The organism is Burkholderia sp. B10, from assembly GCF_004368385.1.
Lineage (GTDB): Bacteria > Pseudomonadota > Gammaproteobacteria > Burkholderiales > Burkholderiaceae > Burkholderia > Burkholderia vietnamiensis.
In genome coordinates, this window is sequence record NZ_PQMX01000026.1 from 1 (window position 1) to 57,194 (window position 57,194).

At 68.4% G+C, this 57,194-nt stretch carries 47 protein-coding genes (1 of these 47 running past the window's edge); 16 read left to right on the plus strand and 31 right to left on the minus strand.

What is annotated here, in order from left to right; genetic code table 11:
* Positions 1–199: 199 nt before the first annotated feature.
* Positions 200–1,678, plus strand: a complete 1,479-nt coding sequence (locus C3Y15_RS15195) for a sensor domain-containing diguanylate cyclase (protein WP_069240294.1) — start codon at positions 200–202, stop codon at positions 1,676–1,678.
* 69 nt (positions 1,679–1,747) lie between these two features.
* The gene (locus C3Y15_RS15200; protein ID WP_069240293.1) at positions 1,748–2,080 is read left to right on the plus strand and encodes a cupin domain-containing protein; all 333 of its coding nucleotides are present in this window, start codon (positions 1,748–1,750) and stop codon (positions 2,078–2,080) included.
* 89 nt (positions 2,081–2,169) lie between these two features.
* Here the strand turns inward: C3Y15_RS15200 and C3Y15_RS15205 are convergent, their stop codons facing one another.
* Complete coding sequence (locus C3Y15_RS15205; RefSeq protein WP_046426359.1) at positions 2,170–3,090, minus strand: alpha/beta hydrolase-fold protein; 921 nt, start codon at positions 3,088–3,090, stop codon at positions 2,170–2,172.
* 61 nt (positions 3,091–3,151) lie between these two features.
* Positions 3,152–4,255 carry an OpgC domain-containing protein gene (locus C3Y15_RS15210; RefSeq protein ID WP_046426606.1) on the minus strand — a complete coding sequence of 368 codons (1,104 nt, stop codon included), beginning with the start codon at positions 4,253–4,255 and terminating at the stop codon, positions 3,152–3,154.
* Positions 4,256–4,644: 389 nt separating this feature from the next.
* Here C3Y15_RS15210 and C3Y15_RS15220 point away from each other — a divergent pair, with 389 nt between their 5' ends.
* A complete protein-coding gene (locus C3Y15_RS15220) occupies positions 4,645–5,799 on the plus strand; it encodes a porin (protein ID WP_014724747.1) in 1,155 nt (384 codons plus the stop codon).
* Between the two features lie 55 nt (positions 5,800–5,854).
* Here the strand turns inward: C3Y15_RS15220 and C3Y15_RS15225 are convergent, their stop codons facing one another.
* Complete coding sequence (locus C3Y15_RS15225; RefSeq protein WP_046426362.1) at positions 5,855–6,241, minus strand: ester cyclase; 387 nt, start codon at positions 6,239–6,241, stop codon at positions 5,855–5,857.
* A 53-nt stretch (positions 6,242–6,294) separates the two neighbouring features.
* Positions 6,295–7,191, minus strand: coding sequence for a LysR substrate-binding domain-containing protein (locus C3Y15_RS15230; RefSeq protein WP_014724748.1), 897 nt, complete (start codon positions 7,189–7,191; stop codon positions 6,295–6,297).
* A 531-nt stretch (positions 7,192–7,722) separates the two neighbouring features.
* Here C3Y15_RS15230 and C3Y15_RS15235 point away from each other — a divergent pair.
* From C3Y15_RS15235 to C3Y15_RS15245, 3 genes are all read left to right on the plus strand, one after another.
* Positions 7,723–8,583, plus strand: a complete 861-nt coding sequence (locus C3Y15_RS15235) for a peptidoglycan DD-metalloendopeptidase family protein (protein ID WP_014724749.1) — start codon at positions 7,723–7,725, stop codon at positions 8,581–8,583.
* Between the two features lie 216 nt (positions 8,584–8,799).
* On the plus strand, positions 8,800–9,699 hold the full coding sequence (gene bla / locus C3Y15_RS15240; protein ID WP_011882401.1) for a class A beta-lactamase: 900 nt from the start codon (positions 8,800–8,802) through the stop codon (positions 9,697–9,699).
* A 153-nt stretch (positions 9,700–9,852) separates the two neighbouring features.
* The gene (locus tag C3Y15_RS15245) at positions 9,853–10,725 is read left to right on the plus strand and encodes a LysR substrate-binding domain-containing protein (protein WP_059459402.1); all 873 of its coding nucleotides are present in this window, start codon (positions 9,853–9,855) and stop codon (positions 10,723–10,725) included.
* Between the two features lie 25 nt (positions 10,726–10,750).
* On the opposite strand, the gene C3Y15_RS15250 is transcribed toward C3Y15_RS15245, so the two are convergent.
* The 3 genes from C3Y15_RS15250 to C3Y15_RS15260 form a co-directional block, all read right to left on the minus strand.
* A complete protein-coding gene (locus tag C3Y15_RS15250) occupies positions 10,751–11,086 on the minus strand; it encodes a hypothetical protein (RefSeq protein WP_059568406.1) in 336 nt (111 codons plus the stop codon).
* Between the two features lie 360 nt (positions 11,087–11,446).
* Positions 11,447–11,755 (minus strand): hypothetical protein, encoded by a 309-nt coding sequence (locus C3Y15_RS15255; protein ID WP_124260073.1) that lies wholly within the window; start codon positions 11,753–11,755, stop codon positions 11,447–11,449.
* A gap of 336 nt (positions 11,756–12,091) precedes the next feature.
* Complete coding sequence (locus tag C3Y15_RS15260) at positions 12,092–13,027, minus strand: NmrA family NAD(P)-binding protein (RefSeq protein WP_059464068.1); 936 nt, start codon at positions 13,025–13,027, stop codon at positions 12,092–12,094.
* Positions 13,028–13,144: 117 nt separating this feature from the next.
* On the opposite strand from C3Y15_RS15260, the gene C3Y15_RS15265 reads away from it, so the two are divergent.
* Positions 13,145–14,041: a LysR family transcriptional regulator gene (locus tag C3Y15_RS15265; protein WP_011882396.1), complete on the plus strand. Its 897-nt coding sequence runs from the start codon at positions 13,145–13,147 to the stop codon at positions 14,039–14,041.
* 147 nt (positions 14,042–14,188) lie between these two features.
* Here the strand turns inward: C3Y15_RS15265 and C3Y15_RS15270 are convergent, their stop codons facing one another.
* From C3Y15_RS15270 to C3Y15_RS15305, 8 genes are all read right to left on the minus strand, one after another.
* On the minus strand, positions 14,189–14,443 hold the full coding sequence (locus C3Y15_RS15270; protein ID WP_011882395.1) for a GlsB/YeaQ/YmgE family stress response membrane protein: 255 nt from the start codon (positions 14,441–14,443) through the stop codon (positions 14,189–14,191).
* Between the two features lie 137 nt (positions 14,444–14,580).
* Positions 14,581–15,342, minus strand: coding sequence for an ABC transporter ATP-binding protein (locus C3Y15_RS15275; RefSeq protein WP_014724754.1), 762 nt, complete (start codon positions 15,340–15,342; stop codon positions 14,581–14,583).
* Positions 15,339–16,253, minus strand: a complete 915-nt coding sequence (locus C3Y15_RS15280) for an ABC transporter ATP-binding protein (protein ID WP_014724755.1) — start codon at positions 16,251–16,253, stop codon at positions 15,339–15,341. The genes C3Y15_RS15275 and C3Y15_RS15280 overlap by 4 nt, the downstream gene beginning before the upstream one ends.
* 1 nt (position 16,254) lies before the next feature.
* The gene (gene nikC, locus C3Y15_RS15285) at positions 16,255–17,169 is read right to left on the minus strand and encodes a nickel transporter permease (protein WP_011882392.1); all 915 of its coding nucleotides are present in this window, start codon (positions 17,167–17,169) and stop codon (positions 16,255–16,257) included.
* Between the two features lie 66 nt (positions 17,170–17,235).
* Positions 17,236–18,306 (minus strand): ABC transporter permease, encoded by a 1,071-nt coding sequence (locus C3Y15_RS15290; RefSeq protein WP_069246469.1) that lies wholly within the window; start codon positions 18,304–18,306, stop codon positions 17,236–17,238.
* 10 nt (positions 18,307–18,316) lie between these two features.
* A complete protein-coding gene (locus tag C3Y15_RS15295; protein WP_059568404.1) occupies positions 18,317–19,918 on the minus strand; it encodes an ABC transporter substrate-binding protein in 1,602 nt (533 codons plus the stop codon).
* Between the two features lie 73 nt (positions 19,919–19,991).
* Positions 19,992–20,555: a D-alanyl-D-alanine dipeptidase gene (gene ddpX / locus C3Y15_RS15300; protein WP_014724757.1), complete on the minus strand. Its 564-nt coding sequence runs from the start codon at positions 20,553–20,555 to the stop codon at positions 19,992–19,994.
* A 16-nt stretch (positions 20,556–20,571) separates the two neighbouring features.
* Entirely contained in the window at positions 20,572–21,465 is an 894-nt protein-coding gene (locus tag C3Y15_RS15305) for a MurR/RpiR family transcriptional regulator (protein ID WP_069240285.1), read from the minus strand.
* Positions 21,466–21,720: 255 nt separating this feature from the next.
* Between C3Y15_RS15305 and C3Y15_RS15310 the strand changes: the two genes are divergently transcribed.
* The 4 genes from C3Y15_RS15310 to C3Y15_RS15325 all read left to right on the plus strand — a co-directional run bounded on the left by C3Y15_RS15310 (position 21,721) and on the right by C3Y15_RS15325 (position 26,280).
* Positions 21,721–21,969 (plus strand): helix-turn-helix transcriptional regulator, encoded by a 249-nt coding sequence (locus C3Y15_RS15310; RefSeq protein WP_059453648.1) that lies wholly within the window; start codon positions 21,721–21,723, stop codon positions 21,967–21,969.
* Between the two features lie 3 nt (positions 21,970–21,972).
* Positions 21,973–23,307, plus strand: coding sequence for a type II toxin-antitoxin system HipA family toxin (locus tag C3Y15_RS15315; protein ID WP_059568403.1), 1,335 nt, complete (start codon positions 21,973–21,975; stop codon positions 23,305–23,307).
* A gap of 314 nt (positions 23,308–23,621) precedes the next feature.
* Complete coding sequence (locus C3Y15_RS15320) at positions 23,622–24,878, plus strand: oxalate decarboxylase family bicupin (protein ID WP_059474850.1); 1,257 nt, start codon at positions 23,622–23,624, stop codon at positions 24,876–24,878.
* Positions 24,879–24,972: 94 nt separating this feature from the next.
* Positions 24,973–26,280: an Nramp family divalent metal transporter gene (locus C3Y15_RS15325; RefSeq protein ID WP_069246470.1), complete on the plus strand. Its 1,308-nt coding sequence runs from the start codon at positions 24,973–24,975 to the stop codon at positions 26,278–26,280.
* A 246-nt stretch (positions 26,281–26,526) separates the two neighbouring features.
* Here C3Y15_RS15325 and C3Y15_RS15330 read toward each other — a convergent pair whose 3' ends face one another.
* The 4 genes from C3Y15_RS15330 to C3Y15_RS15345 all read right to left on the minus strand — a co-directional run bounded on the left by C3Y15_RS15330 (position 26,527) and on the right by C3Y15_RS15345 (position 32,007).
* Complete coding sequence (locus tag C3Y15_RS15330; RefSeq protein WP_059560571.1) at positions 26,527–28,116, minus strand: ABC transporter substrate-binding protein; 1,590 nt, start codon at positions 28,114–28,116, stop codon at positions 26,527–26,529.
* A gap of 103 nt (positions 28,117–28,219) precedes the next feature.
* Positions 28,220–28,552 (minus strand): hypothetical protein, encoded by a 333-nt coding sequence (locus tag C3Y15_RS15335; protein ID WP_011882382.1) that lies wholly within the window; start codon positions 28,550–28,552, stop codon positions 28,220–28,222.
* A 197-nt stretch (positions 28,553–28,749) separates the two neighbouring features.
* Positions 28,750–29,670: a bestrophin family ion channel gene (locus C3Y15_RS15340; protein ID WP_069246471.1), complete on the minus strand. Its 921-nt coding sequence runs from the start codon at positions 29,668–29,670 to the stop codon at positions 28,750–28,752.
* Positions 29,671–29,682: 12 nt separating this feature from the next.
* A complete protein-coding gene (locus C3Y15_RS15345) occupies positions 29,683–32,007 on the minus strand; it encodes an FdhF/YdeP family oxidoreductase (protein ID WP_034195138.1) in 2,325 nt (774 codons plus the stop codon).
* A 162-nt stretch (positions 32,008–32,169) separates the two neighbouring features.
* Here C3Y15_RS15345 and C3Y15_RS15350 point away from each other — a divergent pair, with 162 nt between their 5' ends.
* Positions 32,170–33,591 carry a PLP-dependent aminotransferase family protein gene (locus tag C3Y15_RS15350; RefSeq protein WP_014724765.1) on the plus strand — a complete coding sequence of 474 codons (1,422 nt, stop codon included), beginning with the start codon at positions 32,170–32,172 and terminating at the stop codon, positions 33,589–33,591.
* Between the two features lie 76 nt (positions 33,592–33,667).
* Here the strand turns inward: C3Y15_RS15350 and C3Y15_RS15355 are convergent, their stop codons facing one another.
* From C3Y15_RS15355 to C3Y15_RS15380, 6 genes are all read right to left on the minus strand, one after another.
* Entirely contained in the window at positions 33,668–35,107 is a 1,440-nt protein-coding gene (locus C3Y15_RS15355; RefSeq protein ID WP_034195136.1) for a DHA2 family efflux MFS transporter permease subunit, read from the minus strand.
* Complete coding sequence (locus tag C3Y15_RS15360) at positions 35,104–35,667, minus strand: isochorismatase family protein (protein WP_011882377.1); 564 nt, start codon at positions 35,665–35,667, stop codon at positions 35,104–35,106. The genes C3Y15_RS15355 and C3Y15_RS15360 overlap by 4 nt, the downstream gene beginning before the upstream one ends.
* Before the next feature lie 70 nt (positions 35,668–35,737).
* Positions 35,738–36,193, minus strand: a complete 456-nt coding sequence (locus C3Y15_RS15365) for a MarR family transcriptional regulator (RefSeq protein ID WP_046426380.1) — start codon at positions 36,191–36,193, stop codon at positions 35,738–35,740.
* Between the two features lie 115 nt (positions 36,194–36,308).
* Positions 36,309–36,545 carry a hypothetical protein gene (locus C3Y15_RS15370; protein WP_046426382.1) on the minus strand — a complete coding sequence of 79 codons (237 nt, stop codon included), beginning with the start codon at positions 36,543–36,545 and terminating at the stop codon, positions 36,309–36,311.
* A 30-nt stretch (positions 36,546–36,575) separates the two neighbouring features.
* Positions 36,576–37,667 carry a serine hydrolase gene (locus C3Y15_RS15375; protein ID WP_069246472.1) on the minus strand — a complete coding sequence of 364 codons (1,092 nt, stop codon included), beginning with the start codon at positions 37,665–37,667 and terminating at the stop codon, positions 36,576–36,578.
* Between the two features lie 179 nt (positions 37,668–37,846).
* Positions 37,847–38,131, minus strand: coding sequence for a hypothetical protein (locus tag C3Y15_RS15380; protein ID WP_043292265.1), 285 nt, complete (start codon positions 38,129–38,131; stop codon positions 37,847–37,849).
* 51 nt (positions 38,132–38,182) lie between these two features.
* On the opposite strand from C3Y15_RS15380, the gene C3Y15_RS15385 reads away from it, so the two are divergent.
* Positions 38,183–39,058, plus strand: coding sequence for a LysR substrate-binding domain-containing protein (locus tag C3Y15_RS15385; protein ID WP_124260074.1), 876 nt, complete (start codon positions 38,183–38,185; stop codon positions 39,056–39,058).
* A gap of 71 nt (positions 39,059–39,129) precedes the next feature.
* Complete coding sequence (locus C3Y15_RS15390) at positions 39,130–39,414, plus strand: hypothetical protein (protein ID WP_034195131.1); 285 nt, start codon at positions 39,130–39,132, stop codon at positions 39,412–39,414.
* A 47-nt stretch (positions 39,415–39,461) separates the two neighbouring features.
* Here the strand turns inward: C3Y15_RS15390 and mgtA are convergent, their stop codons facing one another.
* On the minus strand, positions 39,462–42,245 hold the full coding sequence (gene mgtA / locus C3Y15_RS15395) for a magnesium-translocating P-type ATPase (RefSeq protein ID WP_081335136.1): 2,784 nt from the start codon (positions 42,243–42,245) through the stop codon (positions 39,462–39,464).
* A 720-nt stretch (positions 42,246–42,965) separates the two neighbouring features.
* Entirely contained in the window at positions 42,966–44,612 is a 1,647-nt protein-coding gene (locus C3Y15_RS15400) for a S8 family peptidase (RefSeq protein WP_045577919.1), read from the minus strand.
* 427 nt (positions 44,613–45,039) lie between these two features.
* Between C3Y15_RS15400 and C3Y15_RS15405 the strand changes: the two genes are divergently transcribed.
* Positions 45,040–45,936: a glutamate/aspartate ABC transporter substrate-binding protein gene (locus C3Y15_RS15405; protein WP_011882367.1), complete on the plus strand. Its 897-nt coding sequence runs from the start codon at positions 45,040–45,042 to the stop codon at positions 45,934–45,936.
* 87 nt (positions 45,937–46,023) lie between these two features.
* Here C3Y15_RS15405 and C3Y15_RS15410 read toward each other — a convergent pair whose 3' ends face one another.
* Complete coding sequence (locus tag C3Y15_RS15410; RefSeq protein WP_011882366.1) at positions 46,024–46,563, minus strand: hypothetical protein; 540 nt, start codon at positions 46,561–46,563, stop codon at positions 46,024–46,026.
* A 422-nt stretch (positions 46,564–46,985) separates the two neighbouring features.
* On the opposite strand from C3Y15_RS15410, the gene C3Y15_RS15415 reads away from it, so the two are divergent.
* A complete protein-coding gene (locus tag C3Y15_RS15415) occupies positions 46,986–48,233 on the plus strand; it encodes a multidrug effflux MFS transporter (protein ID WP_041494112.1) in 1,248 nt (415 codons plus the stop codon).
* Between the two features lie 47 nt (positions 48,234–48,280).
* Here C3Y15_RS15415 and C3Y15_RS15420 read toward each other — a convergent pair whose 3' ends face one another.
* The 3 genes from C3Y15_RS15420 to C3Y15_RS15430 form a co-directional block, all read right to left on the minus strand.
* The gene (locus C3Y15_RS15420) at positions 48,281–48,961 is read right to left on the minus strand and encodes a hypothetical protein (RefSeq protein ID WP_011882364.1); all 681 of its coding nucleotides are present in this window, start codon (positions 48,959–48,961) and stop codon (positions 48,281–48,283) included.
* 124 nt (positions 48,962–49,085) lie between these two features.
* Positions 49,086–51,317 (minus strand): penicillin-binding protein 1C, encoded by a 2,232-nt coding sequence (gene pbpC, locus C3Y15_RS15425; protein WP_059738428.1) that lies wholly within the window; start codon positions 51,315–51,317, stop codon positions 49,086–49,088.
* Positions 51,318–51,327: 10 nt separating this feature from the next.
* On the minus strand, positions 51,328–57,194 hold the 3' portion of the coding sequence (locus C3Y15_RS15430; RefSeq protein ID WP_069246473.1) for an MG2 domain-containing protein. Its footprint extends 193 nt past the window's final position; the window shows 5,867 of its 6,060 coding nt (coding positions 194–6,060); its start codon lies off the right edge, out of view — the gene reads right to left on this strand; it ends in the stop codon at positions 51,328–51,330.

Consider the following 57,194-nt stretch of genomic DNA (forward strand, 5'->3'; position numbering starts at 1 on the left):
CACCCCGCACAGATCGCCCGCTTCACGCACTTGAACGATTTTAGATCCGCGTGAAAAAAATACAACCGGCGCCGGCCCCAACGCGCAACCCTCGCCCACGCACCAACTAACTCCGCCGCTTGATCTGCGCCCGCACCTTTTTTAGTATGAAGTAATCGAGGCATGCGCGTACGCACCCGTTCCGTCGCAAAGGAGACACATGCAGTCGAGGCCGGCGGCTCCCATAACCATCGTCGTGATCGGCATCGCGGTTGCCTGCGTGCTCATGGGCCTGTGCGTGCTGCAACTGTTCCAGAGCCGCACCGACGCGCTCGAGCGGGCAAGCGAAACGTCGCGCAACCTCGGCCTGATCGTCGAGCGCGACATCCAACGCAACTTCGAGCTCTACGACCTGTCGCTGCAGGCCGTCATCGACGGCCTGAAGCGTCCCGACGTGATGAATGCGCCGCCGAGCGTGCGCCGCGCAGTGCTGTTCGACAACGCGATGACCGCGCGCTTTCTCGGCTCGATGCTGGTGCTCGATGCCGACGGTAACATCGTCCTCGATTCGGCTACCGACGTGCCGCGCCGCGGCAATTTTGCCGATCGCAAGTACTTCACCGTCCACCGCGACCATCCGGATGTCGGGCTCTATGTCAGCGATCCGTTCGCGTCGCGGCTGCGCGGCGGCGCGCTGAGCATCGGCCTCACGCGGCGGATCTCGAATCCGGACGGCTCGTTTGCCGGCGTCGTCCTCATCGCACTGAACCTCGAATACTTCCACCAGCTGTTTGCCGGCCTGTCGCTCGGACAGCACGGCTCGATGTCGCTGATCCGCGACGACGGCGTCATGGTGATGCGTCAGCCATACGATGCGCAAACCATCGGCCGCGACGTCAGCCGCGGGGCAACCTTCGGGCGCTTCCAGGCCGCGCGCGACGGCGTGTTCTCGGAAAAATCGTCGCTCGACGGCGTGCGCCGTCTGTACTACTTCAGGCATCTGCCGAAGCTGCCGCTGATCGTGATGGTCGCCGAAGCGGAGCAGGACATCTACGCGGCGTGGCGGCACCGCGCCGCGACGATCGGCGCGCTGGTCGCAACGTTCGGTGCGGCGTTCATCGCGGTGTCGGTGATGCTCGGCGCGCAGCTGCGGCATCGGATGCGCGCGGAATCGGAACTCGTGCTGCTCGCGCGCACCGACGGTCTCACCGGCCTCGGCAATCGCCGCAGCTTCGCGGAAGTCCTGGAGCGCGAATGGCGTCGCGCACGGCGCGCGCGCTCGGTGTTCTCGCTGTTGTTCGTCGACGTCGACCGTTTCAAGGCCTATAACGACACCTATGGTCATCAGGCCGGCGACGACGCGCTCGCGGCGGTGGCGCGCTGCATCGGCGACAACATTCGCCGGCCGGTCGACAGCGCAGCCCGCTACGGCGGCGAGGAGTTCGTCGTGCTGTTGCCCGACACGCCCGAGCCGGGCGCCGCGCGGATCGCCGAGCGCATTCGCGCGGCAATCGACGAGCTGGCGCTCGAACACGTCGGCAGCGAGCATGGGCACGTGACCGCAAGCATCGGCCTGGCCAGCTGGACGCCCGAGCGCGATGAGGAAGCCGACAACATGATCAAGGCCGCGGATCGGGCGCTATACCGCGCGAATGCGACCGGGCGAAACAAGGTTGCGGCGTTCCGGCCGTCGACATGACGCTGCGCGACAGTGGGCTACAGTGAGCGTCAACCGCCTTGACCCAAGGGCGAACACGAGGATCAGACGATGCAACTTCACACCGGCAACCTGTTCAGTCCCGAAGCAAGCCGCGGCAGCGACGAGCAGGTCGACGTGCTGGTTCACGGCGCGCGCGTCGATATCGAGCGAATCGTATCGATGGGTCACGCGAGTCCCGCGGGGTTCTGGTACGACGATCCGCGCGCCGAATGGGTGGCGTTGCTGTCCGGCGCGGCGGTGCTCGAGTTCGAAGCCGATGGGTCGCGGCTCGAGATGCGCGCCGGCGACTACCTGCTGATCGAACCGCACTGTCGTCATCGGGTCGCATGGACGCATCCGGACGAGCCGTCCGTATGGCTCGCCGTCTATCACGAACGCTGACGCGCAGGTCTGCCGCAAGCGATCGGCCCGTGACTGCACCCACCGGTGCCAGCGCCGATGCCGGGCGGCCCGCGCAAGATCCCGCGTCCTTACCTCACGCATTCGAGCACGTATCTCAGCCCCTGGCCGAGCAGCCCGCGCCACACGTCCCACGTATGCCCGCCGTCGACGACGCGCAGTTCGGCCGGATTCTGCGCGCGGCGCAGCTGCGTGTACAACAGGCTCGATTCGGCCTGGATCGTGAGGTCGTCGTCGCCGGCCGCGATGAACATCGGCACGCGCCACGTGCGCGTGAAATAAGCGCGCATCAGCGCCGGATAGTTGAGCTCGTGCCATACGCGCGGATCGAATTGCCGGTCGCCGAACACGCCCACATAACGCGCGGCGGAATTCAGCGGCGGCTCGTTCGCGTAGATCGCGGGGCTCAGCAGCATCGCGCCGCAGAACAGGCCCGGTTCGAGCAGCGCGAAGCGCAGCGCGCCGAAGCCGCCCATCGACACGCCGCCGATCGCGCGGCCCGCGCGCTGGTTCGACACCGCGAAATGCGCCTCGACCTCCGGCAGCAGATCGTTGAGGAACGCGCTCTGCATCTTCTCCTTGCGGTCGACGTACCAGTCGGTGCCGCCCTGCGGCATCACGATCACGACGGGCGGGATCTCGTGGCGCTCGATCAGCGTGTCGGCCGTGACCTGCAGCCGGCCCTGCGTGATCCAGTCGTTCGCGTTGCCGGCGTTGCCGTGCAGCAGGTACAGCACCGGATAACGCGCGCCTTCCGCGTTGTAGCCGGGCGGCAGGTACACGGTGTACGACCAGTCGCGCTTCAGCGCCGCCGACCGGAACGAACGCAGCGCGATGCTGCTGCCCGGATTGAGCGCCGGTTCCTGAGCGGCCGGCGCAGCCGCGGCGGGCGACGCGCCCGGCGACACCGCGGGCCCGCCGGGCGTGGCGTGAGCGGTGGCGAGCGTGGCGGCGAGCAGCACGGCGGTGATTGGCAGGACGAAGCGGCGCATGGCGAAGCGTTTCAATGGAGGCGACCGCTATCGTAGCAGCCGCGCATGACGGCTCGGCCAGTCATCGTCGCGAACGGAACGGCGACGGCAGCCGCGACACGAGCGGCCCATAGAGTTTCGCGACCAGATACAGCAGCCCCATCGCGACGACATCGGCGGTCAGGCCGAGCGGTACGTCGAGATAGCCTTCGGTCGCCTGGTACAGCAGCGAGTCGACCGCGAGCGAGATGCCGGTGCCCGCGACGAAGCACAGCAGCCCTTGGCGGCCGATCGTGCCGATCCACGGCATCGCATGCGCGACCTTCTTCATCCAGCCGAGGTGGACGAGCTTGGCCGCGAGCCACGCGATCGCGACGAAGTTCGCGAGCCGCAGCGCGCCGAGGTTCTGCTTGATCGACGGATCGGTCGGGAACGGCTCGATGCGCAGCCGGTAGTACGCGCCCGCTGCGACGATCGCGAGCGAGACGGCCGTGAGCAGCCAGCCCTGCGGTTTCGGCGCGAGCGTCTGGTAGACGGGCCGGCAGCGCGCGATCACGCCGAGCACGAACAGGAACTGCCACGCGAACGGGTTGAAGTCCCAGGGCACGCCTTCGACGGTCGGCAGGAAGCGCGCGGCATGCGGCGCCGCGTACCACAGCGAGCCGCTGAACGCGAGCAGCAGCCACGGCTGCGTGCGCGCGAGCGGCAGCGCGAGCGGAACCAGCAGCGCGAAGAACGCGTACATCGGCAGCACCGACGCGAGATACGGCTGACGACGGAACAGCAGGATGTCGCGCAGCGCGACGAGCGGCTTCTCGAGCAGGCCGTCGAGATCGTTGGTCGGCATGTTCGGGCCGTCGATCGAGAACGCGTTCAGCATGGCCGTGATCAGCAGCATCAGGCCGGCCGTCACGAGGAACGCACGATAGATCTCGAACGCGCGCCGGATGAAGCGCTGGCGCGCGGCTGCCTCGTCGTGGCGCTCTGCAAGCGAGTTGTAAGCGATGGCGGTCGCGAAGCCGCCGAGGAACACGAATACCTCGGCCGCGTCGCACAGCGCATACGCGTGCAGCGTGACGCGCGACAGGATGCTGCCGCCGATGTGGTCGACGACGATCACGAGCAGCACCAGGCCGCGGAAGAAATCGAGCTCGGCGTAGCGGCCGGCCCGGGCCGGCGCGGTCATCGGAGCGCCTCCCGGCGCCCGCCGCATGCGCGGCTGGCACGTGCCGCGCAGGAATCGGGGTGAAGCATGACTTCGTGAAGAAATGGCGAACGGATGCGCATTGTGCCACCGATGCCGCTGCCACCGGGTTTACGCGGATGGCGGCCCGTCCGGCCAACGCCGGCAAGCCGCGGCGGGCCGCCGGCGCAGTACGCCGCAGTACGCAGTTGGACGAGCGCAACGGTTTGCGCCGCGCACCCGCAGCCCGATGGACGGACGATTTCCGACGTGACACCATTTTGTCCTCACGCGGCCGCACACCGCGTCGTCCGCACGGCGGGCCACGTAAACAACAGACCAAACATGCGCCGGTTGCTCGACCAACCCGGCCCAGGCTCCGGAGATTCGTCATGAAGAAGCACGTCATTCTCACCGCCGCGCTGGCCGCTTGTGCCGCGCCGGTCTTTGCGCAGAACAGTGTGACGCTGTATGGCCTGATCGACGAAGGCTTCAACTACACCAACAACGTGAACGTCAACGGGCTCGGCAAGACCAATTACCAGCTCGCGAGCGGCTACGCGCAGGGCAGCCGCTGGGGCCTGAAGGGCAGCGAGGATCTCGGCGGCGGGCTGAAGGCGATCTTCACGCTGGAAAACGGCTTCGACGTGAACAACGGGCGGCTCGGCCAGGGCGGCCGCATGTTCGGCCGCCAGGCGTTCGTCGGGCTCAGCGAATCGCGCTTCGGTACGCTCAGCTTCGGCCGCCAGTACGACTCGGTCGTCGACTACCTCGCGCCGCTCACGGCCAACGGCAACTGGGGCGGCACGCTGTTCTCGCATCCGTTCGACAACGACAACACCGACAATTCGTTCCGCGTCAACAACACGGTCAAGTACGCGAGCGCCGACTGGAACGGCCTGACGTTCGGCGGCACCTACAGCTTCAGCAACAGCACCGGCTTCTCGAACAACCGCCAGTACAGCCTCGGCGCGCAGTATTCGCTGGCCGGGCTGCAGGTCGCGGCCGCGTATCTGCAGGCGAACAACCCGGGCGCCGGTAACGCCGGCGCGATCGCCGCCGACGACGCGAACTTCGTCGCCGACCGCCTGCGCATCTTCGGCGGCGGCATCAACTACACGTTCGGCCCGGCGACGGTCGGCTTCGTCTATACGAAGACGGACGTGAAGAACCCGGTGTCGACGGTCTACCTGCCGGCATCGACGTTCTCGGGGCTCGGGCTGAGCGCGACCAAGTTCCAGAACTTCGAGGTCAACGGCAAGTACCAGCTCACGCCGGATTTCTATCTGGGCGCGCAGTACGTGTACACCGACGGCAAGTTCGACGCTGCGGCCGGTTCGTTCAAGCCGAAATACCACACCGTCGGGCTGATGGCCGACTACAGCCTGTCGAAGCGCACCGACGTCTATCTGCAGGGCGCCTGGCAGAAAGTGGCCGGCGACAAGACCGGCACCGCGGCGGACGGCGGCTATGTCGTCGGGACGGACGGGCCGTCGTCGTCGTCGAACCAGTTCGCGGTGCGCGCCGCAATTCGCCACAAGTTCTGAGCGGGCAGCGCAGTGCAGCGCCGGCCGCCGCTGCGCCCGCGGCGGCGCGCGACCATCACAGCTGCGCTTCGATCGCGGCCTTGTCGATGACCGACCAGACCTGCCGGATCCTGCCGTCGTCGAACTCGTAGAAGACGTTTTCGGCGAAGGTCACGCGCCTGCCGTCGACGGCCAGCCCCATGAACGTGCCGCGCGGCGCACACGCGAAGCGCAGCCGCGCCGCGATGCGCGGCGGCTCGCACACGAGCAGCCGGATCTCGAAACGCAGGTCCGGGATGTCGCGGAAATCCTGCTCCAGCATCGCGCGGTAGCCGGCCAGGCCCAGCGGCCGATCGTTGTGGATCACGTTGTCGGCGACGTAGTCGCCCAGCGCCGCCCAATCCTGACGGTTCAGGCAGTCGATGTATGCGCGATAGCGGATCGCGAGGTCGGATTCGGTCATGATGGCAATGCCTCCTCGTATGTCCTCCGGTTGCTTCGATGGCCGCGCGTCGCTCAGCGCGGCGGCGTGTCGTTCGACAGAAACGATACGAACGCCTGCGTGTATTTCGGCAACTGGTCGAACGAGCGCGCGCACAGCGTCAGCTTGCGATGGCTCCATGCGTCGGACAGCTCGACGAGCCGCACGTCCAGCGTCTGCGCCGCGCGCTCGGCCGCATGGCGCGACACGATGCCGATCCCGACGCCGCTTTCGATCACGCGGCAGATCGCGTCGAAGCTCTTCAACTGGACACGGTAGCGGATTCGCTTGCCGAGCGCACGCGCCTGCTCGGCGAGATGGACCTGCAGCGCGCTGCCGTCGGTGAGCCCGATGAAGTCCGCATCGACGATTTCGTCGAACGCGACGTGCTCGCGTGCGGCGAGCGGATGCGCGGCCGGCACGACCGCGATCAGCCAGTCCTCGCGGAAGCGCCGCTGCTCGAGCCCGTCGAGGCCGACCGAATCGGCGACGATGCCGACCTCCGCGGTCTTGTTGCGAATCGCATGCACGATCTCCTGGCTCGAACGCTCCTCGACGCTGATCGACAGTTTCGGATGATGCGGCAGGTATGCGGCGAGCGCGTCGGGCAGGTATTCGCTCAGCGACGCCGTATTGCACAGCAGCCGGATGTGCCCGCGCAGCCCCTGGCCGTATTGCTGCAGCTCGCCGCGCATCTGATCGATCTGTTGCAGCACCGTGCGTGCGTGATGCTCGAGCGCATGGCCGGCATCGGTCGCCTGCACGCCCGACTTCGCCCGGTGCAGCAGCGGTACGCCCAGTTCGTCCTCCATGCCGCGGATGCGCTCGCTCGCGGCCTGCAACGTGATGTGGGTCCGCTCGGCGCCGCCCGTGATCGTGCCGGCCTCGCAGATGTTCAGAAAGAGCCGCAGGTCGGTCAGATCGAAGCGCATGGTCGGAGCGGGGCGTCAGGACGGGAATGGCCGATAAGTTAGCAGGAACGGCCGCGCCGGTCTCGGGCCGGCCTCGGACCTCGTGCCTCGTGCCTCAGGCTGAGCCTGAGACACGGTTCGCCGCTTCCGCATTTTCGGGGCGCGATCGGTCACCGATCATCGCCGCATATCGATCCAGGAGGAGACCGGGATGCGCGACGAGCCGTCGTGGGGTGTGTCGTTCAAGATCGCGTTGCACCTGTTGTTCTTGTGCATCGGCGTCGCATGGGCCTGCGCCGAGCTGGTCGACTGGCTGCGATGAAGGCCGCGCCGGCCGTCCGAATGCCGTTCCGGCGGTCCTCGGGCGAGAAAATTTCCGCCTGGCGTGCAGGAAACCGTCAAGTTTTTCCGATTCCGACCGTATTACCGAGAACGAAGGTCCCGCCGACGCGCGCCTCGTGATCGTTTGTCATCATTGTTTGCATCCGGTTACACGTCGGCCGTTCCGTTTTTGAGATGCTTGAAAGATTGTCAAACGGGAGTCGATCGTCCATGAAACTGTGCGAGATGTACCGCAACGCGGCCTGGCTGCCCGGCCTGGCCGCCGTGCTCGTCATGGCCGGTTGTGCAAGTACGGAACCCGTTCCGCCGAGCGATACGCTCGCGGGACCGTCGTCGGAGCAGCCCGCCGCTGCACTGCCGGCTACACCGGTGCCGCCGGCTGCCCCGATCCTCGTCGTACGGAAGTACGTGGTGAAGCGCGGCGACACGCTGAGCGCCATCGCGGCCGCGCACGCTTGCAGCGTGGCCGAGCTGCGTACCTGGAACAAGCTCGATGCGCACGCCAGGTTGCGGCGCGGACAGGTGCTGCGCATCGTCCGGCAGCAGCAGCCGGCACCGGCGCAGCGCGCGAGCGACGCGACGGCTGGTGCCGTTCCGGCCGCTCCCGCCGCGCAGACCAATCCCGCGGCTGCCGCGCAGCCGAACGTGTCGCCGGCGAACGAGCGCCGGGTCGTCAACGAAACCAGGCGGCACGCGAGCGCGGTGTCGCTGACGTGGCCGGCCCGCGGCAAGATCGTCGATGCGTTCCGTCCCGGCCAGAACCGCGGCATTCAGATCGCCGGCCGGCCGGGCGACCCGGTGCGCGCGGCCGCCGACGGCCGCGTGATGTATGCGGGCACGGGCCTGAACGATTACGGCAGCCTGATCATCGTCCAGCACAATGCGGATTTTCTGACCGCGTACGCGCATAGCCGCCGGGTGCTCGTGAAGACGGGCGACATCGTGCGCCAGGGCGATGCGATCGCCGAAATGGGCGACGTGGACAACGCGCATGTCGCGCTGCTGTTCGAGGTGAGGCGCGACGGCAAGCCGGTCAATCCGATGCCTTATCTGCCTTCTTCGCAAGGCTGAAGCGGCGCGCCGCTGGAACGCGGCGGCGCTCGCTGCTACGCTAGGGCTTGTTCACGCGAGGGCCGCCGTTCGCGGCGGCGACGAACGTGTCGCGCGAGGCGCGGCCACATCGTCGCGAGCCGGCCGCCGCCATGAACGCGCGCGTGCCTCGCCAATGCCCGCGCGTATTGCGCCATGCACCGCTTCGCCACCGTTTCCGACTGAACGCCTTCATTCATGGACCATTCTCCGACTCGTCGTTCGCTGTTGCTCGCCGCCGTGTCCGCGCCGTTCGTCGCCGCGTGCACGTCGGCTCCCATTGCCGATCAGGGGCGCGCGCATGTTGCCCGCAGCGAGCTCGCCGCACTCGATAAGGCGTCGAACGGCCGGCTTGGCGTCGCCGCGCTCGACACGTCGAACGGCACGCGCATCGCGCATCATGCGCGCGAGCGCTTCCCACTGTGCGGCACCTATGCGGTCGTCGCGGCCGCCGCGATCCTCGCGCGTGCGTCGCTCGATGCATCGCTGCTGCCGCGTCGCATCCTGTATCGCCGTTACGAAGTCGTGGCCGGCTCGCCGGTGACGGAGAGCCACGTCGACACGGGCATGACGATCGCGCAACTCTGCGCCGCAATGCTGCAGTCGGGTGACAAGGGCGCGGGGAACCTGCTGATGAACGTGCTCGGCGGCCCGCAGGCCGTCACGGCGTTCGCGCACGAAAGCGGCGACACCGTGTTCCGGCTCGATCGCTGGGAGCCCGAGCTGAACCGTGCCGCGCCCGGCGACGAGCGTGACACGTCGACGCCGGTTGCGATGGTCGATACGCTGCAGCGGCTGCTGCTCGGCGACACGCTGCAGCAAGCGCAGCGCGCGCAGCTCACCGACTGGATGACGGCCGGCGCGCCCGACGCGACCGGCATCGCGGCCGGCGTGCCGCCGGGCTCGCGCGTGGCGGCCAAGCGCGGCACCGGCGGTTACGGCACGACGACCGAGGTCGCGGTGGTGTGGCCGCCGTCGCGCGCGCCGATCGTGCTCGCGGTGTCGTTCACGCAAGCGCAGGCCGACGCCGCTGCGCGCGCGGACGTCGTCGCGTCGGCGGCGCGCATCGCGACCGGAGCGCTCACCGCCACGGCCTGAGCGCGCTGCGCGAGCGACGCGGCTCGCGCAACGCCGCCATTTCGCTTATCGTGTCGGTCAGCCCGCGCCCGTCCCGGCGCGCGGTGTGCCTGCGCGATGCGCGCTTCATGCGCGCCGTTGGTTCGCGCAGTTCGTCTGCTTACCTGCCTCGCCATGCGCCGACTTCCGCCTCTGCACGCGCTGCAGATCTTCTCCACGGTGGCCCGCCACCGCAGCTTCACGCGTGCGGCCGAGCAGCTGTGCGTCACGCAGGGGGCGGTGAGCCGCCAGATCCAGGCGCTCGAGGCGCACTACGGTTTTCCGCTGTTCAAGCGGCACGCGAAGGGCCTTCTGCTGACGCCGGAGGGCGAGCAGTTGCTGCCGGTCGTCAACGAGAGCTTCGCGCGCATCGAGGACATCTCGATGAAGCTCACGCGGCAGCGCACCGATCTCGCGCTGAAGGTGCCGACCTGCGTGATCCGCTGGATGCTGCCGCGCATCATGCGGTTCCAGGGCGAGCATCCGGATCTGCACGTGCAGATCACGACCGCGTGGCAGCACGTCGTCGATTTCTCGACCGAGCCGTTCGATGCGGCGATCGTCTACGGTACGTCGCCGGGCGCGGGCGTCGTCGCGCTGCCGTTGTTCGACGAGCGGCTGACGCCGGTGTGCGCACCGGAGCTGCGGCACGCCGCGCCGCTCGACGCGGTCGGCGATCTCGTGCGCCATACGCTGCTGCATCCGACGCGCGATCATCGCGACTGGCGCGCGTGGCTCGAGCATGCGGGCGAGCGCGGCGTCGACGCGCAGCGCGGCCCGACCTTCGACACGCTCGACCTCGCGACGAACGCGGCGATGCAGGGCTTCGGCGTCGCGATCGGCGACGTGACGCTCGTCGACGACGACGTCAGCGCACACCGGCTCGAGCGGCCGTTCGACATCGTGCTCGAGACCGGCGCGCGCTACTACTTCGTCTATCCGGAGAGCATCGGCAGTCAGCAGAAGATCCGCGCGTTCAGCGACTGGATCGCCTGCCATCGCGACTGACGCGCGCAGTATCGGGCGACGCTTCCTACTGGTAGGTGACGACGGCGATCAGCGGCGCATGGGCGGTGCCTGCGCGCTCGGGGACGACGATCGTGCGCGAACCCTGCGAGAACGACGTGGTGGCGACCGTGTGCAGCGTGGCCGCGTCGACGAACGCGACTTGGCCGGTGGCCGGGCGCGGGCAATCGGGACGCATGCGCGCATGCTGCGCATCGGCGCTGTCGACCGTGAACGAGCAGGGCGGCTCGACGATCATGCCGGTGAAGCGAACTATGCCGGACGCGCCGGCCGCGAAGGAAGACGATGAAACCAGAAGCGCGGCAGCGAGGGCGAACGAGGCGGTAGCACGGCGATGCTTCATGACAGGCTCCAGAGTGGAAGCGCGTCGCAGCGAGGCCGCTCGAATGGCAGGCCGTCAACGCTGCGGTGCTGTATGCGTAAACGGCAAGTTCATCGAACCTCTTGAGTGAGAACGGGGAGACGACGGCCCGCAAGGGACGTCGGGTTCCTGTGATCAATCTATCTCGAACTTGTACTACTGCAACTCGGGGTAGTACGGATGGCGCATGCAAGCGCTGTGGAAGGAACGGCGGTTTGCCGGCCAATCGTTGGGGAGTCAACCAACGGCGATCGTGTGAATCGCAGTACCAACAATGGGTTCGTCGTGGTCGCCGTTGGTAAATTGCGCAGGTGGGCACTCGCGTGCCGACGTCGTGCACGCTCAAAACAAGCCTTCGCGGCGTACACGGCCGAAGTGAACCGATGAGAAGACACCTATGACCAGCACGCCGGCGAGCATCGCCGCGCTATCTACGTTCACCCCGGGCGGGAACGGATGATGGAGCAGCAGCGCCAAGCCGATCAGTGCGTTCAGAAAGCCCCAAAGGTCATTGACGAGCGGCGACGATGGCCCCTTTCCGTGCGGCTTCGAAAACGGAGACGGAAAAACTTCGCCGCGCAGACCGGCAGTCAGGTGCGGCATCGCGTTGCACAAGAAGGCGCCTGCAAAGAAGGCTGAAACGAAGCTCATGACTCGTCCTTTCGAAGGGAGTGAAACGCATGAATGGATAGGGACGCGCGGAATCGCCGAGTCGGCAGCCGAAAGGATTGGCAGCAGCCCGGGTCGCGACGTCGTGAGGCTCGAACTGTCTCGATCGACATCTGCGAGGAAGGCTCTCGCGGTCCAGGCGGGCAAGCCCGCTGGACCGCGACCGATTCGGTTCGCCGGAATCGATGAACCACGACCGGTGCAAGAAAGCTGGCCGACCGCCAACGTCAGGTCAGAGGCGGCACCTTCCAGCGCGAGGCGGCGTTCACGAGCGCGGCCGTGCGAAAAGCATAAATCACGACAGTTTAACTTGCAAGTTTAGCTGTCGAATTTCGTGCGTGCGCCTTCGTAGTGACGTTTCATGAAGTCCAGGAGCGATGTCGGCCGCACGGTCGGATATTGGTCATTTGCGATGTCGCGCAAGGTGCCTTCGCCCGACATCATCGGCAGCAGATACTGGAGCGGCAGCATTGCCATCGGATGAGCACCGGCCTTCGCCATTCGCCGTAGCTCGGCATAGCCGTCCGCGATCGAGCCTCGACGCACCCGATGAAGCTCCTTGCCGGTCGCTGCTGCATAGTCCGCTGCGATCTGGGCAATGGTGCGGCAGTCGCCTGCCACGGACACTATCCTGTTAGCCGCCGCCGGATCCTCGACGGCAGCCACGGTCCAGGCTGCAACGTCGTTCATGGACGTGAAATCGAGGGGCACCTCGTCGTCGCCCCAGTAAGCGATCGTGCCCGCTTTGGCGTCGATCAGACCGGGGTTGGAGAACACGGCCTCCATGAAGCCACCGTTCAGGATGTGGGTGTGGCCGATGCCGCTCGGCACGACCTTGCGATCGAAGGTCCGCCGCATGTCGAGGTAAGGGTTGATGCCTTCCGGAATCGAGAACAGGTTCTCGGAGAAGTCCGACGGGACCAATCGCCGGACGCCTGCCGCGAGCGCTGCCTCGAGCAAACGGGCCTGGCCATCGACGATGATGTCGGGGCCACCCTGAACTGCCGAAATAACGGTATCGACGCCGGCACAGGCTTGCTCGAGGCTGAGCGGGTCGTCCAGGTCGGTATTGACGACGGTTACGCCGTTCGCAAGCCACTGCCTTGCACGATTGCCGTGTTTACCTGCTGAACCGCCGCGCACTCCCGCGCGGATCTCACCGGCGGGTCGCGTGCGAAGTAACGCATCGATGATTCGGTGCCCAAGATTGCCGGCGGCGCCGACGACCAAACAGCTCGTGTGTGTATTGTCCATGACTCCCTCGGTTCGTCACGACGCTCGGTGGACGGCGTCGAGGAGAAGTCTAGGTCGTGCCGAATTTGAATATAAGATGGCTGAATCGAGACTCCGCGTTCCGGAAAACGACACGAAATGGACCAGGCCGACCTCATCATATTTCTTCGCTTAGCCGATAGCGGAAGCCTTTCAGGCACGGCACGCACGCTGAAGTCGCCCAAATCGTCCGTAAGCCGGGCACTCGTCCGGTTGGAGACGGAGATTGGATCGGCGCTCTTCGACCGGTCCACCCGACACTTCCGGCTGACCGATGCGGGAAAACTGCTGCTGCCCTACGCGTCGCGGGCAGTTCACGACCTGCAGGAAGCGCAGGCGATCATCGATGGCTACGCGGGGGAACCGCGCGGGCTGCTACGCATCAACACGACGCAATCGTTCGCACAGGGGCTCGTTGCGCCCATGCTGCCCGAGTTTCTCGACCGCTATCCGGCGCTCACCGTCGAGCTGACGACGGACTCGAACTACGTCGACATCGCGCGCGAAGGTATCGACGTAGCGGTGCGCGTCGGTACACTTCCCGACTCGTCGCTCGTCGCACGCAGGCTGCCGCCGGTCGAATTGTGGCTGTGCGCAAGTCCATCCTACCTGTCGCGGTCGGGCGCGCCGATGGCGGCAAGCGAGCTTCATGGACATCGGCTCGTCGTTCGAGAGGCGCCCACGAGCTGGGTGTTTCAGGATGGCCAGGCGGAATTGACCATACGGCCGCGTGGTAGCGCAATTATTCCTGATGCGGCTGCGCAGAAGATCGTGCTTGAAGGCGGGGGCGGGATTGGTTTTCTTCCAAGCTACCTCGCTGCTCCCGCCTTGAGGGCAGGTACCTTGGTGCGGGTGCTTCCGTCATTGAGACGAGAACCCATCGAGCTTCACGCGCTGTATCCGACTCACCGCAGTATGTCGGCAAAGGTCCGCGTTTTCATCGATGCCCTTGTTGGTCACCTCGAGACAGTCGGGCTAACGTCCTCGCGCGTCTAGCGGCTGGGGTGTACCAGGCGAGCGCCAGGCAATCGATACAGGCAATTGAACTGGCCGATCACCGACGTGCCTCTTCTGCACTCCACGAAGAACCCAAAAAAACGGCCGCCCATTCCGGGCGGCCGCCTCGTGCTACCGCAGCTTCGCTCAGCCCGCGCGCTTGCGTACGGCCCCGACGATCACGAGCAGCACGATCGCGCCGACGATCGACGCGATCCAGCCCGCGCCCTGGCCGGGCGCATACCAGCCGGCGGCGCGGCCGACATAGCCCGCGATGAGCGAACCGACGACGCCGAGTACGATGGTCATCAGGATGCCCATCTTGTCGTCGCCGGGTTTGAATGCGCGCGCGAGCAGGCCGACGATGAGCCCGACCACCAGCGTTTCGATGAATTGCAGCATGAACGCCTCCCTGTTGCCATTGAGTTGTTGACGAACAGCAATGGACCAGCGCGCGCTGCGCAGGTTCCATTGCTCGGCACACCGATGCACCGGCGCGCGGGGTGCCGAGCATTGCACGCCCATGCGTCGCGCGCGTGTCAGGCCACCGGATCGAGACGGCGATACCCTTCGGTCGCGCGCAGCAGCGTGCGCGTGTAGTCGCGCGCGACCTGTCCGGCACGCACGTCCTCGATCCGCAACTGCTCGACGATCTGGCCGTGCTGCATCACCGCGACGCGCTGACACAGAAAACCGATCACCGCGAGATTGTGGCTCACGACGATCATCGTCAGCTTGCGTTCGCGATGCAGGCGGCGCAGCAGGTTCAGGATCTCGGCCTGCACCGACACGTCGAGCGCGGAGGTCGGCTCGTCGAGCAGCAGCACGCGCGGCTCGACGATCAGCGCGCGCGCGATCGCGACGCGCTGGCGCTGCCCGCCCGACAGCTGGTGCGGATAGCGGAAGCGGAACGTCGGCCCGAGCCCGACCTCCGACAGCGCCCGCGCAATGCGTGCATCGGCGTCGTCGATCCGGTGGATCGACAGCGGCTCGCGCAGCGTCTGATCGACCGTGAAGCGCGGATGCAGCGATGCGTACGGATCCTGGAACACCATCTGCACGTGGCGGCGCGAGGCGCGATCCGGCGTGCCGCCGACGGCCCGGCCGTCGATCGACAGGCTGCCGCCGGCGAGCGGGACGAGGCCGGTCAGCGCGCGCAGCAGCGTCGACTTGCCGGAGCCCGATTCACCGACGAGCCCGAACACCTCGCCGTCGCGGACCGCGAAGCTCGCGTCGCGCACCGCATCGACGTGGCCCGTGCGAGTGGGAAAGCGGATCGAGACGTGGTCGACGTCGATCATCGTGTGGCCTCCGGTGGTTGCATCGGCATGCTTGCGGGCGGCGCGGCCTCGAGCCACGCCGGATCGCGCCGCAGCACGGGGAGTTCGTCGGGCGGGTTCACGAGCGGCGGATTCGCCGCGAGCAGCCCGCGCGTATAGGGATGCGTCGCATCGCGCAGGTCGCGCGCCGCGCAGGTTTCGACCACGCGGCCCGCATACATCACCGCGACGCGATCGCAGAACGACATCACGAGCGGCAGGTCGTGGCTGATGAACATCAGCCCCGTGCCGTGCTGCGCGATCATCGCGTCGAGCACCGCGAGCACCTGCATCGACACCGCGACGTCGAGCGCCGAGGTCGGCTCGTCGGCGATCAGCAGCCGCGGGCCGGTCGACACCATCATCGCGATCATCACGCGCTGGCCCATCCCGCCCGACAGCTCGTGCGGATACGCATCGGCGACGCGGGCCGGATCGCGGATCTGCACGGCCGCGAGCGCGTCGACGATCCGCTCGCGCAACGCGCGGCCGCGCAGCCCCGGCTCGTGCCGCCGGAACGCTTCGGCCATCTGCTTCGCGACGGTCATCACCGGGTTCAGCGAATACTTCGGATCCTGCAGGATCATCCCCATCTGGCTGCCGCACAGCCTGCGGCGCTCGCCGGGCGTCATCGCGAGCAGGTCGCGGCCGGCGAAGCGCATGGTGCGCGCCGACCAGCGCGCGGCGTCCGGCAGCAGCCCGAGCAGCGCGCGGCCGGTCAGAGATTTGCCGGAGCCCGATTCGCCGACGATGCCGAGCCGCTCGCCGGGCGCGAGCGTCAGCGACAGGTCGCGCACCGCGTCGGACACGACGCCGTCGTGCCCGCGAAAGCCGATCTTCAGCCCGTCGATCTCGCAAAGCGGCGCGGCCGTTTCAGTGGAATTCGCTTGCATGTCACGCTCCATGACGCGGATCGAAGACGTCGCGCAGCCCGTCGCCGAGCAGGTTGAACGCTAGGCTCACCAGCAGGATCGCCGCGCCGGGCAGCGTCGCGACCCACCACGCGTCGAGCAGCACGTTGCGGCCCGACGCGACCATGAAGCCCCATTCGGGGCTCGGCGGCTGCGCGCCGAGGCCGAGGAAGCCGAGGCCCGCGACGGTCAGGATGATGCCGGCCATGTCGAGCGTCGCGCGCACGATCACCGACGACATGCACAGCGGGACGATGTAGCGCAGCAGGATGCGCGGCCCCGACGCGCCTTGCAGTCGCGCCGCATGAATGTAGTCGGCCTGCGCGATGCGGATCGTCTCGGCGCGCGCGAGCCGCGCGTATGCGGGCCACGCGGTGATCGAAATCGCGACCACCGCGTTGATCACGCCGGGCCCGAGCGCGGCCGCGAACGCGAGCGCGAGCACGATCTTCGGGAACGCGAGCGCGATGTCGGTGATGCGCATCAGCACGCTGTCGACGAAGCCGCCGCAATAGCCGGCCGTGGTGCCGATCAGCAGGCCGATCGGCACCACGATCACGACCACCAGCAGCGCGATGCCGAGCGTGATGCGCGAGCCGCCGATCAGCCGCGACAGGATGTCCCGGCCGAGCTGGTCGGTGCCGAGCCAGTGCGATGGCGAGCCGGGCGGCAGCAGCCGGTCGGACAGCACCTGACGCAGCGGATCGTGCGGCATGATCAGCGGCCCGACGATCGCGACCGCGATCAGCGCGACCAGGATCGCGAGCCCGAACAGGTTCAGCGGATTGGTGGCGAAGCGGCGCCAGCGACGGTACGCGAGGCCGAACGCGGCCTGCGAACGCGACGCGGGGGCGTCGGAAAGAAGCCACGCACGCAGCGTGGGACGCTCGATGTTCATGGGCGGACGATCTTCGGCAGGAAGGGAAGGGCAGCGCAGCAGGAAGCGGTCATGGCGAAGCGGCCCTCAGCGCGCACGCGGATCGAACACGCGATACAGCGCGTCGGTCAGCAGGTTGACGGTGATGAACATCGCGCCGATCACGAGCGTCGCGCCGAGCACCGCGCTCATGTCGGCATTCAGCAGCGCGCCGGTCAGGTACGAGCCGAGGCCCGGCCACGCGAACACGATCTCGGTCAGCACCGAGCCCTCGAGCAGGTTGCTGTAGGTCAGCGCGATCACGGTGAGCAGCGGCACCGCGATGTTGCCGAACGCGTGCCGCCAGATCACGCGCCGCTCCGACAGCCCCTTCGCGCGCGCGGTGACGATGTATTCCTGGCTCAGCTGGTCGAGCATGAACGAGCGCGTCATCCGGCTCAGATACGCGACCGAGTAATAGCCGAGGATCGCGGCCGGCAGCGCGATGTGCGACACCGCGTTGCGGAACACGTCCCATTCGCCCGCGAGCGCCGAGTCGATCAGCAGGCTGCCGGTGCGCGGGTCGACCATGCCGTCGTACACGGGATCGAGCCGGCCGGGGCCGGCCACCCAGTGCAGCCGCGCATAGAACAGCAGCAGCCCCATCAGCCCGAGCCAGAACACCGGCACCGAGTTGCCGATCAACCCGACGAAGCGCGCGATGTGGTCGACCGGCCGGTTGTGCCGGACCGCGGCCACGACGCCGAGCGGCACACCGAGCACGATGCCGATCAACGTCACGATGGTCGCGAGCTCGAGCGTCGCGGGGAACACGCGGCGGATGTCGTCGAGCACGGGGTTCGACGTCAGCAGCGAGATCCCGAGATTGCCGTGCAGCACGTCGCGCACGTAGATCAGGAACTGCGTCGCGAGCGGCTTGTCGAGGCCGAGCGCGATGCGCTCGGCCGCGTAAGCGTCGGCCGACGCGCGATCGCCGAGGATCGCGAGCACGGGGTCGATCGGCACCTTGCGCCCGATCACGAACGTCAGCGCGAGCAGCCCCGCGAACGTGACGGCGAGCGTGAGCGCCCAGCGCAGCACGCGCAGCGCCCAGCGTACGGCCGGGCGCCGCGCGGGCAGCGTGCGCAGCGCTTCGAGGGAGGAGACGGGAGTCGACATGCGGCGAGTGTTATTGCTTCTTCAGGTTACGGTACGACACGAGATCGTTGATCGGCCCGACTTCGAGCCCGCTCACGCCCGGCCGCGTCGCGACCTGCGCGACCTTCTCGAACATGATCACGAACGGCGAGCGCGCGAGCATCGCCTTCTGCATCGCCTGATAGCGCTGCGCGCGTTGCGCGGCAGTGGGTTCGGCGAGCGCGGCGTCGGTGTCCTTCGTCAGTTGAGGAATGTCCCAGCTGTTGCGCCAGGCGAGCATTTTATAGCTCGACTTGTCGGAGTTGTCGGGGTTCCAGGCGAAACCCTGCGCGTTGCTGTGCGGATCGATGTAGTCGGCTGACCATTCGCCGATGTAGATGTCGTGCTGGCGTGCGCGGTACTTCGCGAGCGTCTGCTTGTTGTCGCCCGGAATCAGCTGCACCTTGACGCCCGCCTGCGCGAAGTTGGCCTGCACGGCCTGCGCGATCTCGGTGTACGGATAGTCGTTGCGCACGTCCATCGTCACCGAGAAGCCGTTCGGCACGCCGGCCTTCGCGAGCAGCGTCTTCGCCTTCGCGACGTCGAGCTTGTACGGGTTCGAATTGAGCGTGCCGAGGAAGCCTTCCGGCAGGAAGGTCTGGTGCACCTTGTAGGTCGTCTTGACGACGTTGGCCTGGATGCCGGAATAGTCGACCAGCCATTTCAGCGCTTCCTGCACCTCCGGCTTCGCGAGCGTCGGGTTCTTCGTGTTCAGGCCCAGATACAGCAGCGTCGCCTGCGGCGAGGCCGCGACCTTTGCCTTGCCCGACTTCACGACCGACGCGAGATCGTCGGGGCTCAGGTCGCGCGCCGCATCGACGTCGCCGTTCTCCAGCAGCAGGCGCTGGCTCGCCGCCTCCGGCACGTGGCGCAGGACGATGCGCTTCATCGCGAGCGGCAGCCGGTAGCCGTCGAAGCGTTGCAGCACGATGCTGTCGCCAGCCGTCCACTTGACGAGCCGGTATGCGCCGGAGCCGGCCTCGTTGGTCTTCAGCCACGCGTTGCCGAAGTCGTTGCCCTGCTGGTGCGACAGCAGCAGCTTGCGGTCCAGCACCGACGCCGGCCACGAGCCGAGCACGTTCAGCACGAAGGTCGGCGCGTATTTCTGGTCGGTCGTGATCGACACCGTCTGGTCGTCGAGCTTCTTCACGTTCGCCGCGACGTTCGCCTTCGTGAGGCCGATGCCGGTGAGCACGGCCGCCGGCCCCTTGTCGAGCAGCACCGTGCGCTGGATCGACCACGCGACGTCGTCGGCGGTCAGCGGATTGCCCGAGTGGAACTTCAGGCCCGTGCGCAGCTTGAACGTATAGGTCAGCCCGTCGGCGCTGACCGTCCACGATTGCGCGACGTCGCCGTTGAATTTCGACGGGTCGCGCAGGTCGACGCGCACCAGGCGATCGTAGGTGTTCGCCACGTATTCCTCGGGCACCAGCTCGTAGATCTCGCCGGGGTCGAGCGTCGTGAATTCGTCGAGCAGCGTCGCCATCACGAACATGTCCTTCGGCGTGGCCGCGTGCGCGGCGCGAAGCGGAACGGCGGCGAGAACGGACGCGGCGGCGAGCGCCGCGACGAGCCGGGAGATCGGGAGTTTCATGGGCGCTTCTCCATCTTTCGTTGAAGTCGTTGAAGTCGTTGCACGTGCATCGAAACGGCGGCGTGCCTCGCCGCTACATCAGTTGCCACGGGCCGCTCGCGGCGTTGTCGATCTGCGGCAACGCGCGTGAGCCGGGCAATTCGTAATGCCACCACTCGCTGTCGATATGCGCGAAGCCGGCCGCGTGCATCACGCCGAGCAGCAGCAGCCGGTTACGCTGCACGTGCTCGGGCAGCCCCGCATGGAAGTGGCCCGACGCGGCCACCATCTCGTCGAAGCCGGTGCCCATGTCGAGCGGCGCGCCGTCCGCGCCGACCAGCGTCAGGTCGAGCGCGGTGCCGCGGCTGTGGTTCGAGCCGCGGCCGAGGTCGGCGACGAAGTTCGGATCGGGCAGGAAATCCCACAACACCTGCTGCGCCTGCGGCGGCCGATACGCGTCGTAGATGCGCAGCGTGAAGCCGGCCTGCGCGGCGACGTCGATCGCGCGACGCAGCGCGGCTTCCGCCGGTTCGAGCAGCAGGCAGTGCGTGTGGCGGTAGATCGGCTTGCCGGTCAGGTTGCGCGCGCTCGCGTAGACGAGATCGATCTCGACGCGATGCGTGGCGGGGGTGATTTCGACGAGGCGGTGAGGGTTCATCGGCGGTCCGGTTTGCTCAGGATTCGAATTGGTCGAACGTGCGCTGCAACTCGCGGTTGCGCGCGACGCGCCGGTCGATCGCCGGACCGAGGCGATCGACCACCGCGGTGATCAGCAGGTTGAACAGGCAGGTGAGCGGCGCGAGCGAATCCCAGAACTGGCCGACGTCGGTCTTCACCTGCAGCAGGTCGGCCGGCCATTCGCGCGCCCACGGGCAATACAGGTCGGTGACCAGCGCGAACGGCTGGCCGCGCTCGGCGGCTGCCTGGCAATAGCGGCGCGCGCTGCGCGAATACGCGCGCGTGTCGGTGACGATGCAGTACGGCCGCTCGAATTCGGAGTTCAGCGAATCGACGTACGAGCCCGACTGGCCGTCGGAATAGAACACGCGCGGGCGCAGGTACTCGAGGTAGCTGCTGAATGCGTTGCTGATGCCGCGCGTCGACTGGATGCCGAGGATGAATACGGCATCGGCATCGGCGATGCGGTTCGCGACCTGCGCGAACACCGGTTCTTCGGCAAGCCGGTACACGTGGCGGATCGCGTCGAGCTCGCGCTCGAGCGACGCGGCGAGCGGGCTGCCGCTGTGATCGCCGTCGCGCGCGTCGGCGGTCGTCGTAGGCGCGGCGGCGGCGCGGCGGTACTCGTCGAGGCGGTCGGTGATCATCCATGGGCGATCGTTGCCGCCGCCGCGCAGTTCGCGTTTCAGGTCGTCGAGGTTCCGGTAGCCGATGCTGCGCAGGAAGCGCCCGACCGAGATGCCGCTGGTGCCGGTCTGCTGCGCGATCTGGTCGGCGGTTTCGAGGCCGAGCCGGTCGAGGTTCGCGAGCATGTAGCTGGCGATGCGTTTCGCGGTCGGCGTCAGCTCGGCAAAGTGCGCTTCGACGGTGTGGGCGAACGTGCAGGTCATCGGCTGTTAGATCGTTGTCATTTGACGATTCGGTGTCATCTATCTGACAAAGCCAAAATCATCGGCGCCAGCGAATAAAAACTATGGGATGACGATTGGCGATAGGGATTTGGCGTACGCGCAACGGCTGGCAGCAACGCGCTGTACGGTGAAAATATTCCTGACAGGGATATTGTGTGTTTATGTCTATCAGAGATAATTTGCGTTTATGCCTGTCAGAGATATACTGCAACGATTGCATCGAGGACGCCCGCCGTGAATCTGATCGTCAATACCGCTGCTCAACTGGGCGAAATCCTGTCGTCCGCGCGTCAGGCCAAGGGGCTGACGCAAGCCGAGGCGGCGGCACGCATCGGCGTCGGCCAATCGCGCCTGTCGTCGCTGGAAACGATCCGCACCGAAAGCCTGTCGCTCAAGCAGTTGCTCGAACTGACCGCGCTGTACGGTCTCGAGCTCAGCATCCGCACGAAGGACGGGCGCGACGCTGCCGACGTCGAGTGGTAATCGATGGGACGCAAATCGCGCAGCCGCGCGCTATCGATCTGGGCCAACGGCGTGCGGGTCGGAATCTGGCGGATTCCCGCGCGCGGCGACATGGAACTGCTGTACGACGCCGGCTGGAAACAGTCGGATGCCGGCCGCCCGCTGTCGCTGTCGCTGCCGTTCGGCATCGGCGCTGCGCCATTGCGCGGCGAACGCGTGAATCACTATTTCGACAATCTGCTGCCCGACAGCGACGCGATTCGGCGCCGGCTTGCGTCGCGGTTCGGCACGGCGACGACCGAGCCCTTCGATCTGCTCGCCGCACTCGGCCGGGACTGCGTCGGCGCGGTGCAGTTGCTCGGCGAGGATGAAACGCCGAGCGGCCATGACCGGATCGACGGTACGCCGTTGTCCGACGACGACGTGGTGCGCGTGCTCGATCAGGCGAGCGGGGCGGCGGGCGGTGCGCAGGACGACGACGACTTCCGCCTGTCGCTGGCCGGCGCGCAGGAAAAGACCGCGCTGCTGTTTCACGACGGGCGCTGGATGCGCCCGCATGGCTCGACGCCGACCACGCATATCCTCAAGTTGCCGCTCGGGCTGGTCGGCAACAAGCGTGCGGATCTGACGACATCCGTCGAAAACGAGTGGCTGTGCCTTGCGATCCTGCGCGCGTTCGGCCTGCCGACGGCGCATGCCGACATCCTGCGTTTCGGCGCACACAAGGTGCTGTCGGTCGCGCGCTTCGATCGCGCGCTGCATCGTGACGGCGGATGGCTGTTGCGCTTGCCGCAAGAGGATTTTTGCCAGGCGCTCGGCGTGCCGCCGCATCTGAAATACGAATCGCAGGGCGGCCCCGGCGTGCCCGATCTGGCCGGCATCCTGCGCCGGTCGGAAACGGCGCAGGCCGACCTCGACACGCTGTTTACCGCGCTGGTGGTGTTCTGGATGCTCGCCGCGCCGGACGGGCATGCAAAGAACTTCAGCCTGCGCCTGCTGCCGGGCGGCCGCTTCCGGCTGACGCCGCTCTACGACGTGATGTCGATCTGGCCGGTCGAGGGGGACGGCGCGAACCAGTGGTCGTGGCACAAGGCGAAGCTCGCGATGGCCGTGCACGGCAAGCGCAAGCACTACGCGATGCGCGACATCACGCGTCGGCACTTCACTGCGATGGCGGAGTATTGCCTGCTCGGCGATATCGCCACGCCGATCGTCGAACGACTCGTAGCGATGACGCCGCACGTGATCGAATCGGTCGGCGCGGCGCTGCCGGCCGGGTTTCCGGCGCGGATCGCCGAACGCATCCTCGGCGGATTGCGCTTCGCTGCGCAACGACTTGCCGACCTGCCGCGGGAGTGACCCGGCCGCCGTCCGGACTCGGCAGCTGAAAGCCGGCGCATTCGCACTTTCGCGTTCCCGTCGATGGCATCGAGCCGCCATCGCGCGGCGCGCATCCCGCTATCTTCTCCTCGACATTCATCGGCTGCTGCATCGCAATAATTACAAAATTAAAGTCGATCAGTTTTATTCATTAATTAAGCTTAATAATTCATTTAATTTTTAGATGAATATGGATTTAACTTGCGTCACGGGATGTTCGATTTTCGATGATTCGAAAACGGCCGGTATTCCGTAATGGGAATTCTCTCGAATGTAAAAATGAAGAGGAAATCATGACGAATCTTTCTCGACGCAGAATGTTGACGAGTACGGTCGGCGCAATTGCCGCCGCGGGCATTGCGGTAACGGCGAAGGCCGCTTCGTTCGGTAACCCGGACAGCCCGCCGGAAGGCGCGGTGAATGCCCGCAACCGCCAGAGCCTGTCCGACCCGGGGCCTAAAAATCCGGCCATCGCCAATCAATTCCCGTCTTTTCAGGATCCGCCGGCCACCGATATCAACGGGATGCCGCTATTCTGGGCGTCTTTCAATAATGCCCATAAACGCATTCAGAATGGCGGATGGGCGCGCGAAGTGACGCAGGACGATTTCGCGATTTCCGAAACCATTTCCGGCGTCAATATGCGGCTGACGCGCGGCGGCATTCGCGAGATGCACTGGCACCAGCAGGCCGAGTGGGCCATCATGCTCGACGGCCGTTGCCGGATCACGGTGCTCGACGAGTTCGGACGGCCGTCGGTGCAGGACGTCAAGACCGGCGATCTGTGGTATTTCCCGCCCGGCCTGCCGCATTCGCTGCAGGGCCTCGGCAGCGACGGCGCCGAATTCCTGCTCGCCTTCGATAACGGTCGCGCGTCGGAATTCAACACGCTGTTGCTGACCGACTGGATCGCGCATACGCCGCCCGACGTGCTCGCGCTGAACTTCGGCGTGCCGGCCGACGCGTTCAAAAACGTGCCGCTCGACAACCTGTGGATCTTCCAGGGCGACGAACCGGGTCCGCTCGCGGACGCCCAGCGCGCGGCGGCCGCGTTGGCCGGTGCGCCGCCGCATCCGTTCGTCTTTTCGCTCGGCGACATGAAGCCGGTCAGGAAGACGCGCGGCGGCGAAGTGCGGATCGCGGACAGCACCAACTTCAACGTGTCGACGACCGTCGCGGCGGCGCTCGTCACCGTGCACCCGGGCGGCATGCGCGAGCTGCACTGGCACCCGAACGCCGACGAATGGCAGTACTACCTGCGGGGCGAAGCGCGGATGACCGTGTTCGACACGGGGCCGAAGGCGCAGACGGCCGACTTCCGCGCGGGCGACGTCGGCTATGTGAAGAAGAGCCTCGGTCACTACGTGCAGAACACCGGCCGCACCGACCTCGTGTTCCTCGAGATCTTCAAGGCCGACCGCTATGCAGAGGTGTCGTTATCCGACTGGCTCGCGCACACGCCGCCGCAGCTCGTCGAAGCGCACCTGAACATCGCGCCGGACGTGATCGCGCAGTTCCCGCGCAATCGCCCCGACGTCGTGCCGCTGTAACGCCGCCAGCGTCCTGCCGTGGCCGGCATGCGGCTTGCTGGCCTGGCGGGCCGAACCCCGAATCGGTCCACTTCATTCGAACGGAATACTCACCATGATTCCTGTCCCGAGCAAAACCGTCGGCGGCTTCGCGCTGAACGGCCGGTCCGCCGAGCCCAGCGACGGCGCGGCGCGCGCCGCGCTGGAAGGGCGCCGCACCGGCGTCGCCGCGCTGCTGCCGTTCGTCGGCCCGGCCGTGATCGCGTCGATCGGCTACATGGACCCCGGCAACTTCGCGACCAACATCCAGGCCGGCGCCGCGTACGGCTACCGGCTGCTCTGGGTCGTGCTGGCCGCGAACGCGATTGCGATGCTGTTCCAGGCGATGTCGGCGAAGCTCGGCATCGTGACCGGCCGCAATCTCGCCGAGCTGTGCCGCGAGCGCTTCCCGGCGCCCGTCGTGTGGGGCATGTGGATCGCGTCGGAGATCGCCGCGATGGCGACCGATCTCGCCGAATTCCTCGGCGGCGCGCTCGCGTTCGGGCTGTTGTGCCACCTGTCGCTGTTCGCGGGGATGATCGCGACCGCGTTCGCAACCTGCGCGATCCTGGCGCTCGAAAAACGCGGCTTCCGGCCGCTGGAGGCCGCGATCGCGACGCTGGTCGGCGTGATCGGCGCGTGCTATCTCGGCGAACTGCTGATCGCGCCGCAGGACTGGCAGGCAGCCGCGTTCCATCTGGTGGTCCCGCAGATTCCGGACCATGCGGCGCTGACGATCGCAGTCGGCATCATCGGCGCGACGATCATGCCGCACACGCTGTATCTGCATTCGGGGCTCACGCAGGATCGCGCAGCGCCGCGCAACGACGCAGAGCGGCGGCGGCTCGTGCGTTTCTCGAACCGCGAGGTCGTGATCGCGCTGGGGCTCGCCGGGTTCGTGAATCTCGCGATGGTGATGATGGCGTCGTCGGCGTTTCACGCGATCGCGCCGGGCATGACCGACATCGGCGACGCCTATCACACGCTGATCCCGGTGCTCGGGCCGGCGGCCGGCGCGCTGTTTCTCGTCGCGCTGCTGACCTCCGGTGTGTCGAGCTCGGTGGTCGGCACGATGGCCGGGCAGGTCGTGATGCAGGGCTTCATCCGCCGCCGCATGTCGATCTGGCTGCGGCGCGCGGTGACGATCGCCCCCGCGTTCGCGGTGGTCGCGCTCGGCTGCGACGTCACGCGCGCGATGGTGGTCAGTCAGGTCGTACTGAGCTTCGTGCTGCCGATGCCGATGATCGCGCTGCTGATGCTGTCGGCGCGCACCGACGTGATGGGCGCTTACGCGATGCGGATGCCGCTGCGGATCGTCGCCGGCGCGGCGACGGTCGTGATCGTCGGGCTGAACGCGTACCTGGTATGGGCGGCATTCAATTGAACGCGATACGGGCGGGCAGCTTGCTGCTGCAGGTCCGGCGCTGCGCGGGCACGGCACGCGCATTTCGCACCACGCGCGGTCGTTGTCGTCGATCACTACGCACGCCGCGTGCCCGCTCCAATGCGTGTGCTCGTCCCGCAACGCGTACCCGGCGTGGTATCCGCGCGATGCCGGTCGTTGAAGATCGCCGCCGCGCGCCGCGCGACGATTACCCGCGCGGCGACGTGGCCGCGCCGGCGGCGACGATTACTTCGCGAGCGTCCGGTACGACACGAGGTCGTTGATCGGCCCGATCTCCGGCCCCGTCGTGCCGGGACGCGTCGCGACCTGCACGACCTTCTCGAACATGATGATGAACGGGGAGTTCGCGAGCACCGCCTTCTGCAGCGCTTCGTAGCGCTGCGCGCGCTTCGCCGGCGACGGCTCCACCAGCGCGGCCTCGGTGTCCTTCGTGAGCTGCGGGATGTCCCAGCTGTTGCGCCACGCGAGCATCTTCGTCTTCGACTGGTCCGAGTTGTCCGGATTCCACGCGAAGCCGCGCGCGTTGCTGTTCGGGTCCATGTAGTCGGGCGACCATTCGCCGATGAAGATGTCGTGCTGGCGTGCGCGGTACTTGCCGATCGCCTGCTTCGCGTCGCCCGGGATCAGCTTCACGCGGATGCCGGCCTGCGCGAAATTCGCCTGCAGCGCCTGCGCGATCTCGATGTACGGGTAATCGTTCGGCATGTCCATCGTCACGTCGAAGCCGTTCGGCAATCCGGCCTTCGCGAGCAGCGCCTTCGCTTTCACGACGTCGAGCTTGTACGGGTTCGATTTCAGCGTGCCGAGGAAGCCTTCCGGCAGGAAGGTCTGGTGGACCTTGTAGGTGGTGCTGACGATGTTGCGCTGAATGCCGTCGTAATCGACGAGCCACTTCATCGCCTGCTGAACGTCGGGCTTCGCGAGGTTCGGGTTCTTCGTGTTCAGGCTCACGTACAGCAGCGCCGACACCGGCCACGACGCGATCCGGATCTTGCCGGCCTTGCTCAATGCGGCGAGGCTGTCGGGGCTCAGGTTGCGCGCGGCGTCGACGTCGCCGTTTTCGAGCAGCAGCCGCTGCGCGGACGCCTCCGGCACGTGGCGCAGCACGATGCGCTTCATCGGATACGGCGTGCGGTACTTGTCGAAACGTTGCAGCACGATGCTCTCGTTCGGCGTCCACTTGACGAGCTGGTACGGCCCGGAGCCCGCATCGTTGGTCCTCAGCCAGCCGCTGCCGAAGTCGTTGCCCTGCTGATGCGACATCAGCAGCTTCTTGTCGAGCACCGACGCCGGGCACGCGCTGAGCACGTTCAGCACGAAGCTCGGTGCGTATTTGCGGTCGGTTTCGAGCACGAAGGTTTGCGGATCGACCGCGCGCACCTTCTGCATCACGTTCGCCTTCGTCAGGCCGAGATCGGCGAGCACGCCGGCCGGGCCCTTGTCGAGCAGCACCGTGCGTTGCAGCGACCACGCGACGTCGTCGGCGCTGACCGGGTTGCCCGAATGGAACGCGACGCCGGGCCGCAGCTTGAACGTGTAGGTCACGCCGTCGGCGCCGACCGTCCACGATTGCGCGATTTGCCCGTCGAAGCGCGTCGGATCCTTCAGGTCGACCCGCACGAGCCGCTCGTAGGTGTTCGCGACGTACTCGGACGGCACCAGCTCGTAGATTTCGCTCGGATCGAGCGTCGTGAATTCGCCGAGCTGGGTGGCGACGACGAAGATGCCGGGCGGCGTCGCGGCCTGCGCCGGCAACGCCGGAACGAGTGCGACGAGCGCGGCGCTGACGAACAGGCGGGACAGCAGATGCTTCATGCGGGCTCCGTGGAAAGGCAATCGTGGTGCGATTCTCTCATCGACGCCGGCCCGGATGAAAATATTCGGCGGTGCGGGCGGACGCTTGCCGCCCGCGCGGCGCTCAGATCGCGCAGCGCGCGATCGCGAAGCGCATCGCTTCCTCCGCCGGCTCGCTGCCCGAGCCGCGCACGACCTTGATCACCGAGCCGTTGGCCGACGGCGTCAGCGTGACGAAGTAGGAGCGCGACCCGACGGTGATGTCGGTCACGCCGTTGTGCTGCGACCGCTCGGTGTCGGACAGGCGGTTGTCGAGGCAGCTCGCGATCGCATAGGCCGGGCGCGCCGACGACACGTAGATCATCGGCGCCGAGCCGGACGAAGCGGAGTCGGACGACGGCGCGGAGCCGCAGGCGGCGAGCAGGGCGGCGGGAAGGAGCAGCAGGAATCGTTTCATGGTCGGGATCGTCGTGCAGGTCGTGTCGGGGCCGGCGAGCGGGGGACGCGAAACGGGCGGCTTCGCGACGAAACCGCCGGCATCGCGCCGACGGTGACGGTCGACACGGCAGGCGGCTGGATTGACGTCGGAGTATACCTGCGGCATACGACGCGAGTTGACTGCTGAAACGATTCGATACAACCGGCGCGGCCGCATCACGTGAGCCGATACGACGGCCCTGGCGTCAGCTCGTCCGGCAGCGGCTCCTGATTCAGCTCGAGCAACGAGCGCTCGATCGTGCGCGCGATCGCATCGAGTGCCAGATGGTTCGGGCCGTCGCCGAACGGCTCGGCGATCGCATGAGCGATCGCGTCGAGCGCGATCAGCGTATAGGCGACGAACACGGTGACGAACGGCGTCGCCGCGCCGATCGAGTCGACCAGACCGAACGGCAGCAGCGCGCAGTACGCATAGATGGTCCGATGCAGCAGCACGTCGTAGGAGAACGGGATCGGCGTCGACGCGATGCGCTCGCAGCCGCTCACCATCGCCACCAGTTCGTCGAGCCGCGCATCGAGCATCCACAGCCGCGTCTCGGCGAGCTTGCCCGCGTCCGCCCGCGCGGCGAACGCGCCGCGCAGTTCATGCACGAGCGCGACCGGCCCGAAGCGCGCGGCGGCGATGCGCGCGCAGGCTTCGTCGTCGAGCCGCGCACGCAGGTCGGCGGCCGGATCGGTGCCGCGCAGCTGATGCTTGAGCGCATAGACGAACGCGACGACCTTGCGCACGAACGCGTGGCGCGCGCCCGCGTCGTCGCCGATCGCGCCGTAGCAGAGCGCCTGCGACACCAGTGTGCGCGTGGCGGTCAGCATGCCGCCCCACAGTTGCCGCCCTTCGCGGTAGCGTTCGTAGCTCGCGTTGTTGCGGAACCCGGCGAAGATCGCGAGCGTGAGGCCGATCAGCGTGAACGGCGTCGGATTCAGCGGCACCTTCTCGCCGAGCACGCGGCCGCCGCCCCACACCGCGACGAGGCTGATCGCGAGCGTCAGCACCAGTTGCGGCAGGATCGTCGGCAGCACCGAGCCGTTCCAGACGAGCAGCATCCGCAGCCAGTGTTCGCGCGGGCGAATGATCATCGCGGCGCTCCGTCAGGCGGCGGCCGCCGCCGGCGCCGCCGCGCGATGCAGCAGCACGGGCACCGACTTCGACGTCGGCGTGTTGCAGACGTCGCCGACGCTGTCGAGCGGCACCAGCGGGTTCGTTTCCGGGTAGTACGCGCCGATGCAGCCGCGCGGGATGTCGTATTCGACCAGCAGGAAGCCGTCGGCGCGGCGCACGATGCCGTCGTGCCAGACGGTCTCCATGTCGACCCATTCGCCGGCCTGCAGCCCGAGCATCGCGAGGTCGTCGCGGTTGACGAACACCACGCGGCGCTGGCCGTATACGCCGCGATAGCGGTCGTCGAGCCCGTAGACGGTCGTGTTGTACTGATCGTGCGAGCGCGTCGTCATCAGCGTCATCAGGCGTTCGCCGTGCAGCGCGCGGGCGCGCTGGATCGGCGTGTCGGCCGGCAGCGCGTGCGCGATGAAGTTCGCCTTGCCGGTCGGCGTCAGCCATTCGCGATCGCGCGACGCGACGCGCAGGTGGAAGCCGCCCGGCCGCGCGATGCGCGCGTTGTAATCGTGGAAGCCGTCGAAGGTCGCCTCGATCGCGTCGCGGATCTTCGCGTAGTCGTCCTTGTACGCGAGCCAGTCGATCGTGCCGCTGCCGAACAGCGCATGACCGAGGTGCGCGACGATCGCCGGCTCCGACATCAGGTTCGCCGAGGCCGGCTGGTTCATCCCGTACGACACGTGCACCATGCTCATCGAATCCTCGACCGTCACGCCTTGCGCTACGCCGTCCTGCAGGTCGATCTCGGTGCGGCCGAGCGTCGGCAGGATCAGCGCGTCGCGGCCGTGGATCAGGTGGCTGCGGTTCAGCTTCGTCGTGATGTGCACGGTCAGGTCGCAGCGGCGCATGCCTTCCCACGTGCGCGGCGTGTCGGGCGTCGCCATCGCGAAGTTGCCGCCGAGGCCGATCAGCACCTTCACGCGGCCGTCGCGCATCGCTTCGATCGTCTCGACGACGTCGTAGCCGTGCGCGCGCGGCGGCGCGAAGTCGAACACTTTGCCGAGCCGGTCGAGGAACGCCTGGGTCGGCTTTTCCTCGATGCCGACCGTGCGGTTGCCCTGCACGTTCGAATGGCCGCGCACCGGGCACAGGCCCGCGCCCGGCCGGCCGATGTTGCCGCGCATCAGCATCAGGTTGGTCAGCATCTGCACGGTCGCGACCGAGTGCTTGTGCTGCGTGATGCCCATTCCCCACGTCGCGATCACCCGTTCGCTGCGCGCGTAGCGCTGCGCGAGCGCGTCGATCTGCTCGTACGGCACGCCGCTTTCGGCGCTCAGCGCGGCCCAGCTTTCGTCGCGCAGATCGGCGGCGAACGCGTCGAAGCCGGCCGTGTGCGTGTCGATGAATGCGGTGTCGAGCACGCGCGGCGTACCGGCGGCGCGTGCGGCGTCGTCGAGTTCGAGCACGCGCTTCGCGATGCCCTTGAGCAGCGCGAAATCGCCGCCGATGGTCGGCTGGATGAACGTCGAGGCGATCTTCGTGCCCGACATCGTCAGCATTTCGAGCGGGCTTTGCGGATCGGCGAAGCGCTCGAGGCCGCGCTCCTTCAGCGGGTTGATCGACACGATGGTCGCGCCGCGCTTCGCGCATTCGCGCAGCTCGCCCAGCATGCGCGGATGATTGGTCGCCGGGTTCTGGCCGAAGATCAGCAGCAGGTCCGCATGCTCGAAATCGTCGAGCGTGACGGTGCCCTTGCCGACGCCGACCGACGCCGGCAGCCCGCGGCTCGTCGCCTCGTGGCACATGTTCGAGCAATCGGGGAAGTTGTTGGTGCCGTACCGCCGTACCAGCAGCTGATACAGGAACGCGGCCTCGTTGCTCGCGCGCCCGGACGTGTAGAACGCGGCCTGGTTTGGGTCCGGCAGCGCGCGCAGGTGGCGCGCGATCAGCGCGAACGCGTCGTCCCAGGCGATCGGCACGTAATGATCGGTCTGCGCGTCGTACACCATTGGATCGGTCAGCCGGCCGTGCTGCTCGAGCTCGAAATCGGATTGCTCGAGCAGTTCGGTGACCGTGTGCGCGGCGAAGAACGCGGGCGTCACGCGCTTGCTGGTCGCTTCGGCGGCGACCGCCTTCACGCCGTTCTCGCAGAATTCGAACGTCGACGCGTGCTGGCGGTCCGGCCACGCGCAGCCGGGGCAGTCGAAGCCGTCCGGCTGGTTCTGGCGCAGCAGCGTGCGGTAGTTGCCGCCGGCGACCTTCTCCTTGATCAGGTTGATCGTGACGGCTTTCAGCGCGCCCCAGCCGGCGGCCGGGTGCGTATATGGTTCGATGCGCGCGGTGGCGGTTTTCTTTTTCATGATGCGTGTGTCGGGGTTGGTGCGTGCAGGGTACGCGCGGCGCCGTGACCGCTGTGTGTACACCTTCTCATATCAAAAAAGAGTACAGTTGCGGCCATTCGGGCCGTACGAGTCATTCGGGCCCGCGACGGCATCGTTGAAGGGAAGCTGAAAGGAGCGCGCGTGAAGCGATACGAACGACTCGCCGACGATCTCCAGGCGCAGATCGAGCGCGGCGTGTACCGGCCCGGCGAGCGCATTCCGTCGGTGCGGCAGGCGAGCCGGCAGCAACAGCTCAGCGTGACGACCGTGCTGCGCGCGTACCTCGTGCTGGAAAGCCGCGGGCTGATCGAAAGCCGGCCGCAGTCGGGCTATTTCGTGCGCGCGCGGGCCGCCGCGCCGGCCGACGCCGAGTTGCACGTGTCGACGCCGGCCGCCGAGCCGTCGGCCGTCGACGTGAGCCGGCTCGTGCTGTCGACGCTGCGCTCGATCGCGCGCGACGACGCCGTGCCGCTCGGCTCACCGTATCCCGACGCGTCGCATTTCCCGGTGCAGCGTCTCGCGCGCTACGCCCAGGCGATCGGGCGGCGCCGCACGCGCTGGGGCGTGATCGACGACTTGCCGCCCGGCAACCAGGAGCTGATCCGCCACATCGCGCGGCGCTATGCGGAGCGCGGCGTCGCGGTCGAGCCCGGCGAGATCGTGGTGACGATCGGCGCGACCGAAGCGATCAACCTGTGCCTGCAGGCCGTCGCGAAGCCGGGCGACACGATCGCGGTGGAGTCGCCGACCTTTTACGCGATGCTGCATGCGATCGAGCGGATGGGGATGCGCGCGCTCGAAGTGCCGACGCACCCGGGCGACGGCATCGATCTCGATGCGCTCGCACGGATCCTGGCGAGCGAGCGCATCGCCGCGTGCATGGTGATGCCGAATTTCCAGAATCCGCTCGGCTTCGAGATGTCCGACGCGCGCAAGCGCGCACTCGTCGAGCTGCTCGCGCAGCACGGCGTGCCGGCGATCGAGAACGACGTCTATCACGAGCTGCATTTCGGCGATACGACGCCGAGCGCGCTGAAGTCGTACGATCGCGACGGGCTCGTATTGCATTGCGCGTCGTTCACGAAGAGCCTGTCGCCGCGCTACCGGATCGGCTGGGCGATGCCGGGCCGCTATCGTGACCAGGTCGAGAAGCTCAAATTCCTGAACACGCTCGCGACGCCCGCCATCGAGCAACTCGCGATTGCCGAATACCTGAAGTACGACGGCTACGATTTCCATCTGCGGCGCATGCGCAAGCAGTATGCGCAGCAGGCGAGCGTGATGAGCGCGATGGTGCGGCGCTTCTTCCCCGAGGGCACGCGGCTGTCGCAACCGCGCGGCGGCTACGTGCTGTGGGTCGAGCTGGCGCCACAGGTCGACGCGATGAAGCTGTATGCGCTCGCGCTCGCGCAGCGCATCACGGTCGGGCCCGGCCATATGTTCTCGGCGAGCGGCAATTACCGGCACTTCATCCGGCTCAACTACAGCTACCCGTGGTCGCGGCAGATCGAGGAGGCGTTGAAGGTGCTCGGCCGGCTTGCGGCCGAATGCGCGGTGCGGTGAGCGGCGGGATGAGCGCGCGCTGTGCCGCGCCGCGCGATGGCGGGCGGCGGCCCGTTGCCGGCCGCTGCGTCGAACCTCAGCGCGTGCCGCCGGGCGGCCGTTCGCCCGCACCGCTTGCCCGCAGCGGCAGCCGCAGCGCCGTCGCGAAGCTCGCCGCATGCAATGCGCACAACAGGCCGAAGGCCCACGCGTACGCGACGCTCGGCGAGCCGCTCGTCGCCGTCTCGACGTGCAGCCGCCACGCGAGAAACAGCGTACAGAGCGTCGTGAAGGTCGGCCCGCCGAGGCGCTGCACGATATTCAGCGACGTCGTCGCCATCGGCAGGCTGCGCCGTTCGACCGACGCATACGCGGCGGAAATCGACGGCGTGCCGATCGCGCTCTGACCCATCCCGCGCAGAAACAGCGCGGGCATCAGCACGTCGCGATCGAAGCCGTGCAACGCGAGGTACGCGAACGGCAGCGTCGCGATCAGCGCGAGCAGCGCGCCGGCGGCGGCGACCCGCCGCACGCCGAACCGGCTCGTCAGCGCGCCCATCGACGGATAGGTGACGAGCATGCCGAGCCCGAGCGGTGCGAGCAGCCAACCGATCTCGCCGGGCGAGCGGCCGCACGCCTGGATCAGAAACACCGGAATCAACATCTGGCCCGCGTAGACCGCGCCGTTCGACAGGAACTGGGTGGCGGCGGCCGCGCCGAACACGCGCGAGCGAAACAGCGCGACGTCGATCAGCGCCCGTTCGCGCAGGCGCCGCTCGACACGCAGGAACGCGGCGAGCAGCAGCATCGCGGCCGCGACGGCGGCGATGCCGGGCGCCGCTTCGATCCGCTGCGCGCCGTACAGGAACAGCACGAGCGCCGGCGACAGCAGCGCGAGGCCGACCCAGTCGAGCGCGCGGCGCTGCGTCTCGTCGCGGTCGGCGGGCAGCAACCAGACGGCGAGCCCGAGCGCGAGCACGCCGACCGGCAGGTTCACGAGAAACAGCCAGCGCCACGAGGCGTGCTGCAGGACCGCGCCGGCGACGACCGGGCCGAGGAGCGGTGCGAGCAGAACCGGCACCGCCGCATAGCCGATCACGCGCGCCATCTGCTGGCCGGCCGCGCGCGCGATCATCATTTGCGCCATCGGCGCGAGCAGCCCGCCGCTGACGCCCTGCAGCACGCGGAACGCGATCAGCGACGCCGCCGACCACGCGAGCCCGCACAGCGCCGACGTCAACATGAACGCGGAGAAACACCACAGGTACAGCGCCTTCGCGCCGATGCGCCCGACCAGCCAGCCGTTCAGCGGCAACACCAGCGTGAGCGCGAGCAGGTAGCCGCTCGTCACCCATTGGATCGTCGACAGGCTCGCGTGCAGGTCGGTCGCGAGGCTCGACAGCGAGACGTTGACGATCGTCGCGTCGAGCTGCGACAGCAGCGCGCCGAGCGTCGCGACCGCGCTGACTTTCCAGACCGTCGGATCGAGCGGGGCGGCCGGGCGGTTCTCCACCGGCTGCGCGTGTCGCTCGCTCACGCGTCGCGGCGCGCGAGCAGCGCGACGATGTCGCGCGTCGAACCCGTTTCGCCGAGGCGCGGAAACACCCGTTCGACGCTGTTCGCGTGCGCGTCGGCGCTGAGGTCGGTCATCGCGTCGACGGCGAGCGTCACGTTGTAGCCGAGGTCGTATGCCTGCCGCGCAGTCGATTCGACGCCGATGCTGGTCGCGATCCCGGCGAGCACGATCTGCGTGACGCCGGCGGCTTTCAGGTACGCGTCGAGATCGGTCGCGGTAAACGCGCCCCAGGTGTGCTTCGTCACGACATGGTCGCCCGGCTGACGGTCGAGCTCGGGCAGCAGTTCGGTCCAGTCGGGTGGCAGCGCCGCGGTGCGCGGCGGTTGTTGCGTGCGGCCCGGTGCGCCGCCCGCGACGTTGACGAGCACGACCGGCAGGCCGCGGCCGCGGAACGCGTCGAGCAGTTCGCGCGCGTGCGCGATCACCGTGGCGCTCGGATGGCAGGCCGGCAGCGCGACGATGCCTTTTTGCAGATCGATGACGACGAGCGCCGTGTTCGGGTCGAGCCGGGTCGTGCTCATGGTGTCGATGCTCCGTGAAGGGGACGATGGAACGCATGCGCGCGACGGCCGCGCGGCATGCGGGCGGCGGTCATTGCTCGCCGAGACGCCGGATCAGCGCGATCGCGTCGGCGAGCGTGCGCATTTCGTCAGGTTCGAGCTTGCCGATCGCGGCGCCGAGCCACGCGTGCTTCGCCGCGTTGCGCTTGCGCCGCGCTTCGCGGCCGGCCGCGGTCAGCAGGAACAGGATTTGTCGGCCGTCGGTCGGATGCGGCTCGCGTTCGACGAGCCCGTCTTCCTCGAGGCTCGCGAGGATCGCCTTCATCGACTGCGGCTTCATGGCCTCGGCGCGCGCGAGCTCGGCGGTCGTCATCGGGCCCTGTCGTTCGAGCCGCGCGAGCGCGCTCGTCTGCGACATGCCGAGCCCTTCGGAGTCGATTTCGGAGCGCAAACGGCGGATCAACTGGCCGACCGCGAGCGTCAGGTCGGTGGCGACGGTGTCGGCGGTAACGCCGGGTGTGCGTGGCGGATTCATGCGGCCAAGCATAGAACACGACAGGCTAACTTGCAAGTTTGACTGTCGATATGGGGCGGCATGCGGCTACGAGTTGAGGCAAACGAGAGGGCGTCGCGTCGCGGCTTTGAATCGGCGAGACGCGCCGCTACCCGCCCGCGGGCGGCGCAACGGGCACGACGTCGGGGTACTTCGGCGATGCATGCTCGTGGAGCAGGTCACCGAGATATTGGGCGAGTTCATCTGCCGCGAGCGTCGCCGGAATCTGCAGGCCGGCCGACCTGCGCTTGCCGTCGGCGCCGAGATCGAACACGCGCCAGCCGTCGCCTGTGCGGACGACGGCAAGCAGGCGGCCGAACGCGTTGAACCGGTACTCATGCTCCATCGCATCGCTCCTGCGCCGGAAGAGCGGCGCTTACTGAATCGAGCAGCTCAGCCAGCGATGGATTTTCAGCGCATCGCTGGACACGCCCGCGCGCGTCGGCGCGCCGAGCAGCACGATGGTTTCGCGGCGCCCGTGCACGCGCGTGCGCATCACGACGCCATGCCCCGATTCGTTGATGAAGCCGGTTTTCTGCAAACGGATCGGCAGCCGGCCGTAGCGCACCAGCGGATCGGAATTCACGTACAGCAGCTCGCCGTCGCCGGCTTCGATGGTCGTCGACGTGTCGGTCGAGAAATAGCGGATCAGCGGGTCGTGCGCGGCGGCGCCGACGAGCCGCGCGAGATCCTCGGCGGTCGATACGTTGTGCGGCGACAGTCCGGTCGGTTCGCGGAAATGCGTCGCGCGCATGCCGAGCTGGCGCGCTTTGCGGTTCATCGCGCCGACGAAGGCGGCGCGGCCGCCCGGATAATCGCGGCTCAGCGCGGCGGCCGCGCGGTTTTCCGACGACATCAGCGCGATATGAAACATCTGCCGGCGCGACAGTTCGGCGCCGACCGGCAGCCGCGAGCCGGTGAACTTGATCGTGTCGCGATCGCGTGTCGTGACGCGCAGCACGCCGTTCAGCGGCCGGTCGGCATCGCGGGCGACGAGCGCGGTCATCAGCTTCGAGATCGATGCGATCGGCCGCACCGTGCGCGCGTTGCGCGCGAGCAGCGGCGTGCCGGAGTCGACATCGACGACGTACGCGGCGCGCGAGTGCAGTGTGCGCACGGCGCGCGGCGTGTAGCCGCAGCTTGCGAGCAGGCGTGGCGGTTCGATGCGACGCGGGCGGTTCGCGTTCGTGCGGGGCTTGCGATGCGTGCCTTTGGCGCGGCGATGCTGCGGCGCGGGCGCCGCGTGATGCTTGACCGGATGGTGCGTGACGCGCGGCCGGCGGTGCTTGATGGCCTTGTGCGCGCGATGCGCGGCCTTGCTCTTGACGACTTTGGGATGCGCGTGCGTCGACGCGGTCCGATGCGCGTTCGCGGCCGACGCATTGGCCGCGAACGCGAGCGTCACGAACGACAGCGCGATGATCAGAGGGGTGCGGGCGCGGCGCAGGCGCGCGATGAGGCCGATCAAGCGAAGTACTCCTTCTCGCGTGCGCGACGGCAGCGCGAAACACGTGGACAGTGGACGGGAGCGGGAAATTATACGGTCGATCGCAGGGCGATGACGATCGATGCATGCGGGTTCGTGAGGGTTCCTGCGATGCGTCGCGGCCGATCGGAGCGGAACGTGCGAGGTAATCGTCGGCGACGTCAGCGCGGCCAGTGTCGCCGCGACACGACCGCGAAGCTGAGCGCGATCGCACCCGTGACGCGTTGCGGCGGCGCGTCGTCGGGCACGTCGCCGAAGCGCACGCGGCGGCCGCGGCCGCCCGCGCGCGCCGCGCGCCGCTCGTTCGCTGTCGCGTCGGCGTCGGGCTTTGCTGCGGATTCGCCGACGACCGCCGTGTCGGATGAATGATCGGCCGCGCATGCGGCCGCAGGATCGAAGGTCATCGCGGTATGTTCAAGGAAGGGCATGTGCGTATTGAACGCCATCGGATTCGATCAGTAAAATGAATGTTTTGATCGATTGGATTCCTTCGAAGAATGGAATTGAAACTGCTGCGCACCTTCCTGACGGTCACCGAGCTGAGTCATTTCAGCCGTGCGGCCGACGCGCTGCACATGAGCCAGCCGGCATTGAGCAAGCAGATCGGTGCGCTCGAGGCGAGCCTCGGCGGCCGGCTGTTCGAGCGCGGGCGTCACGGTGCAGAACTCACGGCGTTCGGCGAGCGCTTCCTGCCCGATGCGCAGGCGCTCGTGCACGATGCCGACGAGATGCTCGCGCGTGCGCGCGAGGTCACGAGCGGCCAGCGCGGGCAGTTGCGGCTCGGCATCTGCCTGTCCGTGCTGACGCTCGTGCCGAAGCTGATCGCGGAATTCCGGCGGTTCAATCCGGGCATCGCGATCACGCTGAGCGACCTGTCGTCGTCCGAGCAGACGCGCCGGCTGCGTTCCGGCAAGCTCGATGCCGGCTTCCTGCGCTTGCCGGCCGACGAAGGCCTGTCTTCGTTCAGGGTGACCGACGAGGCGCTCGCGCTCGCCGCGCCGCCGCATCTCGGCTTCAAGCGCGTGCCGACCGATCTCGACGCCCTCAACGAAATCGGCTTCATCGCGCTGCAGCGTGCGCGCGGCCCCGGCCTCGCCGCGCAGATCGAGCAGTGGTGCGGTGCGCGGCGCTTCGTGCCGCACGTCATGCAGCAGGCGGAAGACGTGCAATCGGTCCTCACGTCGGTCGCGGCCGGCGTAGGCGTTGCGTTCATCCCGTCGAGCGCGCAATATCTGCTGCGCGATGCGACCGTGCTGCCGCTCGCCGGTCGCGACGCGAAATGGCGCGTCGGCCTGGCGTGGTTGTCCGGCCGCGACGATCCCGTGACCACGCGCTTCGTGTCGTTCATGCGCGCGGCGTTGAAGGGCGCGTGAGCGCACGCAGCGCGTCCGCCACGCACCTGCTGCCTGAATGCCGGTCGGCACCGGCGCACCGATCTCGATCCATGACTTCAGAACCTGACGACTCCCCGCTGGACCCCGCGCTCGTGGCGACGCTCGCGACGCTGAACGAGGCCGCGCACGCGCCGTCCGGCGGTACGTGGTCGCTGCCGAAGATCGCGAAGCGCGCGCAGTTGCCGATGAGCATGCTGCGTCGCGTGCTGACGCAGCTCGACGCGGCCGGGATCACCGCGACGACGTTGAACGACGACGGCACCGGCCGCGCCGCGTTGACCGACGAGGGCCGCGTGCTCGCCGCGCAGCTGTTCGGCGCGAACGATGCGCGATAAAAAGCGGGCCGCCCGAAGGCGGCCCGCTGCGCTACGTTCGACGCGGTTCAGAACCACTGCTTGTAACGGCGCACATAGAGCGTCTTGACGATCTGCGCGAGCAGGATGTAGCCGGCCATCGTCGCCGCGAGCCACAGCCAGTACGTGCCGGGCAGATGCATGAAGCCGAGCGCGTCCGCGAACGGCGAGAACGGCAGCCAGCAGCCGACGGCGATCGCGGTGAACGTCGACAGCAGCACCGGCAGCGCGGCCGTGCTCTGCAGGAACGGGATCTTCTGCGTGCGCAGCAGATGCACGACGAGCGTCTGCGAGACGAGGCTCTCGATGAACCAGCCCGAGTTCATCACGATCTGGCCGCCCGCGCCGCCGTGCAGGTGATACATCGCGCCGGCGCCGAACACGGTCCACATCAGCACGTAGGTCGTGATGTCGAACACCGACGACGTCGGCCCGACCCACAGCATGAAGCGGCCGATGTTGCCGGCCTCCCACTTGCGCGGCTTCTTGAGGAACTCGGGGTCCATCCGATCCCACGGCAGCAGCATCTGCGACGTGTCGTAGATCAGGTTCAGCACCAGCATCTGGGTCGCGAGCATCGGCTCCCACGGCAGGAACGCACTCGCGACGAGCACCGAGAACACGTTGCCGAAGTTCGAGCTGGCCGTCATGTTCAGGTACTTGAGGATGTTGCCGAAGGTCTCGCGGCCCTTGATCACGCCTTCCTCCAGCACCATCAGGCTCTTTTCGAGCAGGATGATGTCGGCGGTCTCCTTCGCGATGTCGGCGCCGCTGTCCACCGAGATGCCGACGTCGGCGTCGCGCAGCGCCGGCGCGTCGTTGATGCCGTCGCCGAGGAAGCCGACCGTATGGCCGTTCGCCTGCAGCGCGCGGACGATGCGCGCCTTCTGCAACGGCGTGAGCTTCGCGAACACCGTCGTGCGTTCGACGGCCTGCGCGAGCGTCGCGTCGTCGAGCCCATCGATGTCGGCGCCGAGCAGCGGCGTGCCCGGCTGCAACCCGACCTGGCGGCAGACCTTGATCGTGACGGTCGCGTTGTCGCCCGTCAGCACCTTCACCGCGACGCCGTTTTCGCGCAACGCGGCGAGCGCCGGCGCGGCCGATTCCTTCGGAGGATCGAGAAACGTCAGGAAGCCGCGCACGACGAGGTCGCGCTCGTCGGCGGTGCGGTACTGCTCGCGTTGCTCGGCGGGCGGGATCGCGCGCGTCGCGACCACCAGCACGCGGAAACCGTCGTCGTTGTACGCGCTCGCCTGTTCGAGCAGCCGCTCGCGCGCGACGCTGTCGAGCGGACGCACGCCGTGCTCGTCCTGCACGTGGGTCGACACCGCGAGCATTTCCTCGACCGCGCCCTTGCAGATCAGCAGATGCGCGCCATGCGCATCGCCGACGACGACCGACAGGCGGCGCCGCACGAAGTCGAACGGCAGTTCGTCGATCTTCGTGTAGCCGTGCGGCTTCACACGGTCGCCGAGCTCGTCCGCGCGCGCGACGATCGCGACGTCGATCAGGTTCTTCTGGCCGCTTTGATGGAAGCTGTTGAGCCAGCCGAGCCGCAGGATGTCCTCGTCGCGCCGTCCGGCCAGGTCGAGATGGTGCTCGAGGATGATGCGGTCCTGCGTGAGCGTGCCCGTCTTGTCGGTGCACAGCACGTCCATCGCGCCGAAGTTCTGCACCGAGTTCAGCCGCTTCACGACGACCTTGCGGCGCGCCATCGCGATCGCGCCGCGCGCGAGATTCGCGCTGACGATCATCGGCAGCATTTCGGGCGTGAGGCCGACGGCCACGGCGAGCGCGAAGGTCAGCGCGCTCAGCCAGTCGCCCTTGGTCAGTCCGTTGATCATGAACACGACCGGCACCATCACGAACATGAACTTGATCAGCAGCCAGCTCACGCTCGCGACGCCGCGATCGAAGCTCGTCTCGATGCGCTTGTGGCTCACCACGTTGCGCGCGAGCGTGCCGAAGTAGGTATCGTCGCCGGTCGCGACGACCACGGCCGTCGCGGTGCCGCTGACCACGTTGGTGCCCATGAAGCAGACGTTCTCGAGATCGAGCAGCGACGTCGACGCGGCGGGCGGCGTGTCATGCGGCGCGCCGGCCGCAGCCGGCGCATGTGCTTGCGCCGACTTGCCGGCGACCGCGCCGAGCGTGTCGTACTTCTCGACCGGCAGCGCTTCGCCGGTCAGCACGGCCTGGCTGATGAACAGGTCGCGCGACGTGATCAGGCGCACGTCGGCGGGGATCATGTCGCCGGCCGACAGATGCACGATGTCGCCGACCACCACGTCGCGCATCGGCACGTCGCGGCGCGTCGGCTCGCACGTGTCGGTCGCCGCGCGCTGCACGGTGGCCGTCGTTCGCACCATCGCCTTGAGTTTCTCGGCGGCGCGCAGCGACCGGAATTCCTGCACGAAGCGCAGCAATGCGCTGATCGTCACCATCGCGAGCAGGATCGTCATGCCGACGTAGTCGCGATCGTCGGGCGCCGCGAACCAGACGTCGGTGCAGAAGCTGATCGCGGCGAGCACCAGCAGCACGTAGACGAACGGATTGTGAAACGCGTGCAGCAACTGGCGCGTCCAGTGCGGCGGCTTGTCGTGCGCGATTTCGTTGGGGCCGTGGTGCTGCAGCCGGTCGGCGGCCTGGCCGTGCGTGAGGCCGCGTGCACCGGTACGCAGCGCCTCGAAGGTCTGCTCGAGCGGACGGCCGGCTTCCTGCGCGATGCGCATGATGCGCGGTTCGTTCTGCCGGCCGTTGCCGGCGCCGACGAAGCCGCGCTGCGGGTTCCTGGATGGGTTTCGTTGTGTCATGACTCGCTCCTGGCGCATGCGGCGGCGCGCCGGGAGCGGTCGCGACGTTATCGACGCGCGAACGCTTCCCGCCGCGTCGCGACACGCGCGATCGGCTGTGGATCGGAAAAGGGGGAAACGCTCGCCGGCGCGGCGACTGCGCGCGCAGAGCCGATGCGCGACGCCGCACCGGCGAGCGGTAATCGACTACTGTCGTCTGCGTTCATCTGCGCTCCTTCGGTCGTGGATGGGCGGCACGAGCGATCGGCGGCCGCGCACGCGAGCGTGCGCACGGCCGGTCGGCACGTGAATGAAATACGCGCGGCAGCGCGCAGTGCGTCGCGCGAATGCACGCGCGCGTCAGCGTGGCGCTGCGCGGCGACGCGCTTCGGCGTCAGCGAAAAATCGGGCGGGGATTCTGGCCGGTCAGGCCGGAAGGACGCCGCATCCTGCTGTCCAGGGATGCGGCAGAAGACGAGGCTCTGCGCGTTTCCTCAGGCAGCAGTCGGGTTGGTCGACGACCAACTACAACTCGCATCGGTGTTCACGGAACACTCCATGTAATCAGACGGGGGCGATGGTAATGGTTCGTTGCGCGAAGCGTCAACCCTTTACCCGCTTTACCCGCGTTTTTACGGCGTTTTCATCGATGCATCGGCGTGCAGCCGCAACTCGCGGCGATGAAAAAACGCGCGCACGCCGGGCCGGCATGCGCGCGTTCGTGTCGCGGCGACGCAGCGCTTATTGCGCGGCGGCCGTGACGGCCGCGCCCGCATCGGCGATACCGGCGCCGGCCGGCAGGGCGGTGCACGACGTCGTGGCGGCGGGCAGCATCGCCGCGCGTGCGCCGCCTTGCAGCTTCTGCTGAATCTGCGCCGGCGTGAGGTTGCCGTTCACCGCCAGCATCAGCGAGACGATGCCCGACACCTGCGGCGTCGCGAGGCTCGTGCCGCTCGCGGTGCCGTACGAGTCGGCACCCGGCACGGTCGTGCCGCTGTTGGCGGTCGACAGGATGCCCACGCCCGGCGCGCTCAGCGAGACGTCGGCGCCGAAGTTGCTGAACGATGCGCGCCGGCCGGTGGCGTCGGTTGCGCCGACGCTGATGACGCCGCGGCAGTTCGCCGGCTGGTCGAGGCCGGTCGACAGGCCGTCGTTGCCGGCGGCCACGACGACCGTCACGCCCTTCGCATTCACGTCGTCGATCGCCTGCTGGAACGTCGTGCTGCACGCACCGACGCCGCCGAGGCTCAGGTTGATGACCTTCGCGGGCGTCGGATTCGTCGGCACGCCGTTGACCGGAATGCCGGCCGCCCAGCGCATCGCGTCCGCGATGTCGCTGGTCGTGCCGCCGCACTTGCCGAGCACGCGCACCGGCAGGATGCGGCCGAGCCACGACACGCCCGCCACGCCGATCCCGTTGTTCGCGCCGGCGCCGATCACGCCCATCACGCGCGTGCCGTGCCAGCTGCTGTTGTTCGGTTCGCTCGCGCAGTGGTAGTACGGGCCGGTCGCGTCGTCGAGTTCCTGCTGCGTGACCCAGTCGCCCGGGTCCGTCGCGTCGTTGCTGCGCGCCTGGCCGTTGTTGCTGGTGTTGGCGTTCGAGATGAAGTTGTAGCCCGGCAGCAGGTTCGCGACGAGATCGGGGTGCGGCCGGTAGCCGGTGTCGAGCACCGCCGTGACGACGGTCGGCGCGCCCTTGGTGCGCGTCCATGCGGGCGGCGTGTTGATGCCGACCGCCGGGTCGGACAGATACCATTGCTGGCTGTACGAGGGGTCGCTCGGCGTGTCGCGGACGTGCATCGGGTGATCCGGTTCCGCGTAGTCGACGTCGCTGTCGGCCGCGAATGCGGCGGCCAGTGCGGCCGCGTCGTCCGATGCGATGCGCTGACCGATCGACAGGACGGCCGCCCCGTTCGCCAGCGTGCGCTCGACCTGCACGTTCAGCGACGTCGTCGCGGCCGCATAGGCACGCGCGGCGCCGGTGGTCGTCGGCGCGCTCCAGCGCGTCATCGAGCGCTGGATCACCGCGTCGAGCCGCGTGCCGACGTCGAGCGCGGCCATCGCGCGCGTTCCCGTCGACGGCTTCAGCCGGACGATCAGATGATCGACAGGCGGCTCGGTCGGCGCGACCGTTTGCGCGGCCATCTGCACCGCGGCCTGCTGGGCCGCACAGGTGGTGCCGTTGGTCGGCGCGGGCGCGGGCGCCGGAGCAGGTGCGGGAGCCGGCGTCGGCGCGGGGGCCGGCGCTGCGGTCGCCGGGCTCGAGCCGTCGCCGCCACCGCCGCCGCAGCCGGCGATGGGGAGCAGGGCGGCTGCCGACAACATGCCGGCGAGCACGCGCGCGTGAGCGGAGCGGGCCAGTGCGAAATCGAAACGATTGGCTCTCATGGTGAAACTTCGTCCTCGTGGATAACCGTCGTGCCGGCGGTAGTGCATGGTCCGGCCGATGCCGGATCTGGTCTTTTTTGTCTGGCGATTGCAGCGGCTTGCTGCGAAGCGCCATGCATTGGGTAACGGCCGTCCAGCGGGGTTCTTGAGTATGTTTTGGTAGAAAAGGCAGCGTTTGCGCAAACGATTTCGTTGCTGCATCGCAGCGGTGTTTGCGATTCCTGTCGGGCCGCGCGCTCGCCCGTGCGCGACCGGATGCGCTGCGGCGGCCCTGATGACGGAGAGGACGAGGTTTGCGCGCCACGGCAACGCTCGCGCCCGCGCGGCGGGCCGCCGGCTCGACGCGTCACTACGCGTTGGCCGATGCGGCGCGAATATTGTCGGGCGTAGGATCGCGATTCGATCAACGTTTCGTCAGGAGAAAAGCATGGATCGCCGCTTTCGTTGGCTGGCCCTCGTGCTGGCCGGTGCGCTGGCCGGCGCCGCGCACGCGCAGGCGCTGACCGGCACGCTGAAGAAGATCAAGGACACCGGCGTCGTGTCGCTGGGTATCCGTGAATCGTCGGTGCCGTTCTCGTATTCGGACAACCAGCAGAACAACATCGGCTACTCGCGCGACATCGCGGCGCGCATCATCGACGCGCTGAAGGCCGAATTGAAGGCGCCGAACCTGACGGTGAAGGAGATTCCGATCACGTCGCAGAACCGCATTCCGCTGCTGCAGAACGGCACGATCGACTTCGAATGCGGATCGACGACCAACACGCTGGAGCGCCAGAAGCAGGCCGCGTTCTCCAACAGCATCTTCTTGTACGGGATCCGCTTCAGCACGCGCAAGGATTCCGGCGTGAAGGACTTCGCGGATCTGGCCGGCAAGACCGTCGCGACGACGGCCGGCACGTCGGACGAGCGGCTGCTGCGCAAGCTCAACGAAGAGAAGGCGATGAACATGACGATCATCAGCGCGAAGGACCACGCCGAAGCGTTCATGAACGTCACGACCGGGCGTGCGGTCGCGTTCGTGATGGACGAGCCGCTGCTGTACGGCGAAATCGCGAAGGATCGCAATCCGGGCGCCTACACGGTGGCGGGCACGCCGCTTGTCCACGAAAACTACGCGTGCATGCTGCGCAAGGACGATCCCGCGTTCAAGCAGCTGGTCGATCGCGTGATCGCGCAGTTGCAGACCTCCGGCGCGGCCGAGCAACTCTACGACCGCTGGTTCATGCAGCCGATACCGCCGAAGGGCGTGAGCCTGAACTACCCGTTGTCGCCCGAGATGAAGCAGCTGTTCAGAAACCCGACCGATCGCGCGCAGTACTGAGCAGGCCGCGGCGACACGGTTGCAAACGAAAACCGCCGGCGCGGCGGCCGGCGGTTTCGGTTTTGTTTTTGTGCGGGGTTGCTCGCGTCAGGCCTTGATCTCCGGCCCGCGCGCCGCGGGCCTGGCCGGCGCCGACGGTGCAGGCGCGACCGTACGTGTGGACGGCTGCGCCGGCACGATCACGACGACCGGCTCCGGCATTGCCCACATCGGCATCGCGAAGCCGACGGGTTGCGGCGCCGGCATCGCGAACAGGTTGGCGAGCGCGGCGTGCTGCAGCGCCATCATCTGCTGCATGGCGGCCATCTGCGCCTGAGCGGCCTGCATCCGGTACTGCGCGGCCTGCATCTGCCGCCATGCGGTTGCGGGCGCCACGTCGCCCGACGTCGACGACGTCTGCATCTCGAAGCTCGCGCCGCCATGCGGGCTGTGCCAGCTCCACGTGCTGACCTTCATCGGGCCGAGCGCCGTCTGGACGACGCGCGTATCGGCCTTGACCGGCACGGCCTGCCCATCGACGTTGACGAACACCGGTTGTGCGGCCGGCGCCTGCGCGGCTTGCCCGGCGATCGCGAGCACGGGCATCAGCGCTACCGCGCCTGCCGCCATATACGAACGGAATCGCATATTCGTATCTCCATCAAACGATACTGATCGAATCAACATTGAACGAATCGTGCGGCTCACGGACGGAGCCATCGGCGACTATGCGTGGGTCGGCTTAAAACAGGATTAAAACCGCGGCGTAGCCGGTCGGATGGACGTAGGCGGGACGCTGCAGCCGACGCCTGCAACGCCGAGCCGACAGCTCGCAACGTCCAGCCGACAGCTCGAAGCTCGAAGCTCGCGGTGCACGGCGCACCGTGCCGCCATGCCACCGGCGCCCATGTCCCCCCGCGCCGCCGCCCCATTCAACCTCTCCCGCGCCAGGGGATTCCGGCCGGCGCGCGCAACAAAGGGCACAATAGGCGCTTCGCCGCGCACGGCTGTTCGCTATCCGAACGCGCCGGCATGCAGCGATGCCGCCGCCCGTATCCTTCCCGCCCGTCATGAACGCCTCGCTCACTTCCGCGCGCGAATCGAATTCGCCGCGCTTCCTGTTGTTCCTGATCTGCCTGTTCTCGTCCGCCGGCCAGCTGGCGATCGACATCTACGTGCCGGCGCTGCCCGACATGGCGCGCTCGTTCGCGACCACGCCGCAGGCGATCCAGTCGAGCGTGTCCGGCTACATGGCCGCGTATGCGCTGGGCCAGCTGATCTTCGGCCCCATCGCCGATGCGTACGGCCGCAAGCGCGTGCTCGCGTTCGGCCTCGTGATCTACACGATCGGCTGCCTGCTGTCGCTCGGCGCGCCGAACCTCGAGACCTTCCTGCTCGCGCGCTGCCTGCAGGGCTTCGGGATCGCGACGACGAACCTGCTCGCGAAGGCGATCATCACCGATTCGTTCTCCGGTCAGGCGCTGATGCACGCGTTCACCTACATGTCGATCGCGTGGGGCCTCGCGCCGATCGTCGCGCCGGTGATCGGCGCGCACCTGCAGGAATGGTTCGGCTGGCGCGCCTGCCTGGTGTTCCTGCTGGTGTACTCGCTCGCGATGTGGGCGCTGCTGTGGCGCTATCGCGAGACCTTGCCGAAACCGGTGCATCTCGCGCCGCGCACGCTGTTCGCGAATGCGGGCAGGGTACTCGCGAGCCCGGTGTTCCAGAGCTGCTTCCTCGCGCAGGGGCTGTGCTACAGCATCCTGCTGGTGTTCAACATCGTCGGGCCGTTCATGGTGCAGACCACGCTGCACAAGCCGCCGACCTTCTTCGGCTATCTGGCGCTCGGCATCGGGCTGATGTATTTCCTCGGCGGGCTGTCGAACCGGATTCACGGGCGCGGGCTGCCGAGCGCCGAGCAGCGCTTGCGTATCGGTGCGCGCGTGATGGCGGGCGCCGCGGTCGCGATGCTGGTGCTCGCGCTGACCGTCGGCCTGCGCGTGTGGACGCTCGCGACGCCGGTGCTCGTGATGGGTTTCTGCGCGGGCGCGATGTATCCGACGCTGATGGCCAAGGGCAATTCGCTGTTTCCGCATATCGCCGGGCTGACCAGCGCGATCCTCGGCTGCGCGCTGCTGCTCGTGTCGTCCGCGATGATGGGGCTGGCCGGCTTCGTGTCGATTCACGTGCTGACGCCGCTCGCGGTGTTCTTCGTCGTGCTGGCGTTCGTCGTCGTGTGGATGGTGACGAAGCTGCTGCGCCATCTGACCCAGCAGCAGCCGGTCAGCGTCGCGTGCGCGAGCGGGGAAGCGACCTGAGCGCGGCCGGCGCGTGACTTGAGACTCGAGCGCGGCGCGCCGCCCGCTCACAGCGGCTGCGCGGCGCCCGCCTGCGTCAGCAGCGCAACCGCGGCCGCGGCTGGCATCCCGCTGGCGTCGATCGCGCCTGCGGTCGCGAGCGCGCCGAGATCGCCGTCGACGCCCGGCTGTCCGACCACGAACGGCGTCGTCAGGAAGGCGGGCGTCGACAGCGTGACCGAATAGCGCTGCTGCAGGTTCGCCACGACCGCCGATTGCGCGGCCAGCACCGTGTTCGCGCTGCCCATTGCCTGCTGGAAATGCGTATTGCGCGGAAAATTGCCGATCAGCCCGGCCGGGTTCGTGCCGAGCTGCGCGGCGAGATAGACGAGCAGCAGCTCGGTTTCGGGCGTCGTGTTGAACGTGCCGCCCGCGTACGCGAGCGAATGCAGGCTCGTGCCGCCCGACGCGACGGCGATCACGCACGGCAGCGCGGCGTTGAGGGCGACGCGGTAGTTGCCGCCGCCGTCGGTCAGCGTGGTGGCCGAGCCCTGCACGCAGCTCACCGTCACCGCCGCGCTCGCGAGCGGCGCGCCGGTGGCGGCCGTGCCGGACAGCGCGACCGATGGCAGGGTGTCGTTGGAGCACACGTCGACGCCGAAGCAGGCTTCGCCGTTGCAGCCCGCCAGCGTGGCCACGAAGGCGGCGCCCAGGATGGGCCGGAGCAAGCGCGGAGGTCGGAGGTTCATGGTCGGGCGATCGGCGGATCGTGAGAGGGGACGCGGCGCGCCGACGCGCCGGCGCACGCTTCGTATTCTAGGTCTGCGATCCGCGTACTGCTTACCCTTTCGTGCGCTGCCGGCGCAGACGGCATCACGGTTTGCGCGCGCCCTTGCGCGCGAACGCGCCGCGTACCTCGAAGCCGATCGCGTCGGCGACGTTGCCGCGCGCATCGACGAGTTCGAGCCGGTGCCGGCCCGGCCACGGCATCCACGCAACGCGGTCGGCATGTCCGATCACCCGATCGTCGAGCCGCCAGGCGAACCGCGCGGCGTGCCCCGACGAACGCTCGAACCAGATCCGCTGATTGTTCGGCGGAATGTCCGGATCGATCGCGAAGATCGTGCCGTCGGTCGGCGCGCCGATCGCGAGCGGCGCACGCGCGCCGTCGTGACCCGGCGTGAGGGGCGCCGCGAGCCGGATCGTGTCGAGCGCCGTGCCCGCGACGAACCATTCGTTGCGCGACGGCTCGACGTCGCGCTCGAACGTGATGCGCCGCGTTTCGACGCCGGTTGGCGGCGTCGGCGCGCGGCTCGGCAGCGCGCGGTGCAGATAGCCGACCACGGCCGACCACACCGGCGACGCGCCCGTGACGCCCGACACGTCCCACATCGGCGAGCCGTCCGCGTTGCCGACCCACACGCCGACCGTGTAGCGCGACGTGAAGCCGACCGTCCAGTTGTCGCGCATGTCCTTGCTCGTGCCGGTCTTGACGGCCGAGAAGAAGGGCGTCGCGAGCGGGTTGTCGAAGCCGAACGTGCGCACGCGCGCGTTGTTGTCCGACAGGATGTCGGTGACGACGAAGCTGGCCGCTTCGCTGAACACGCGCGTGCCGCCGTCGGCGCGCGCCGCCGACGCAGCGGCGGGCAGGTCGACGACCTTGCGCGCGACGCCGCCGTTCGCCAGCGCGCGATACGCGTTGGTCAGCGCCAGCAGCGTGACGTCCGCGCTGCCGAGCGCGAGGCTGAACCCGTAGTAATCGCCTTCCTGCGCGAGCGGCAGGCCGAGCGCTCGCAGCGTGCGCGCGAAGCGGTGCGGCGTGACGAGTACGAGCGTGCGCACGGCCGGCACGTTCAGCGAGCCGCCGAGCGCGCTGCGTACGCTGACCCAGCCCTTGAAATCCTTGTCGTAGTTCTGCGGAATGTAGAGGCCGCCGCCGGCCGCGAGGTTGATCGGCGCGTCGTCGAGTAGCGACGCCGCCGTCAGCCGCTTCTCGTCGAGCGCCTGCGCATAGAGGAACGGCTTGAGCGTCGAGCCGGCCTGACGCGGCGCGAGCACGGCGTCGACGTCGCGCGCGCTCGACAACGCGCCCGACGAGCCGACCCACGCACGAATCTCGCCGCTCGCGTTGTCGATCACGACCACCGCGCCGTCCTGCACGTTGCGCCGGTGCGCCGGTGCGTTCAGCTCGGTCAACGCGCGCAGCAGCGTGTCGCGCGCGAAGCGCTGCAGCGGCGCATCGAGCGTCGTGCGCACCTGCGCGCCGGCCGCGGGCCTGACCTCGGCCGCGATCCGCCGCGCGAAGTGCGGGGCGAGCGCGGCGCCGTCGTCGCGCACGCTGTTGGCCGGGCGCGCGAGCACGAGCTGCACGTAGCCGTCGAGCGACGTGCAGGCCTGGCCGGCCTGCATGTCGCGCAGGATCCGGCACGCGCGCTCGGCGACCTTCGCCGGCGCGGCGTTGGGCGCGCGCACCAGCGCGGCCGCGATCGCGGCTTCGCGCGCGTCGAGGCCGGACGGCGCCTTGCCGAACAGCACCTGCGACAGCGCGGCGAGCCCCACCGTCTCGCCCCGGAACGGCACGAGATTCAGGTACGCCTCGAGGATCTGATCCTTGCGCCAGCCGCGTTCGAGCAGCAGCGCGTTCATCGCCTGCGTCGCCTTCTGCGGCAGCGAGCGCTGCCCCGAGCGGCGCGGCGAATCGCTGAGCAGCCCGGCCAGCTGCATCGTCACGGTCGACGCGCCACGGGTGCGCTCGTTCCACAGGTTGCCCCAGGCCGCGCCCGCGATCCCGCGCCAGTCGACGCCGCTGTGCGCGTAGAAGCGCTTGTCCTCGGACACGACGATCGCGTCGCGGAACGCGGGCGACACGTCGGCGAGCGACACCCAGTCGCCGCGCCGTTCGCTGAGGTCGACGCGGGTGCGCTGCAGTGGCGTGCCGTCGCGGGCGAGCAGCACCCAGTCGGAGCTGCGCCAGTTGCGGCGCACGTCGTCGTAGCCCGGCAGCGCGTGCGCGACGAGCGGCGCGGCCAGCAGTACGGCCGATACCGCGGCGGCCCACGCGCGGACGGCGAAACGCGCCGGCCGCGCCGATGCACGATCGTTCATCGCGCGCCCGTCACTTGCCCGCGTCGGCCGGCTTGACCGTCATCGGCGGGTTCGGCCACAGCCCGTACACCGACGGCGCATACAGCGCCTCGACGCGCGTCGGCGGCAGCCCGAAGGTGCCGACGTTGTTCAGCCGCACCGTGTACTCGACCGAGAATTTGCCCTTCGGCAGATAGTCGTAATACGCGCGGTAGCCGTCGAAGTCGCGCTCGACGAAGGCCGGCCATGCGCCGTCGGGCCGCTTCTCGTCCTGCGTCGCGGCTTCCGAATCGCGGCCGAGGCCCGAGCCGAGGATCGTCGCGCCGGACGGAATCGGATCGTTGACGACCACCCACGTCATGTCGCTCTGCGCGTCGATGTCGAGGCGCACGCGCACCACGTCGCCGCGGGTCAGCACGCCGCGCGCGGCCGGCGACACGGGCGTGATCGTCTTCGCGATCCGGTAGCCGGCCGCGAACGGCGCGCGCAGCGGCACGGCCGCGAGGCTCTCGACCGTCGCCCACGGGCGGCCGGTGCCGTCCTGCGTGACCGACAGCGTGGCCGGCCCCTGCGTCGCGCGCGGCCACGGCATCAGCACGCTGCGCGCGGCGGCCGCGCGGGTCGCCGCGGTGGCTGCGGTGGCCGCGGTGGCCGCGGTGGCCGATCCGCCCGCATCGGCTGCCGGCGCCTGCGACCACGAGATCGCGCGCTCGCTGCCGCCGAGCGCGACCTTCGTCGTGCCGGCGACCGGCGTGCTCTCGTAGGTATGTGAGAAGCGCTCGACGGCGAGCTGGCCGAGTGCGTTCGACGTGGTCGTCTGCCACGCGCCCTGGCGTTGCAGCGCGAGCAGGCCGGCCGTCACGCGCGGCATCTCGTCCTTCCACGCCGGGTCGCCGGCGAACTCGAGCGCGAGGCGTGCGGCGTTGGTCTCGTTGCTCGTCATCAGCCACCACAGGTCGTCGTCGCGCGCGGTCGAGAAGACGAGCTGCGTACCCTGGTAGGTCAGGCGTGCGCGCAGGATCTGTTCGGCCTGCGCCAGTTTCGCGTCGCGCTGCGGGATGTCCTTCACGCGCCTGAGGATCGCGTGATAGTCGATCACCGCCGACGTCGGCCACTGGTTCGGCGCGATTTCGATCGAGCCGAGCATGCGGCCTTGCGCGGCGCCGTAACGCGACAGCGCCTCGATCGCGGCGAGCTTGCGCAGGTCGCGGTCCTGGCGCGGCGCCCAGGCGTTGCGCTCGACGCGGCCGTCGACGAAGCGCGCGAGGCCGGCTTCGAGCTGCGTGCGCAGGTCTTCCGGCAGCGTGAAGCGCGGGTCGAGGCGGCCGGCTTCGTCGGCGACCACGAGCAGGTACGACGACAGCGTCGGGCTGCCGTAGTGCGCATCGTCCGACGGCGGCGGGAAGTAGCTGGCGAGCCCGTCGCTGTCGAGATAGACGGGCATGCGCGCGACCAGCGCCTGCCATTGCGCGGCATCGTGCAGGCCGATCGCGCGCGACGTCTGCTGTTCGAGGCAGCGGTACGGATAGCGCTCGAACCAGCGGCGCACGCCGGGCAGGCCGTCGGCGAGCTTCGCTTGCAGCGATACGGCGATGCCGCCGCGCGTCGCGCCCTGCGGGTCGCTCACGGCGCCCGCGGGCGGCGCGACCGGCAACGTCAGCGTGCCGTCGACCTGCGCGAGCGTCGCCTGCTGCACGGTGACCGGCAGCGCCGGCACGACCTTCTGCGCGACGGCGAGCGCGTCGGACGCATGCTTGCCACCTTGCTCGGCCGCGTCGATGCGCCAGTTCAGCGCGCCGGCCGCGTCGAGCGCCTGTTGCGGCACGGTGATGGTCCACGCGACCTCGGCGGCCGCGTTGGCCGCGAGCGAGACGGACTGCGGCGCGACGTCGAGGCCCGTCACGTGCGGCGTCACGACGACCTGCATCGCGCGCTCCGTCGTGTTGCGCAGCGTGAGCTGCGCGCGGAACGCATCGCCTTCGCGCACCAGCGGCGGCAGGCCGGAAATCAGCTGGAGATCCTGCGTGCTGCGGATCGACGTGCTGCCGGTGCCGAAGCGGTCGGGGCCGACCGCCGCGATCGCGACGATCCGGAAGCGCGTGAGCGCGTCGTTCAGCGACACCTCGACGGTCGCGCTGCCGTTCGCGTCGAGCGTCACGCGCGGATTCCACAGCAGCAGCGTGTCGAACAGCTCGCGCGTCGGCGCACTGCCGCCGCCGCCGCCGGCCGGCACGGCCTTGCGGCCGAAGTGGCGGCGGCCGACGATCTCCATCTGCGCAGTGGCCGTCTCGACGCCGTATGCACGGCGCTGCAGCATCGCGCCGAGCAAGTCCCAGCTGTTGTTCGGCATCAGTTCGAGCAGCGCCTCGTCGACGGCCGCGACGGCGATCTGCGTGCCGGCCGGGGCCGGCTGTCCGTTCGGCAGCGTGACCTTCACGTGCGCCTGCGCCTTGCCGCGCACCGTGTAGCGCGTCGCGTCGGTGGTCACGGTCACGCCGAGGCGATGCACGGCCGTGCCGACCTTGATCTCGCCGAGGCCGTAGCGGAACGCCGGTTTCGACAGATCGACGAACGCGGTCGGCGCCTCGTAGTGGCGGCCTTCCGTCCAGAACGCGCGCGCCCATTCGACCGGCGCCTTCCAGCCCCACGTGAAGAACGAGTACCACGGCACTTCGCGTATCCGGCCGCGCAGCGCGAGCACCGACACGTAGACGTTCGGCCCCCACGATTCGCCCACCTTCAGGTCGACGGTCGGGTTCTTGCCGTTCAGCTCGACGATGTGCGTCTCCATCACGCCGCCGCGTTCGACCGCGACCAGCGCGGTGGCGTAGCGGAACGGCATGCGCACCTGGAAGCGCGCGGTTTCGCCCGGCTCGTACGAGGTTTTCTCCGGAATCACGTCGATCCGGTCGGTGTTGTCGCCGCCGAACCACAGGTCGTCCTCGCGCGTGACCCACACCGACGTCGCCGCGTTCGACACGCGGCCGTCGCCGTCCTTCGCGACCGCGATCAGCTGCACGTTGCCGGCCTGTTCGAGCTTCGCGTCGCAGGCCATGCGGCCCTTGTCGTCGGTCTTGCCCGAGCACAGCACGCCGAGCTCGCGCGTGTCGCTCTTGTTGTCGTACGCGTAGAAGCCGCCGACCATCCGCTTGCGCGACGACGTCGTGACGTGCGCGACGCCCCTGATCTCGATCGGCACCGACGCGCGCGGCTTGCCCTGCAGGTCGACCGCGAGCGCCTGCACCGGCACGCGCTGGCCGACCGACACCCAATGGCCGGCCTTGATGCCGGCCACCACGGCGGCCGGCCAGAGGATCGTGTCGCCGCGGATCGTCTGCACTTCGCCGTTCGGGTCCGCGAAGGTGGCCTCGAGCGCGACGCGCTTCGGCGCGTCGACGTCCGGCAGGCCCTTCAGCGTGACCGAGCCTGCGCCGTTGCGGTCGAGCGTGAGCGGCAGCTTGTCGGCGATCAGGCGGGTCGCGTCGGGATCGTCGTTCGCGGCCGGCGTGTTGTCGCCGTCCTGCGCGTCGTCGTCGGCGTTGCCGTCGCTGCGCTCGGGACGATAGGGCGCGAAGCTGAAGTCCTCGAAGCGGTCGGCGAACGGCGGCGACGCCCATTTCATCAGCGCCGACACCTGCACCGGCAGGTTCAATGCGCCGCCGCCCGACACGTAGTCGATCTGCACCGCGAGCGGCGCTTCCTTGACCGCGACGAGCGGGCTCTTCTGCGCGTCGCGCGCGCCGATGGTGCCTTTGAGCACCGGCAGGCGGAACGCCTCGACGCGGAAGCTGCCGCTGTAGTAACTGGAGGTGGGCGCGTCGTCCGGGCCGCCTTCGAGCGTGACGCTGTATTCGCCGAGCTTCGCCGCCTGCGGCAGCGTGAACTGCGTGTCCGCGCTATGGTCGGCCGACCACGTGAGCGGCAGCTTGTAGGTCTGGTCGGAGCCGAGGTGGCGGATCGTCACGCGGCTCGGGTATTGCGCCGGGAACGCGAGGCTCTGCAGCGTCTCGGTGCGCACGAAGTGCTTCATCGACACCGTCTCGCCGGCCCGCAGCAGCGTGCGGTCGAACACGGTATGCGCACGCACGGTCGGCGCGCTGTCGGTGTCGGTCGGCACGTTGAAGCGCCACGCTTCGATCCCGCGGTTCCAGTTCGAGCTGACGAAGGCCATGTCGGGGCCCGTCTTCGGATCGTCAACGCGCGCGGACACGAAGTAATCGTCGAAGCCTCGCTCCGACGTGTGGCATTCGCGCTGCGGCTCGAACGGGCCGTCGATCTTCAGCAGCCCTTGCGCGTCGGTCTTGCCCGCTGCGATTTCGTCGCCGTTGCAATCCGAGACGCGAATCTGCGCGTTCGGCACCGGCTTGCCCTTGTCGAGCGTCGTGACCCACACGAGGTTGTTCTCGCGGCCCTGTTTCAGGTGCACGCCGAGATTGGTGACCAGCACCGTGGTGCGCACGTACATGCTCGACGGCTTCGCGAGCAGCGAGCGGCCGAGCGCCGGCGACGCGAGTTCGAGCACGTAGAAGCCCGGCTTGTCGATCGGCACGCCGACGATCTCGAACGGGCGCAGCGTCTTCGGATCGGCCTTCGGCAGCGTCAGCGCGTGCGCGCCCGGTGCGCCGGCGAGCAGCGACAGCGAGCGCACGTCGATGCGGCGATCGGCCGGCGCGGGCATCTTTTCCCCGGCCTGCAGCGGCACGTAGACGGGGTGCTGGCCCTTGCGCCGCAGTAGCCCCGGCATCTGCTCGTCGATCGTGCCGGCCGTCATCGACCAGTTGTCGAAGCGCGCGACGGTGCGCATCCATTCGCGGATCGCGGTGTCGTCGTCGACCTTCAGGTTCGAGAATTGCGCACCGGCCGTGTTCAGGCCCGCGACGTGGAGATCGGCTTCGACGTTGCGCAGCGTGACGGGCACCAGCGCAGGCGTGCCGGGCTCCGCGAAGCGTTCGACGATGCCGAACGTGCCCGACGAAAATTTTGCAAGCGGCGGCATCGGCGCGGTACGCGTTGCAAGCGGGAACAGGTCGGCGTTCGCGAGCGGCCGGTCGGTCACGTCGCGCAGGCCGGACGGCAGCTCGAGCGTCAGGTTCGTCTGCGCGGGCAGCGGCGGGTTGAACGTGACGGTCGTCACTTCGTCGCTGTGGTCGTCGGCGGCGAAGGTCGGTGAAAGCGAACCGTCAGGGCCGCGCAGCCGGATCGCTTCGGCGTTCTTGCGGGTGATCGGCGCGTTGAACGACAGCGTGAGCGGCCGCAGCGGCGTGCAGGGCGCCTTCGCGTTCTCGCGCTCGCACGAGAAGCTCGCGGCGAACGGCTCGCGCACGGTGAAGTCGAAGCGGCGCTCGGTGTCGTTCGCGATGCCGCTCGGGCTCGCGACGCCGCGGCCGTAGACGAGCTGCATCTTCGCGCTGGCGGGCAGCGCCTGCGCGCACGACAGCGTCAGCACGCGCGCGGCGTCCTTCTTGAGCCCGAAGTGATCGAGCAGCGCGGCGCGGGTGGTGTCGTCGGCGGCGGTGACCGGAATCCGGTTGCCGATGCCGGCCGCTTCGCACCAGATGTTGGCGAGCGCGGAGCGCGGCTCGGCCGGGCCGTTCAGCTTCAGCACGAACACCTGGCGCTCCTCGATCTCGTGCGAGCCGGGGCGGATGCTGACCGGGAACGGGCCGCCGGTTTGAAACATGAAGCGGCGGGGGCCGGCGAGCGCATTGCCGGCGACCGAGCGCAGCGTGTCGTTGAGCGCGAGCGAACAGCGCACGCCCGGCGGCAGGTCGTTCTCGAAGTCGTAGACCCAGGTCTTGTCGTCGAGCCAGTGGCCCTGGCCGCGCGCGGCGGCGGCATCGGTGCAGGTCATGCGCGCGGGAGCCGGCGCGGACGCCGAGCCGAACGGGACCATCGCTT

What these genes read in the sequence shown, in the direction of transcription:
- C3Y15_RS15195 (WP_069240294.1), top strand. Translation starts at nt 200, where the DNA reads ATGCAGTCGAGGCCGGCGGCTCCCATAACCATCGTCGTGATCGGCATC.
- C3Y15_RS15200 (WP_069240293.1), top strand. Translation starts at nt 1,748, where the DNA reads ATGCAACTTCACACCGGCAACCTGTTCAGTCCCGAAGCAAGCCGCGGC.
- C3Y15_RS15205 (WP_046426359.1), bottom strand. Translation starts at nt 3,090, where the DNA reads ATGCGCCGCTTCGTCCTGCCAATCACCGCCGTGCTGCTCGCCGCCACG.
- C3Y15_RS15210 (WP_046426606.1), bottom strand. Translation starts at nt 4,255, where the DNA reads ATGACCGCGCCGGCCCGGGCCGGCCGCTACGCCGAGCTCGATTTCTTC.
- C3Y15_RS15220 (WP_014724747.1), top strand. Translation starts at nt 4,645, where the DNA reads ATGAAGAAGCACGTCATTCTCACCGCCGCGCTGGCCGCTTGTGCCGCG.
- C3Y15_RS15225 (WP_046426362.1), bottom strand. Translation starts at nt 6,241, where the DNA reads ATGACCGAATCCGACCTCGCGATCCGCTATCGCGCATACATCGACTGC.
- C3Y15_RS15230 (WP_014724748.1), bottom strand. Translation starts at nt 7,191, where the DNA reads ATGCGCTTCGATCTGACCGACCTGCGGCTCTTTCTGAACATCTGCGAG.
- C3Y15_RS15235 (WP_014724749.1), top strand. Translation starts at nt 7,723, where the DNA reads ATGAAACTGTGCGAGATGTACCGCAACGCGGCCTGGCTGCCCGGCCTG.
- bla (WP_011882401.1), top strand. Translation starts at nt 8,800, where the DNA reads ATGGACCATTCTCCGACTCGTCGTTCGCTGTTGCTCGCCGCCGTGTCC.
- C3Y15_RS15245 (WP_059459402.1), top strand. Translation starts at nt 9,853, where the DNA reads ATGCGCCGACTTCCGCCTCTGCACGCGCTGCAGATCTTCTCCACGGTG.
- C3Y15_RS15250 (WP_059568406.1), bottom strand. Translation starts at nt 11,086, where the DNA reads ATGAAGCATCGCCGTGCTACCGCCTCGTTCGCCCTCGCTGCCGCGCTT.
- C3Y15_RS15255 (WP_124260073.1), bottom strand. Translation starts at nt 11,755, where the DNA reads ATGAGCTTCGTTTCAGCCTTCTTTGCAGGCGCCTTCTTGTGCAACGCG.
- C3Y15_RS15260 (WP_059464068.1), bottom strand. Translation starts at nt 13,027, where the DNA reads ATGGACAATACACACACGAGCTGTTTGGTCGTCGGCGCCGCCGGCAAT.
- C3Y15_RS15265 (WP_011882396.1), top strand. Translation starts at nt 13,145, where the DNA reads ATGGACCAGGCCGACCTCATCATATTTCTTCGCTTAGCCGATAGCGGA.
- C3Y15_RS15270 (WP_011882395.1), bottom strand. Translation starts at nt 14,443, where the DNA reads ATGCTGCAATTCATCGAAACGCTGGTGGTCGGGCTCATCGTCGGCCTG.
- C3Y15_RS15275 (WP_014724754.1), bottom strand. Translation starts at nt 15,342, where the DNA reads ATGATCGACGTCGACCACGTCTCGATCCGCTTTCCCACTCGCACGGGC.
- C3Y15_RS15280 (WP_014724755.1), bottom strand. Translation starts at nt 16,253, where the DNA reads ATGCAAGCGAATTCCACTGAAACGGCCGCGCCGCTTTGCGAGATCGAC.
- nikC (WP_011882392.1), bottom strand. Translation starts at nt 17,169, where the DNA reads ATGAACATCGAGCGTCCCACGCTGCGTGCGTGGCTTCTTTCCGACGCC.
- C3Y15_RS15290 (WP_069246469.1), bottom strand. Translation starts at nt 18,306, where the DNA reads ATGTCGACTCCCGTCTCCTCCCTCGAAGCGCTGCGCACGCTGCCCGCG.
- C3Y15_RS15295 (WP_059568404.1), bottom strand. Translation starts at nt 19,918, where the DNA reads ATGAAACTCCCGATCTCCCGGCTCGTCGCGGCGCTCGCCGCCGCGTCC.
- ddpX (WP_014724757.1), bottom strand. Translation starts at nt 20,555, where the DNA reads ATGAACCCTCACCGCCTCGTCGAAATCACCCCCGCCACGCATCGCGTC.
- C3Y15_RS15305 (WP_069240285.1), bottom strand. Translation starts at nt 21,465, where the DNA reads ATGACCTGCACGTTCGCCCACACCGTCGAAGCGCACTTTGCCGAGCTG.
- C3Y15_RS15315 (WP_059568403.1), top strand. Translation starts at nt 21,973, where the DNA reads ATGGGACGCAAATCGCGCAGCCGCGCGCTATCGATCTGGGCCAACGGC.
- C3Y15_RS15320 (WP_059474850.1), top strand. Translation starts at nt 23,622, where the DNA reads ATGACGAATCTTTCTCGACGCAGAATGTTGACGAGTACGGTCGGCGCA.
- C3Y15_RS15325 (WP_069246470.1), top strand. Translation starts at nt 24,973, where the DNA reads ATGATTCCTGTCCCGAGCAAAACCGTCGGCGGCTTCGCGCTGAACGGC.
- C3Y15_RS15330 (WP_059560571.1), bottom strand. Translation starts at nt 28,116, where the DNA reads ATGAAGCATCTGCTGTCCCGCCTGTTCGTCAGCGCCGCGCTCGTCGCA.
- C3Y15_RS15335 (WP_011882382.1), bottom strand. Translation starts at nt 28,552, where the DNA reads ATGAAACGATTCCTGCTGCTCCTTCCCGCCGCCCTGCTCGCCGCCTGC.
- C3Y15_RS15340 (WP_069246471.1), bottom strand. Translation starts at nt 29,670, where the DNA reads ATGATCATTCGCCCGCGCGAACACTGGCTGCGGATGCTGCTCGTCTGG.
- C3Y15_RS15345 (WP_034195138.1), bottom strand. Translation starts at nt 32,007, where the DNA reads ATGAAAAAGAAAACCGCCACCGCGCGCATCGAACCATATACGCACCCG.
- C3Y15_RS15360 (WP_011882377.1), bottom strand. Translation starts at nt 35,667, where the DNA reads ATGAGCACGACCCGGCTCGACCCGAACACGGCGCTCGTCGTCATCGAT.
- C3Y15_RS15365 (WP_046426380.1), bottom strand. Translation starts at nt 36,193, where the DNA reads ATGCTTGGCCGCATGAATCCGCCACGCACACCCGGCGTTACCGCCGAC.
- C3Y15_RS15370 (WP_046426382.1), bottom strand. Translation starts at nt 36,545, where the DNA reads ATGGAGCATGAGTACCGGTTCAACGCGTTCGGCCGCCTGCTTGCCGTC.
- C3Y15_RS15380 (WP_043292265.1), bottom strand. Translation starts at nt 38,131, where the DNA reads ATGGCGTTCAATACGCACATGCCCTTCCTTGAACATACCGCGATGACC.
- C3Y15_RS15385 (WP_124260074.1), top strand. Translation starts at nt 38,183, where the DNA reads ATGGAATTGAAACTGCTGCGCACCTTCCTGACGGTCACCGAGCTGAGT.
- C3Y15_RS15390 (WP_034195131.1), top strand. Translation starts at nt 39,130, where the DNA reads ATGACTTCAGAACCTGACGACTCCCCGCTGGACCCCGCGCTCGTGGCG.
- mgtA (WP_081335136.1), bottom strand. Translation starts at nt 42,245, where the DNA reads ATGACACAACGAAACCCATCCAGGAACCCGCAGCGCGGCTTCGTCGGC.
- C3Y15_RS15400 (WP_045577919.1), bottom strand. Translation starts at nt 44,612, where the DNA reads ATGAGAGCCAATCGTTTCGATTTCGCACTGGCCCGCTCCGCTCACGCG.
- C3Y15_RS15405 (WP_011882367.1), top strand. Translation starts at nt 45,040, where the DNA reads ATGGATCGCCGCTTTCGTTGGCTGGCCCTCGTGCTGGCCGGTGCGCTG.
- C3Y15_RS15410 (WP_011882366.1), bottom strand. Translation starts at nt 46,563, where the DNA reads ATGCGATTCCGTTCGTATATGGCGGCAGGCGCGGTAGCGCTGATGCCC.
- C3Y15_RS15415 (WP_041494112.1), top strand. Translation starts at nt 46,986, where the DNA reads ATGAACGCCTCGCTCACTTCCGCGCGCGAATCGAATTCGCCGCGCTTC.
- C3Y15_RS15420 (WP_011882364.1), bottom strand. Translation starts at nt 48,961, where the DNA reads ATGAACCTCCGACCTCCGCGCTTGCTCCGGCCCATCCTGGGCGCCGCC.
- pbpC (WP_059738428.1), bottom strand. Translation starts at nt 51,317, where the DNA reads ATGAACGATCGTGCATCGGCGCGGCCGGCGCGTTTCGCCGTCCGCGCG.